The organism is Sarcina ventriculi, from assembly GCF_900456775.1.
GTDB classification, from domain to species: Bacteria; Bacillota; Clostridia; order Clostridiales; family Clostridiaceae; genus Sarcina; species Sarcina ventriculi.
Genome location: NZ_UAUL01000008.1, coordinates 230,687 through 288,357 on the forward strand (window position 1 = coordinate 230,687; position 57,671 = coordinate 288,357).

The 57,671-nt window shown below is 28.0% G+C and carries 50 protein-coding genes, 2 pseudogenes and 2 other annotated features (2 of these 54 running past the window's edge); of the genes and pseudogenes, 43 read left to right on the forward strand and 9 right to left on the reverse strand.

Annotated features, from left to right (window positions below):
• The 33 genes from rpsB to purB all read left to right on the forward strand — a co-directional run.
• On the forward strand, positions 1-460 hold the 3' portion of the coding sequence (rpsB, locus tag DR020_RS07790; protein WP_055257167.1) for a 30S ribosomal protein S2. The gene continues 242 nt to the left of window position 1, outside the view; 460 of the gene's 702 nt are visible here — the last part of the coding sequence; its start codon lies off the left edge, out of view; the stop codon is at positions 458-460.
• 76 nt (positions 461-536) lie between these two features.
• On the forward strand, positions 537-1,448 hold the full coding sequence (gene tsf, locus DR020_RS07795) for a translation elongation factor Ts (protein ID WP_112365657.1): 912 nt from the start codon (positions 537-539) through the stop codon (positions 1,446-1,448).
• A gap of 68 nt (positions 1,449-1,516) precedes the next feature.
• Positions 1,517-2,230: a UMP kinase gene (gene pyrH / locus DR020_RS07800; RefSeq protein ID WP_058991940.1), complete on the forward strand. Its 714-nt coding sequence runs from the start codon at positions 1,517-1,519 to the stop codon at positions 2,228-2,230.
• 12 nt (positions 2,231-2,242) lie between these two features.
• On the forward strand, positions 2,243-2,800 hold the full coding sequence (frr, locus tag DR020_RS07805) for a ribosome recycling factor (protein ID WP_055257164.1): 558 nt from the start codon (positions 2,243-2,245) through the stop codon (positions 2,798-2,800).
• Between the two features lie 72 nt (positions 2,801-2,872).
• Positions 2,873-3,649: an isoprenyl transferase gene (locus tag DR020_RS07810; protein ID WP_055257163.1), complete on the forward strand. Its 777-nt coding sequence runs from the start codon at positions 2,873-2,875 to the stop codon at positions 3,647-3,649.
• Between the two features lie 15 nt (positions 3,650-3,664).
• A complete protein-coding gene (locus tag DR020_RS07815) occupies positions 3,665-4,468 on the forward strand; it encodes a phosphatidate cytidylyltransferase (protein WP_055257162.1) in 804 nt (267 codons plus the stop codon).
• Positions 4,469-4,699: 231 nt separating this feature from the next.
• Positions 4,700-5,854: a 1-deoxy-D-xylulose-5-phosphate reductoisomerase gene (locus tag DR020_RS07820; protein ID WP_112365658.1), complete on the forward strand. Its 1,155-nt coding sequence runs from the start codon at positions 4,700-4,702 to the stop codon at positions 5,852-5,854.
• 21 nt (positions 5,855-5,875) lie between these two features.
• Positions 5,876-6,886, forward strand: a complete 1,011-nt coding sequence (gene rseP, locus DR020_RS07825) for an RIP metalloprotease RseP (protein WP_055257160.1) — start codon at positions 5,876-5,878, stop codon at positions 6,884-6,886.
• A 20-nt stretch (positions 6,887-6,906) separates the two neighbouring features.
• Positions 6,907-7,956, forward strand: coding sequence for a flavodoxin-dependent (E)-4-hydroxy-3-methylbut-2-enyl-diphosphate synthase (gene ispG, locus DR020_RS07830; RefSeq protein ID WP_055257159.1), 1,050 nt, complete (start codon positions 6,907-6,909; stop codon positions 7,954-7,956).
• A gap of 86 nt (positions 7,957-8,042) precedes the next feature.
• Positions 8,043-12,347, forward strand: a complete 4,305-nt coding sequence (locus DR020_RS07835; RefSeq protein ID WP_174208900.1) for a PolC-type DNA polymerase III — start codon at positions 8,043-8,045, stop codon at positions 12,345-12,347.
• 211 nt (positions 12,348-12,558) lie between these two features.
• Positions 12,559-13,023, forward strand: a complete 465-nt coding sequence (gene rimP / locus DR020_RS07840; protein WP_055257158.1) for a ribosome maturation factor RimP — start codon at positions 12,559-12,561, stop codon at positions 13,021-13,023.
• A gap of 20 nt (positions 13,024-13,043) precedes the next feature.
• Positions 13,044-14,132: a transcription termination factor NusA gene (gene nusA, locus DR020_RS07845; protein WP_055257157.1), complete on the forward strand. Its 1,089-nt coding sequence runs from the start codon at positions 13,044-13,046 to the stop codon at positions 14,130-14,132.
• 28 nt (positions 14,133-14,160) lie between these two features.
• The gene (gene rnpM, locus DR020_RS07850) at positions 14,161-14,427 is read left to right on the forward strand and encodes an RNase P modulator RnpM (RefSeq protein WP_055257156.1); all 267 of its coding nucleotides are present in this window, start codon (positions 14,161-14,163) and stop codon (positions 14,425-14,427) included.
• A complete protein-coding gene (locus DR020_RS07855) occupies positions 14,420-14,722 on the forward strand; it encodes a ribosomal L7Ae/L30e/S12e/Gadd45 family protein (RefSeq protein ID WP_055257155.1) in 303 nt (100 codons plus the stop codon). Before rnpM ends, DR020_RS07855 begins: the two co-directional genes overlap by 8 nt.
• A gap of 29 nt (positions 14,723-14,751) precedes the next feature.
• Positions 14,752-16,812 (forward strand): translation initiation factor IF-2, encoded by a 2,061-nt coding sequence (gene infB, locus DR020_RS07860; protein WP_055257154.1) that lies wholly within the window; start codon positions 14,752-14,754, stop codon positions 16,810-16,812.
• Positions 16,813-16,832: 20 nt separating this feature from the next.
• A complete protein-coding gene (rbfA, locus tag DR020_RS07865; RefSeq protein ID WP_112365660.1) occupies positions 16,833-17,183 on the forward strand; it encodes a 30S ribosome-binding factor RbfA in 351 nt (116 codons plus the stop codon).
• A 1-nt stretch (position 17,184) separates the two neighbouring features.
• Entirely contained in the window at positions 17,185-18,138 is a 954-nt protein-coding gene (locus DR020_RS07870; RefSeq protein ID WP_112365661.1) for a DHH family phosphoesterase, read from the forward strand.
• Positions 18,139-18,140: 2 nt separating this feature from the next.
• Positions 18,141-19,025, forward strand: a complete 885-nt coding sequence (truB, locus tag DR020_RS07875; RefSeq protein WP_055257151.1) for a tRNA pseudouridine(55) synthase TruB — start codon at positions 18,141-18,143, stop codon at positions 19,023-19,025.
• A gap of 11 nt (positions 19,026-19,036) precedes the next feature.
• Positions 19,037-19,966, forward strand: coding sequence for a bifunctional riboflavin kinase/FAD synthetase (locus DR020_RS07880; protein WP_055257150.1), 930 nt, complete (start codon positions 19,037-19,039; stop codon positions 19,964-19,966).
• A 115-nt stretch (positions 19,967-20,081) separates the two neighbouring features.
• Entirely contained in the window at positions 20,082-20,345 is a 264-nt protein-coding gene (gene rpsO / locus DR020_RS07885) for a 30S ribosomal protein S15 (RefSeq protein WP_082412286.1), read from the forward strand.
• Positions 20,346-20,430: 85 nt separating this feature from the next.
• Positions 20,431-22,539 (forward strand): polyribonucleotide nucleotidyltransferase, encoded by a 2,109-nt coding sequence (locus tag DR020_RS07890; RefSeq protein ID WP_112365662.1) that lies wholly within the window; start codon positions 20,431-20,433, stop codon positions 22,537-22,539.
• Between the two features lie 130 nt (positions 22,540-22,669).
• Positions 22,670-22,945 (forward strand): YlmC/YmxH family sporulation protein, encoded by a 276-nt coding sequence (locus DR020_RS07895; protein WP_055257147.1) that lies wholly within the window; start codon positions 22,670-22,672, stop codon positions 22,943-22,945.
• A 13-nt stretch (positions 22,946-22,958) separates the two neighbouring features.
• A complete protein-coding gene (gene dapG, locus DR020_RS07900; RefSeq protein ID WP_055257146.1) occupies positions 22,959-24,158 on the forward strand; it encodes an aspartate kinase in 1,200 nt (399 codons plus the stop codon).
• Between the two features lie 55 nt (positions 24,159-24,213).
• The gene (locus DR020_RS07905) at positions 24,214-24,909 is read left to right on the forward strand and encodes a ClpP family protease (RefSeq protein WP_055257145.1); all 696 of its coding nucleotides are present in this window, start codon (positions 24,214-24,216) and stop codon (positions 24,907-24,909) included.
• Between the two features lie 191 nt (positions 24,910-25,100).
• Positions 25,101-27,347, forward strand: a complete 2,247-nt coding sequence (locus tag DR020_RS07910) for a DNA translocase FtsK (RefSeq protein WP_112365698.1) — start codon at positions 25,101-25,103, stop codon at positions 27,345-27,347.
• Between the two features lie 68 nt (positions 27,348-27,415).
• Positions 27,416-28,750, forward strand: coding sequence for a 30S ribosomal protein S12 methylthiotransferase RimO (rimO, locus tag DR020_RS07915; protein WP_112365663.1), 1,335 nt, complete (start codon positions 27,416-27,418; stop codon positions 28,748-28,750).
• A complete protein-coding gene (gene pgsA, locus DR020_RS07920; RefSeq protein ID WP_055257142.1) occupies positions 28,734-29,312 on the forward strand; it encodes a CDP-diacylglycerol--glycerol-3-phosphate 3-phosphatidyltransferase in 579 nt (192 codons plus the stop codon). Before rimO ends, pgsA begins: the two co-directional genes overlap by 17 nt.
• 140 nt (positions 29,313-29,452) lie before the next feature.
• Complete coding sequence (recA, locus tag DR020_RS07925) at positions 29,453-30,484, forward strand: recombinase RecA (protein WP_055257141.1); 1,032 nt, start codon at positions 29,453-29,455, stop codon at positions 30,482-30,484.
• A 347-nt stretch (positions 30,485-30,831) separates the two neighbouring features.
• Positions 30,832-32,376: a ribonuclease Y gene (gene rny / locus DR020_RS07930; protein WP_055257140.1), complete on the forward strand. Its 1,545-nt coding sequence runs from the start codon at positions 30,832-30,834 to the stop codon at positions 32,374-32,376.
• A gap of 160 nt (positions 32,377-32,536) precedes the next feature.
• Positions 32,537-32,797: a stage V sporulation protein S gene (locus DR020_RS07935; RefSeq protein ID WP_055257139.1), complete on the forward strand. Its 261-nt coding sequence runs from the start codon at positions 32,537-32,539 to the stop codon at positions 32,795-32,797.
• 196 nt (positions 32,798-32,993) lie between these two features.
• Entirely contained in the window at positions 32,994-34,190 is a 1,197-nt protein-coding gene (locus DR020_RS07940) for a pyridoxal phosphate-dependent aminotransferase (protein ID WP_055257138.1), read from the forward strand.
• A gap of 149 nt (positions 34,191-34,339) precedes the next feature.
• The gene (locus DR020_RS07945; RefSeq protein ID WP_055257137.1) at positions 34,340-34,600 is read left to right on the forward strand and encodes an HPr family phosphocarrier protein; all 261 of its coding nucleotides are present in this window, start codon (positions 34,340-34,342) and stop codon (positions 34,598-34,600) included.
• Positions 34,601-34,774: 174 nt separating this feature from the next.
• A complete protein-coding gene (gene purB / locus DR020_RS07950; RefSeq protein ID WP_112365664.1) occupies positions 34,775-36,205 on the forward strand; it encodes an adenylosuccinate lyase in 1,431 nt (476 codons plus the stop codon).
• Positions 36,206-36,252: 47 nt separating this feature from the next.
• On the opposite strand, the gene DR020_RS07955 is transcribed toward purB, so the two are convergent.
• Positions 36,253-36,864 (reverse strand): 3'-5' exonuclease, encoded by a 612-nt coding sequence (locus DR020_RS07955; protein WP_112365665.1) that lies wholly within the window; start codon positions 36,862-36,864, stop codon positions 36,253-36,255.
• A gap of 186 nt (positions 36,865-37,050) precedes the next feature.
• Here DR020_RS07955 and DR020_RS07960 point away from each other — a divergent pair, with 186 nt between their 5' ends.
• The 4 genes from DR020_RS07960 to argS all read left to right on the forward strand — a co-directional run bounded on the left by DR020_RS07960 (position 37,051) and on the right by argS (position 42,588).
• Positions 37,051-38,430 carry a PhoH family protein gene (locus DR020_RS07960; protein ID WP_112365666.1) on the forward strand — a complete coding sequence of 460 codons (1,380 nt, stop codon included), beginning with the start codon at positions 37,051-37,053 and terminating at the stop codon, positions 38,428-38,430.
• Between the two features lie 142 nt (positions 38,431-38,572).
• Positions 38,573-39,199: a site-2 protease family protein gene (locus DR020_RS07965; RefSeq protein ID WP_112365667.1), complete on the forward strand. Its 627-nt coding sequence runs from the start codon at positions 38,573-38,575 to the stop codon at positions 39,197-39,199.
• 161 nt (positions 39,200-39,360) lie between these two features.
• Positions 39,361-40,533, forward strand: a complete 1,173-nt coding sequence (locus tag DR020_RS07970; protein ID WP_112365668.1) for a CapA family protein — start codon at positions 39,361-39,363, stop codon at positions 40,531-40,533.
• A gap of 85 nt (positions 40,534-40,618) precedes the next feature.
• Positions 40,619-40,841, forward strand: a binding site (T-box leader).
• 55 nt (positions 40,842-40,896) lie between these two features.
• Positions 40,897-42,588, forward strand: coding sequence for an arginine--tRNA ligase (gene argS, locus DR020_RS07975; protein WP_055257131.1), 1,692 nt, complete (start codon positions 40,897-40,899; stop codon positions 42,586-42,588).
• A gap of 11 nt (positions 42,589-42,599) precedes the next feature.
• Here the strand turns inward: argS and DR020_RS07980 are convergent, their stop codons facing one another.
• The 3 genes and pseudogenes from DR020_RS07980 to DR020_RS07990 all read right to left on the reverse strand — a co-directional run.
• Positions 42,600-42,755, reverse strand: a complete 156-nt coding sequence (locus DR020_RS07980) for a FeoB-associated Cys-rich membrane protein (protein ID WP_082412285.1) — start codon at positions 42,753-42,755, stop codon at positions 42,600-42,602.
• Positions 42,756-42,771: 16 nt separating this feature from the next.
• Positions 42,772-44,538 (reverse strand): ferrous iron transport protein B, encoded by a 1,767-nt coding sequence (gene feoB, locus DR020_RS07985; protein WP_055257130.1) that lies wholly within the window; start codon positions 44,536-44,538, stop codon positions 42,772-42,774.
• Positions 44,539-44,563: 25 nt separating this feature from the next.
• Positions 44,564-44,782, reverse strand: a pseudogene (locus tag DR020_RS07990) (FeoA family protein); the annotation flags it as partial.
• 295 nt (positions 44,783-45,077) lie between these two features.
• On the opposite strand from DR020_RS07990, the gene DR020_RS07995 reads away from it, so the two are divergent.
• Together DR020_RS07995 and gltX are read left to right on the forward strand one after the other, a co-directional pair.
• The gene (locus DR020_RS07995; RefSeq protein WP_112365669.1) at positions 45,078-45,758 is read left to right on the forward strand and encodes a ribonuclease H-like domain-containing protein; all 681 of its coding nucleotides are present in this window, start codon (positions 45,078-45,080) and stop codon (positions 45,756-45,758) included.
• A 78-nt stretch (positions 45,759-45,836) separates the two neighbouring features.
• Positions 45,837-46,063 (forward strand) — a binding site (T-box leader).
• A 51-nt stretch (positions 46,064-46,114) separates the two neighbouring features.
• Positions 46,115-47,782 carry a glutamate--tRNA ligase gene (gene gltX / locus DR020_RS08000; protein WP_112365670.1) on the forward strand — a complete coding sequence of 556 codons (1,668 nt, stop codon included), beginning with the start codon at positions 46,115-46,117 and terminating at the stop codon, positions 47,780-47,782.
• A 66-nt stretch (positions 47,783-47,848) separates the two neighbouring features.
• On the opposite strand, the pseudogene DR020_RS08005 reads toward gltX, so the two are convergent.
• A pseudogene (locus DR020_RS08005) lies at positions 47,849-48,697 on the reverse strand (ComEC/Rec2 family competence protein).
• Positions 48,698-48,884: 187 nt separating this feature from the next.
• On the opposite strand from DR020_RS08005, the gene DR020_RS08010 reads away from it, so the two are divergent.
• Positions 48,885-50,633 carry a phosphoenolpyruvate carboxykinase gene (locus DR020_RS08010; protein WP_112365671.1) on the forward strand — a complete coding sequence of 583 codons (1,749 nt, stop codon included), beginning with the start codon at positions 48,885-48,887 and terminating at the stop codon, positions 50,631-50,633.
• 41 nt (positions 50,634-50,674) lie between these two features.
• Here the strand turns inward: DR020_RS08010 and DR020_RS08015 are convergent, their stop codons facing one another.
• On the reverse strand, positions 50,675-50,881 hold the full coding sequence (locus DR020_RS08015; protein ID WP_055257125.1) for a DUF378 domain-containing protein: 207 nt from the start codon (positions 50,879-50,881) through the stop codon (positions 50,675-50,677).
• 103 nt (positions 50,882-50,984) lie between these two features.
• The gene (locus tag DR020_RS08020; protein WP_055257124.1) at positions 50,985-51,455 is read right to left on the reverse strand and encodes an Lrp/AsnC ligand binding domain-containing protein; all 471 of its coding nucleotides are present in this window, start codon (positions 51,453-51,455) and stop codon (positions 50,985-50,987) included.
• 244 nt (positions 51,456-51,699) lie between these two features.
• Between DR020_RS08020 and DR020_RS08025 the strand changes: the two genes are divergently transcribed.
• Positions 51,700-52,047: a hypothetical protein gene (locus DR020_RS08025; protein ID WP_055257123.1), complete on the forward strand. Its 348-nt coding sequence runs from the start codon at positions 51,700-51,702 to the stop codon at positions 52,045-52,047.
• Positions 52,048-52,075: 28 nt separating this feature from the next.
• Here DR020_RS08025 and DR020_RS08030 read toward each other — a convergent pair whose 3' ends face one another.
• Positions 52,076-53,086, reverse strand: coding sequence for a hypothetical protein (locus tag DR020_RS08030; RefSeq protein WP_112365672.1), 1,011 nt, complete (start codon positions 53,084-53,086; stop codon positions 52,076-52,078).
• Between the two features lie 192 nt (positions 53,087-53,278).
• Between DR020_RS08030 and DR020_RS08035 the strand changes: the two genes are divergently transcribed.
• Positions 53,279-54,121: a CvfB family protein gene (locus DR020_RS08035; protein ID WP_055257121.1), complete on the forward strand. Its 843-nt coding sequence runs from the start codon at positions 53,279-53,281 to the stop codon at positions 54,119-54,121.
• Positions 54,122-54,162: 41 nt separating this feature from the next.
• Here the strand turns inward: DR020_RS08035 and DR020_RS08040 are convergent, their stop codons facing one another.
• On the reverse strand, positions 54,163-55,701 hold the full coding sequence (locus DR020_RS08040) for a GTP pyrophosphokinase (RefSeq protein WP_055257120.1): 1,539 nt from the start codon (positions 55,699-55,701) through the stop codon (positions 54,163-54,165).
• Positions 55,702-55,945: 244 nt separating this feature from the next.
• Here DR020_RS08040 and clpB point away from each other — a divergent pair, with 244 nt between their 5' ends.
• Positions 55,946-57,671, forward strand: partial view of an ATP-dependent chaperone ClpB gene (gene clpB, locus DR020_RS08045; protein ID WP_112365673.1) — the 5' portion only. 872 nt of this gene lie beyond the right edge of the window; the window shows 1,726 of its 2,598 coding nt (coding positions 1-1,726); its start codon is at positions 55,946-55,948; its stop codon lies off the right edge, out of view.

Consider the following 57,671-nt stretch of genomic DNA (forward strand, 5'->3'; position numbering starts at 1 on the left):
AGAAGAAGCTATAAGATCAAATATGCATTTTGTAAATAATAGATGGTTAGGTGGAATGTTAACTAACTTTAAAACTATAAAGACAAGAATAGCTAAATTAGAACAATTACAAACTATGGAAGAAGATGGAACTTTCGAAGTTTTACCTAAAAAAGAAGTAACTCAACTTAAAAATCAAATGGCTAAATTAGAAGCTAATTTAGGTGGAATTAAAAATTTAGATGCTAGCAATATTGGAGCATTATTTGTAGTTGACCCAAGAAAAGAAAAAAATGCTATAGCAGAAGCTAAAATTTTAGGAATACCAGTAGTTGCAATAGTAGATACTAACTGTGATCCAGAAGAAGTTGATTATGTTATACCAGGAAATGATGATGCTATAAGAGCCGTTAAATTAATAACTGCTAAAATGGCAGATGCTATAATAGAAGGAAGACAAGGCGAACAATTAGCTGAATAAAATTTAAAATATTGAGGTGGATGAAAGCATAATTTTCGTTTACCTCTTATAATTAGTATTTTAGGAGGAGTTAAAAATGATAACAGCTCAAGCGGTTAAAGAGTTAAGAGAGAGAACTGGCGCAGGAATGATGGACTGCAAAAAGGCATTAACAGAAACAAATGGAGACATGGAAAAAGCAGTAGAAGTTTTAAGAGAAAAAGGATTAGCAGCTGCAGCTAAAAAAGCTGGAAGAGTTGCTGCTGAAGGTATAGTTAAAACTTTTATATCAGAAGATATGAAAAAAGGTGCAATGGTTGAGGTTAACTGTGAAACTGATTTCGTTGCAGACAATGCTGAGTTTATAGAGTTTGCTGGAAAAGTTGCTGAAATGGCAGCAAACAATGATGTTTCAACTGTTGAAGAATTAGTTGCTTTAAAATATAATGATGATAAAACAGTTCAAGAAGTTTTAACTGAATTAATAGCAAAAATCGGTGAAAACATGACAGTAAGAAGATTTGAAAAAGCAGCTGTAGAAAATGGAGTAGTTCAAAGCTATATTCACGGTGGCGGAAGAATAGGAGTTTTAGTTCAATTAGCATGTGATTCTAATTCTTCAGAATTAACTCAAGTTGCTAAAGATGTTTGTATGCAAATAGCAGCAGCAAATCCATTATTCTTAAGTGAAAATGAAGTTGATTCTAAAGCATTAGAAACTGAAAAAGAAATATATAGAGCACAAGCTTTAAATGAAGGAAAACCAGAAAAAATAGTTGAAAAAATGGTTGAAGGAAGAATTAAAAAGTACTATAAAGAAGTATGTCTTTTAAATCAACCTTGGGTTAAAGATGCTGATAAATCAATATCTAAATATTTAGAAGAAAAATCAAAAGAAGTAGGTTCTCCTATAACTGTTCAAAAGTACTTCAGATTTGAAAGAGGCGAAGGTATAGAGAAAAAAGAAGAAAACTTTGCTGAAGAAGTTGCTAAAATGGGAGCAAAATAATAATATAAGAGAACACTGAGTGTTCTCTTTTTTTAAAATATTTCATAGAATTAAGTTGGAGGATTAAGATGGGGACTTGTAAGTTTAAAAGAGTTATGCTTAAATTATCAGGAGAAGCTTTAGCAGGAAAAAATGGTTTTGGAATAGATTTCTCAGTAGCTATGAGAATAGCTAAAGAGATAAAAGAATTAGTAGATATGGGTGTTGAAGTTGGCGCTGTAGTTGGCGGTGGTAACATATGGAGAGGAAGAGAAGGCGAAGGTATGGATAGAGCTACTGCTGACTATATGGGTATGTTAGCTACATCAATAAATGCTTTAGCGTTACAAGATTCTCTAGAACAATTGGGTGTAAGCACTAGAGTGCAAACAGCTATAGAAATGAAAGAAATTGCAGAACCTTTTATAAGAAGAAGAGCTATGAGACACTTAGAAAAGGGAAGAGTAGTGATATTTGGAGCTGGAACAGGTAACCCATATTTTTCAACTGATACAACAGCAGCTTTAAGAGCAGCCGAAATAGAAGCAGAGGTTATACTTTTAGCTAAAAAAGTTGATGGTGTTTATGATAAGGATCCACATAAGTATAATGATGCTAAAAAGTATGATAAATTATCTTATATAGAAGTTTTAGAAAAAGAACTTCAAGTAATGGATTCTACTGCTACATCTTTATGTATGGATAATAATATCCCAATATTAGTATTTGCTTTAGATGAAGACGGAAACATAAAAAAAGCAATACAAGGTGAGAGTATAGGAACAATAATAACTAGAAAATAGGAGAGTGTTTTTATGGTTAAAGATATAGTAAATAAATTACAAGAAAAAATGACAAAGACGATTTCAGTTTTAAAATCAGATTTATCAACAATGAAAGCTGGAAGAGCTAATCCAACAATGTTAGATAGAATACAAGTTGAGTGTTATGGTAGTATGTGCCCTATATCACAGGTAGCCAACATTTCATCGCCAGAACCAAGGTTATTAGTTGTGACACCTTGGGATAAATCCACACTAAAAGATATAGAGAAAGCTATATTAAAATCTGATCTTGGAATAAATCCTAATAATGATGGTAGTGTTATAAGATTATTAGTACCTGAATTAACAGAGGAAACAAGAAAAACTATCGTTAAAAATGTTAAAAAAACAGGTGAAGAGTCTAAGGTAGCTTTAAGATCAATAAGAAAAGATGCTAATGATAAGATAAAAGCTCTTAAAAAAGATGGTGAATTAACAGAAGACGAAACTAAAAAAGCTGAAGATGAAGTACAAAAGATAACAGATAATTTTGTTAAAGAAATAGATAAAATAGTAATTGCTAAAGAAAAAGAAATAATGTCAGTGTAAAATGGAAAGGCCTGCTTCTTTAGTAGGCTTTTTTATTTTTGAATATTAATTAATATATATGAGGTGTTTGTTTTGGTAAAGTTTTTCGGAGGAAAAAAAACAATAGATGAAAATAGTAGTGAAAATCAAAAAATAGTTTTGGATATGAACAATATACCTAAACATATAGCTATAATTATGGATGGAAATGGAAGATGGGCTAAGGCAAGAAATCTTCCAAGAAGTATGGGACATAAAGCTGGAGTTGAATCTATAATTAATATAGTAAAAGAGTGCGATAAAATAGGAGTGAAATACCTTACTTTGTATGCTTTTTCAACTGAAAATTGGAAAAGACCAAAAGATGAAGTAAGTGCTCTTATGAATTTAATAGTTGAATATCTTAAAAGAGAATTGGACGAAATGCATAGGAATAATGTTAAAATAAAAAGCATGGGTGATTTAACAAAATTACCGGATAAATGTAGAAAAGCTTTAGAGGATGCTTTTGAAAAGACTAAAGATAATACTGGGGTAGTTTTAAATATAGCTTTAAATTATGGTGGAAGAGATGATATAATAAGAGGCGTGAAATCATTGGTTAAAGATGTACAAGAAGGTAAATTATCTATAGATGATATAAATGAAGGTATGTTTAATGATTATTTATATACTAAAAATATTCCAGATCCAGATTTAATAATAAGACCAAGTGGAGAGCAAAGACTTAGTAATTTTCTTCTTTGGCAGTGTGCTTATTCAGAGTTTTCATATTCTGATATAAATTGGCCGGATTTTAAACCTCAAAATCTTATAGAAGCTATTTATGATTATCAAAACAGAAATAGAAGATTTGGAGGAATTAAGTAAATAGAAGGTGATGGAGTGAAATCAAATAATAGATATTTAGGGGCATTAATATTATTACCACTTATAGTATTTTTATTTTTAGGTGGAGTGTGGCTAAAATATGCTAATTTAGTATTAGGTGGTTTAGCTATGTATGAATTTTATAAGGTATCTAAGTTAAAGAATATAAAACCAATGTCAATAATTGCGTATATAATGCTTGTTGTTTATTACATAACAGGAAATAATTTTACTATTTTATCTTATATAATAATTATTGGAGCATTTGTGCTTCTTATGGTACCTATATTAAATATAAAATATAATTTTATAGATGTAGCTATAACTTTATTAGGTTTTATTTATGCTGGAATATTTTTTAGTTTTATAACATTAATAAATCAAAAACCAGGTGGAGAATTTTTAGTGTGGTTGCCACTTATAGCATCTTGGGGATGTGATATTTTAGCTTATTATTCAGGAAAGCATCTTGGAAAGCATAAATTATGTCCTAGAGTAAGTCCTAAAAAGACCGTTGAAGGATCAATTGGAGGAATTTTAGGAAGTACAATAGTTTGTGGTATATATGGAATAATAATTTATCAATTTTTCCCTGAATTCTCTATGTTAAATTATTTTATAATAGGTGCACTATGTGGTGTGTTCTGTCAATTTGGAGATTTAGTAGCATCATCTGTTAAAAGATATGTTGGAGTTAAAGATTATAGCAATCTTATTCCAGGTCATGGTGGAATACTAGATAGATTTGATAGTGTCCTTTTTGCGAGTGTAGTAGTTTTTGTTTATTTAACAATTGCAACAATTATAATACATTTATAAATATAGCATAAGTATAAAAAATCCGTTATGTATTTTTAGGACTAATTTCTAAAAATTTATAACGGACTTTTTATTAGATAAATTATGACTAATCTTATATTTAATGGTATAATAGGAGGAAATGAATATAGAGTTATTATAATAAAAATGAAAAAATATTTTACTTTGGTGCAATAATAGACATATAATTATATGTAGATTATTATTTATAACTTAGGAGGAATTAAAATTATGAAAAACATTTCTATTTTGGGGATTACGGGTTCAATAGGAACTCAGGCATTAGATGTTTTACGATTTCATAAGGATAAATTTAAATTAGTAGCAATAAGTGCATATAAAAACATAGATTTAACTTTAGACATAATAAAGGAATTTAAACCAAGAGTTGTAGCGATAAATGATAAAGTTTCTTTTGAAAAATTGAAGAATATTAAGGATACTTTAGATTATGATTTTGAATTACTTTATGGTATGGAAGGTCTTATAAAGGTTGCAACTTTAAAAGAAGTTCATACAGTTTTGACATCAGTAGTTGGAATGATAGGATTAAAACCTACATTAGAGGCTATTAAATGTAAAAAGGATATTGCTTTAGCTAATAAGGAAACATTGGTAGTTGCAGGCGAACTTGTAATGAACGAAGCTAAAAAATATGGAGTTAAAATATTGCCAGTAGATTCAGAGCATAGTGCTATTTTTCAATGTCTTCAAGGTAATGATTTAAAAAGCGTTGATAAAATAATAATAACCGCATCTGGAGGACCATTTAGAGGTTATTCTAAAAAACAATTAGAAAATGTTACTTTAAATCAAGCATTAAATCATCCTAAATGGAGTATGGGAAAAAAGATAACTATAGATTCATCCACTCTTATGAATAAAGGGTTAGAAGTTATAGAAGCTCATTGGCTTTTTGATTGTGATTATGAAAATATAGAAGTTGTAGTTCATCCACAATCTATAATACATTCAATGGTTCAATATAAGGATGGAGCAGTAATTGCACAGCTTGGAGTAACAGATATGAAACTTCCAATACAATATGCTTTAAATTATCCGCTTCGTGATAATAATATAAGTGAAAAATTAGATTTTTACAAGATAAATGAACTAAATTTTTATAAACCAGATACAGAAGTTTTTAGATGTTTAAAATTAGCTTATAAGGCAGGAAAAATGGGGGGATTAATGCCTACTATATTAAATGGTGCTAATGAAGTATGTGTAGATTTGTTCTTGAATGAAAAAATAAAATATTTAGATATTCCAACAATAGTTGAAGAATGTATGGAAGTGTTTAAAAATGATATGGAGGTTTCTCTAAGGAATATAATAGATTTAGATAAAAGTGTTAGAGAATATATAATGAATAAATATAGTTAAAAATTTAAGGAGGGAAAAATTTTGTACTTGATTTTTGCTTTAGTTGCGTTTAGTATTTTAATAATAATACATGAGCTTGGTCATTTTACCTTAGCTAAACTAAATGGAGTATGTGTTGAAGAGTTTGCAATAGGTATGGGGCCTAAATTATTTGGATTTAAAGGCAAAGAAACAGAATATAATTTAAGAGTATTGCCTTTTGGTGGATTTGTAAGAATGCTTGGAGAAGAAGGAGGGGCAATTAAGGATAATAGAGCTTTTAATGCCAAAACACCTCTTCAAAAAATTTCTATAATTGTAGCAGGAGCGACTATGAACTATGTTTTAGCGCTTTTAATTTTTGGATTAATAGCGTTGAATTTTGGATTTGCCAAACCAGTTGTATCAGAAGTAGCTTTAAATTCTCCAGCACAAAAAGCTGATCTTAGAGTTGGAGATAGACTATTAAAAGTAGATAATAGCACTATAAATACAACTAGTGACTTAAAACTTGGAGTGATACTAGCAAAAGGAAATGCTATAACGCTTGAAATAGAACGAAATGGAGAAAAGATTATCAAAGAAATTGTGCCAACTATTGATGAAACTGGAAATGCAGTGATTGGGATAACTCATGAATTTGTGAAGAATCCAACTATAGGAGAAAGCATAGTTCAAGGATTTAAAGATACTATTACAATGGTAAGTCAAACTTTTAAATCTTTAAAAATGATGTTTACAGGAGAGGCGAATTTCAAAACTGATGTAGGAGGTCCTATAACTATAGTTAAAATGTCAAGTCAAGCTGCAAAAGCAGGAATATGGACACTTATGGAATTTACTGCATTTATGAGTGTTCAATTAGCAGTGTTTAATCTTTTGCCACTTCCAGCTCTTGATGGAGGTCTTATATTAATTCAAATTTTAGAATTAATAACCAGAAAAAAAATACCTGAAAAATTTGTAGGAGTAGTAAACAGTGTTGGATTTGCGCTTTTAATGTTACTTATGGTTGTAGTGACATTAAAGGATATAATATTCCCTGTTTTATAAAATAGGAGTTGATAAATAAAATGGAAAGAAGAAAAACCAAAGTCGTAAAGGTTGGTAATGTGCTTGTTGGTGGTGATAATAGAATTTCTGTTCAATCAATGACAAATACAGATACTAGAGATGTCGAGGCTACTATAAAGCAAATAAGAAAACTGCAAGATGCAGGGTGCGATATAGTTAGATGTGCAGTTTTAGACATGGAAGCTGCAAGAGCTATAAAAAAGATTGTAGAGAAAATAGATATTCCTTTAGTAGCAGATATTCATTTTGATTATAAATTAGCTTTAGAATCAATAAAAAATGGAGTGTCTGCACTTAGGATAAATCCAGGTAATATTGGAAGTAGAGAAAAAGTAGAAATTTTAGCTAAAGCTTGTATGGAAAAAAAAATCCCAATTAGAATAGGTGTAAATTCAGGGTCTCTTTCAAAAGAAATTTTACAAAAGTATGGTAAGGTAGTTCCAGAAGCTTTGGTTGAAAGTGCTTTAACTCATATAAAGATATTAGAAGAAGTAAATTTTAATGATATAGTTGTATCTATTAAATCATCAAATATAGAAACTATGATAAATAGTTATAGGTTAGCATCACAAAAATTCGATTATCCTCTTCATCTAGGAGTTACAGAAGCGGGAACACCATGGAGAGGAACTATAAAATCAGCAATCGGTCTTGGAGCGTTATTATCAGAAGGTATCGGAGATACTATAAGGGTTTCTTTAACGGGAGACCCAGTCGAGGAAATAAAAGTAGGACGTGAAATACTTAAAAATTTTGGACAAATAAAAGAAGGAATAGAATTTATATCTTGTCCAACATGTGGTAGAACTCAAATAGATCTTATAAATATTGCCAAAGAGGTCGAGAATAGATTAGAAAATTGTAATAAGTCAATAAAGGTTGCTGTTATGGGATGTGTTGTTAATGGACCGGGAGAAGCTAAAGATGCAGATATTGGAATAGCAGGTGGAATTGGTGAAGGTCTTATATTTAGAAAAGGAAAAATAGTAAAGAAAGTTAAAGAAGAGGATTTAGTTGAAGAACTTATAAAAATTATAGAAACACTTTAAAGTAAAGAAGGGATATCCCTTCTTTATAATATTTATAAAGAATTTAAGGGGAGGATTTAATTTTGGGCACAGAGTTTATAGGGAAAATGAATAAATATTTGAGTTCTCAAGCGGAATTAGAGGATTTAGAGTTTTCTATACACAAATTCCAACTTTTAAAGAAAAACAATATTTTAAGAATACTTATAAAATCTGATAAGAATATATCTAAAGAACAGGAAGATTTTATAAAAAAATACATATTAGAAACTTTGCAAATGAATATAGATATAGAGATACTTTGCTATATAGATGCATCTAGTTTGTCTTTAGATGAAATTATAAATAAATATTGGTTAGATATAGTACAAACAATAATTAACAAACATCCTATTTTAAAAGGAATTTTAATGGATTCAAAAAGGAGTATAGAAAAAAATTATATAGAAATATCAAGTGGAATAAATTTTTTGTGTGAATTTATAAAAAAGAAAAAAATAGAAGAAGAAATAGTAGATAAAATAAAAACTCTATTTGGAATAAGTGTTAAAATCAATTTCAAATACGATGAATCATTGAAAATAGAAGATTATGAGAAAATTAAATTAAATGAAAATTTAAAAATTGTTCAAAATGCTTTATCAAACACACAAATTAAAAATGAAATTTCTAAACCAAAAGAAGTAAAAAAAGAAGATAAAAAGCCAAAATACACTTATGAAGATAGAAAGAGTGAGCCAAAGAGTGAAAATAATATTTTGGGCAGAAATATTAAAGATGAGCCTGTTTTAATTGAAAGTATAAATGATACCTCTGGAATAGTTACGGTGGTTGGAGAAGTATTTAAAACAGAAATATTTGAAACTAAAACAGGAAGAATAATATTAACATTTTTTATAACAGATTATAGTAGTTCTATATCGGTTAAATGTTTTATAAAGCCTAAAGATCAAGAAACAGTTTTAGAAAATATAAAAAAAGGTCTTTATTGTAAAGTTCGAGGAGAAGCTATAATGGATCCTTATGCTAAGGAAGTAGTAATAATGGCAAGGGATGTATTTAAAATGACTAAAACAGAAAGAATGGATACATCAGAAGAAAAAAGGGTAGAACTTCACCTTCATACTAATATGAGTAGTATGGATGGTATAACTTCTGTTGGTAAAATAATTGAAAAGGCAGCTAAATTTGGTCATAAAGCAATTGCGATAACAGATCATGGGGTAGTACAGGCATTTCCAGATGCTCAAATTGCAGCGAAAAAAAATAATATAAAAGTTATATATGGGGTGGAAGGATATTTAGTTGATAATGGAACACCTATTGTAATAAATGAGAATGATGCAAAATTTTCAGATGAATTTGTGGTATTTGATATAGAAACAACAGGATTTTCAAGCAAAAATGATAAGATAATAGAGATTGGTGCAGTGAAAATTAAGGGATATGAAATAATAGACAGATTTAGTTGTTTTGTAAATCCTCAAGATTCAATTCCATATAAAATAACAGAGCTTACTGGAATAACAGATGAGATGGTAGAAAATGAACCAACTATAGATAAAATTTTGCCAGAATTTATAAAATTTATAGGAGAAAGTGTTATAGTAGCCCACAATGCTAATTTTGATATGTCTTTTATAAATAAGAACATACAAAATTTAAAACTTGATAAATTAACAAATCCAATAATGGATACTGTACCTCTAGCTAGATTTTTGTATCCAGAACTTAAAAGAGTTAAATTAAATACGGTTGCGAAACATTTAGGTGTAAGTTTAGAAAATCATCATAGAGCAGTAGATGATGCTAAAGCGACTGCAGATATACTTTTAATATCTTTAAAAAAACTAGAAGAAGAGAAAAAAATTTATGATATAAAATCTTTAAATAAGGAATTTTTAAATAATGTTGATATAAAAAAACAGCCAACGTATCACATAATAATATTGGCTAAAAATCAAGTAGGTCTTAAAAATTTATATAAATTGATATCAAAAGCCCACTTAGATTATTTCTTTAAGAGACCAAGACTTCCAAAGAGTATTATAAGTGAATATAAAGAAGGACTTATAATTGGTGCAGCTTGTGAAGCTGGGCAAGTTTATAAGGCAGTTTTAGAAGGAAAATCAGATGATGAAATTAAAGAAATAGCATCTTTTTATGATTATTTAGAAATACAACCAATAGAAAATAATGCTCATCTTATAAGAAATGGAAGTGTTAAAGATGAGGAGGAACTTAAACAAATAAATAAAAAAATTTATGATTTGGGGAAAGAGATGAAAAAATTAACTGTTGCAACTTGTGATGTTCATTTTCTAGAACCAAAAGATGAAGTGTTTAGAAGAATAATTATGGCAGGACAGGGGTTTAGTGATGCTGATAATCAACCACCTCTATATTTTAGAACTACAAATGAAATGCTTAAAGAATTTTCGTACTTTGGAAAGGATATAGCAAAGGAAGTTGTTATTTATAATACTCAAAAAATTGCTGATATGATAGATGTTATAAAGCCAATTCCGGATGAAACTTATCCTCCTAAAATAGAAGGCGCAGAGGATGATATAAGAAAAATGACTTTAGATAAAGTTCATTCTATTTATGGAGATAATTTACCTGAGGTTGTTCAAAAAAGGCTAGATAAAGAATTAAATTCTATAATAAATAATGGCTATGCAGTCTTATATCTTATAGCACAAAAATTAGTTGCAAAATCTTTAGAGGATGGTTACTTGGTAGGCTCAAGAGGCTCAGTTGGATCATCTTTTGTAGCTACAATGTCTGGAATTACAGAGGTAAATGGTTTACCACCACATTATGTATGTCCTAACTGTAAAAAATCTGAATTTTTCTTAGATGGTTCGGTGAGCTCGGGAGCAGATCTTCCAAATAAAAAGTGCCCAGATTGTGGAAGTGAATATATAAGAGATGGTCATGATATACCTTTTGAAACTTTTTTGGGGTTTGAAGGAGATAAAGAACCTGATATAGATTTAAACTTTTCGGGAGAATATCAAGGAGTAGTTCATAAATATACAGAAGTACTTTTTGGAAAAGGATATACTTTTAAAGCAGGAACAATTGGAACGGTTGCTGAAAAAACTGCTTATGGATTTGTTAAAAAGTATCTTCAAGAAAGGGATAAAGTAGTATCTAATGCTGAAATAGAGAGATTGACTATTGGTTGTACAGGGATAAAAAGAACTACAGGACAACATCCAGGTGGGATAATGGTTGTTCCAAATGATAATGAAATATTTAATTTTTGTCCTATTCAAAGACCAGCAGATGATACAACATCAGATATAGTAACAACTCATTTTGATTATCATTCTATAAGTGGTAGATTATTAAAGTTAGATATATTAGGACACGATGATCCGACTGTTTTAAGAATGCTTCAAGATTTAACTGGAGTTAATCCTAAAACTATACCTTTAAATGATGAAAAGGTCATAAGTCTTTTTACAAAACCAGATGCATTAGGAGTAACTAAAGAGGAATTAGAGTGTGAAGTTGGAAGTTATGGTCTTCCTGAGTTTGGAACGAAATTTGTAAGACAGATGCTTTTAGACACACAGCCAAAATCTTTTGCAGATTTAGTAAGAATATCAGGACTTTCACACGGGACAGACGTATGGCTTAATAACGCGCAATATTTTATAAAGGAAGGCTATACAACATTAAAAGATTGTATAGCTACAAGAGATGATATTATGGTTTATCTTATGTATCAAGGAGTTCCTCCTAAAATGTCCTTTACCATAATGGAGAAAGTTAGAAAAGGTAAGGGGTTAAGTGAGGATGATGAAAAGGTAATGAGAGAAAACAAAGTACCAGATTGGTATATAGAATCTTGTAAAAGGATAAAATACATGTTTCCAAAAGGGCATGCAGTTGCTTATGTTATGATGGCAGTTAGAATAGCATATTTTAAAGTTTATTATCCAGAAGCCTATTACACAACATATTTTTCGGTGAGAGCTGATGATTTTGATGCAGAGCTTATATGTAAAGGAGAAAAAGCTATAAAAAATAAGATGGATGAATTGTATTCATTAGGTAATAATTTGACACAAAAAGATAAAGGGCTTTTAACTATTTTAGAATTATCCTTTGAAATGTATAAGAGAGGTTTAAAATTTTTAAAAGTAGATATTTACAAATCAGAAGCAACTAAATTTAAAATAGAGGAAGATGGTATAAGACCTCCTATAAATGCCCTTCAAGGAGTTGGAGAAAATGCTGCTAAAAGTATTGTTGAATGTAGAGAAAATGGGGAATTTATATCTAAAGAGGATTTAAGAATAAGGGCAAAAGTATCAAAAACAGTAATAGAAACGTTGAGTATACATGGATGTTTAAATGGAATGCAAGAGAGTAATCAGTTAAGTTTGTTTGGTTAGTTTTAAAATGCTATTGTAATATAAACTTAACTATGATATTATAATAATATAAGTTTTACTATTAAGAAGTTAAGGAGTGGGGTTAAAACCCGCTCTTTCTGTTTGTAACGCAACTATATAATTTATAAGTTGCGTTTTTCCATACTCTTGATTTGTATGTCGTTAAATAGGGTATAATATAACAAAATTTAATAAGGAGGAACAAAATATAATGAAAAAAGAAAAGTTTCTTTTAGACTTAGAAGAGATGTTTTTACCTATAATAAATAGTTTGAATTATGAACTTTATCATATAGAATATGTTAAAGAGAACAATGAATATTATCTAAGATTATACATAGATAAAGAAAATGGTAGAATATCATTAAATGATTGTGAAACTGTAAGTAGAAGAATAAGTGAACTTTTAGATGAAAAGGATCCTATAAAAGATCCATATTATTTAGAAGTATCATCTCCAGGACTAAATAGAAAACTGTATAAAGATGAGCATTTTAATAAATTTTTAGGCAGTAATGTAAAAATTGTTTTCACAAAGGTTATAGATGGAAATAAAAATATACAAGGTATATTAAAAGATAATAAAACAGATGTAATAGTACTAGAAGTTGAAGGAAATGAAATTAATGTTCCTAAAGATAAAATAAAAAGTGCTAATCTAGAGGGTGAAATATAATTTAAGGAGGATTATTAAAAATGAACGAAGAATTTCTAGGAGCATTAAGTGAAATAGTTAAAGAAAAAGGAATAAGCGCAGAATCGCTATTAGAAACTATTGATGAAGCTATAATTGCAGCATATAAAAAGAATTATTCAAACGCTGGTGTTGCAGCTCAAAACGTAAAGGTTAAAAGAGAACCTAAAACAGGGGAAGTAAAGGTATTTGCTCAAAAATTAGTTGTTGAAGAAGTATTTGATGATATAACTGAAATAAGTTTAGAAGATGCAAAAGCAATAAATCCAATATTTCAATTAGATGATATTGCAGAAATAGAAGTTACTCCTAAAGATTTTGGAAGAGTTGCTGCACAACTTGCAAAACAAATGGTAATTCAAAGAATTAAAGAATCAGAAAGAAATATAATATATAATGAATTCGCTGAAAAAGAATTTGACATTATGACAGGAACAGTTATAAGAAAAGATAAAGGAAATGTTTTTGTTAATTTAGGAAGAATAGAAGCAATATTAGGACCTAATGAGCAAATGGCAGGAGAAAGTTATGTGTTTAATGAAAAACTTAAACTTTATATAGTAGAAGTTAAAAAAACATCAAAGGGTGCATCAGTATTATGCTCTAGAACACATCCAGGACTTGTTAAAAGACTTTTTGAACTTGAGGTTCCTGAAATATATGAAGGTGTAGTTGAAATTAAAAGTATTTCAAGAGAGGCAGGGTCTAGAACGAAAATAGCTGTTCATTCTAATGATGAAGCAGTAGATGCTATGGGAGCTTGTGTAGGTCCTAAAGGAGTTAGAGTTCAAAATATAGTAAACGAACTTAAAAATGAAAAAATAGATATAATAAAATGGAGTAAAACTCCAGAGGAGTATATATCAAATGCTTTAAGCCCAGCAAAAGTTATAGATGTTATTATTGATGAGGAAAATAAATCAGCGAAGGTTATAGTTGATGATTCTCAATTGTCATTAGCAATAGGAAAAGAAGGGCAAAATGTAAGATTAGCAGCTAAACTTACAGGATGGAAAATAGATATAAAGAGTAAATCTAAAGCAGAAAGTGAAAAGATAGATGAAGAAAATGCTTTAGAGGATAACGAGTAATAGTCTTTTTGTTTTAGGAGGTGAGTCTGTGAAGGTTAAAAAAATTCCTATGAGAATGTGTAATGGATGCATGGAGATGAAACCTAAAAAGGAACTTATAAGAGTTGTAAAGACTAATGAAGAAGAAGTTTTAGTAGACTTAACAGGAAAAAAATCTGGTAGAGGCGCTTATGTTTGTAAGAGCATAGAGTGTCTAGAAAAAGCTTTTAAAGCAAAAAGGTTAAATAAGAATCTTCAAACAAATATATCTGACGATATATATAATAAATTAAAGGAAGAGATACTAAATGGATAAGTTTTTAAATTTTTTAGGCTTAGTTAAAAGATCAGGCAATATTTTAGAAGGATATAATAAATGCGAAGAGGCGTTAGGTAAAAAGAGTATATATTTAATAGTATTATCTAATGATATATCAGAGCGAACTAAAGAAAGATTTTTAAAATATTGCTTAAAATATAATATTCCTTATATAAATAAGTTTTCAAAGCAGGAACTTGGATATAGTGTAGGAAGAAATGAATTAAATATTTTAGCTGTTACAAACTTAAATATGGCTAATAAACTAAAGTCTTATAATGAAAATAACTAGTTCATTTTAAAATTTTCGGAGGTGGATATATGTCAAAACTAAGAGTATATGAATTAGCTAAAGAGTTAAATGTATCTAGTAAAGACCTTATAGAAGTATTAATGGATGAATTTAATGTTGAAGTTAAGAATCATATGAGTGTTATAGAGGAAGAAGACGCAGAACTTATAAAAGAACTTTTAGCTGGTAATGAAGGAAAATTAGCAGAATTAACTTCAAAAACTATTGTGGATGAGTATGAAGATATTTTAAATAAGGAAGTTGGAAAAGTAAAAAAACATAAAAAGAAAAGAAAAGGCGATGAATCACAAGATAAAAAAATGGTTGATGTAGAAGTTATAGAAATTGGTGAAACTATAACTGTTAAAGATTTAGCCGAACAAATAAACAAGCCAGTTAATGATGTAATTAAAACATTAATGTTTTTAGGTGTTATGGCTGCTATGAATCAAGAAATTGATTTTGAAACAGCTAAAAAAGTTGCAGAAAAATATGATATAGAAGCTTATGTTAAAGAAGAAGATTCTACTTTAGAAGAACATTTTGAAGAAGATGAAGAAATAGAAGATGAAAATTTAGAAAGTAGACCTCCTATAATAACTGTAATGGGGCATGTTGACCATGGTAAAACATCACTTTTAGATGCTATAAGAAAAGCAAAAGTTACAGATACTGAAGCTGGAGGCATAACTCAACATATAGGAGCTTATACTGTCGATATAAAGGGACAAAAATTAACGTTCTTAGACACTCCAGGACATGAAGCTTTCACAGCTATGAGAGCAAGAGGAGCTCAAATTACTGATATAGTTATTTTGGTAGTGGCAGCAGATGATGGGATAATGCCACAAACAGTAGAAGCTATAAATCACTGTAAAGCGGCTGATGTTCCTATGATAGTTGCTATAAACAAGATAGACAGAGAAGGAGCAAATCAAGACAGGATAAAACAAGAATTGACAGAACATGGCTTGGTTGTTGAAGATTGGGGTGGAGATGTAATAGCAGTCCCAGTATCAGCTAAACAAAATTTAAATATTGATACTTTACTTGAAATGGTTGTTTTAACAGCAGAAATGTTAGAGCTTAAAGCAAATCCAGCAAGAAAAGGAAAAGGAACAGTAATAGAAGCTAAATTAGACAAAGGTAGAGGTGCTGTTGCTTCACTTTTAGTTCAAAATGGTACATTACATGCAGGAGATTCAATAATAGTTGGTTCAACTTATGGTAGAATAAGGGCTATGTTTGATGATGCAGGTAAAAAAATAAAAAGTGCAGGACCATCTATACCAGTTGAAGTTTTAGGACTTTCAGAAGTTCCAGCTGCAGGAGATAGATTTACTGTTGTTAAAGATGAAAAAACTGCAAGACAAATGGCTGAAGCTAGACGTGAAAAAGAAAGACAAGAAAACTTTAATTCGGCTCACAAAGTATCATTAGAAGACCTTTATAGTCAAATAAAAGAAGGAAAAGTTAAGGAATTATCAGTAATAATAAAAGCAGATGTTCAAGGTTCTATAGAAGCTATAAGAGGATCTTTAGAAAAACTTAGTACAGACGATGTAAAGGTAAGGGTTATTCATGGTGCAGTAGGTGCGATAACAGAAACAGATATAACACTTGCATCAGCTTCTAATGCCATAGTTATTGGATTTAATGTAAGACCAGAAAATAGTGCTGTGGTTTTAGCAGAGAGAGACGGAGTAGAGGTTAAAACTTATAGAATAATATATGACGCTATAGAAGATGTAAAATCTGCTATGATAGGTATGTTAGATCCTGAATATAAAGAAGTTGTCTTAGGAACTGCAGAAATTAGAAATACATTTAAAATTTCAAATGTGGGTACAATAGCTGGGGGATATGTTTTAACAGGTAAACTTACAAGAAATGCTGATGTTAGACTTATAAGAGACAATATAGTTATATTAGATTCAAAACTTGCTTCATTAAAAAGATTCAAGGATGATGTTAAAGAGGTAAATGCAGGGTATGAATGTGGATTTAGCCTTGAAAAGTTTAATGATATAAAAGAGGGAGATATAATAGAAGCTTATACTATGGAGGCTATAAAGAGAAAAGAACTTTAAAAATTTAAGGAGTGATTTATATGGCTAACTATAGAGGTGGAAGAATCAACGAAGAAGTTAGGAAAGAAGTTAGTGATATTATTAGAAATAATATAAAAGATCCAAGACTTACTGCAATGGTATCTGTAACTAGTGTATCTGTAACTAAAGATTTAAGGTATGCTAAAATTTTTGTTAGTGTATTTTCTAATAATGAAGAAGAAAAGAATAATTCTTTTTTAGCTCTTAAAAATTCTGCTGGATTTGTAAGAAAAGAACTTGGGCATAGAATAAATTTAAGATATACACCAGAGGTATTATTTGAATTAGATAATTCAATTGATAAAGGAATGCGTATAGATAGTCTATTACAAAAAATTAAGGAGAAATAAAATGTTTAAAGACATTAAAGATATAATAGATAGTAGTAAAAAAATTGCTATAACATATCATGTTTCTCCAGATGGAGATGCCTTAGGTAGTGCTCTTGCACTACTTCAAGGTATCAGAATTTATGGAAAAGAAGCTTATGTTATCTCTAAAGATATAATTGGAGATAACCTAGGCTTTCTGCCATATAGTTCAGAAATAACTGGAGAAATAACAAAACCGGTAGAAAAAACAGATTGTGTTATAGTGGTGGATTGTGGTAATTATGAAAGAATATCTGCTGATTTAGAAAGTTTTAAAGGTAATATCATAAATATAGACCATCATTTATCTAATGATAGATATGGAAACATAAATTTTATAAATGTAAAGGCAGCGGCTACAGCAGAAATAATATATGAATTTTTATTAAGTTTGAATGTAGAAATAAATAATGACATAGCTACATGCATATATACAGCTCTTATGACTGATACTGGATCTTATAGATACTCAAACACAACAAAGGTTACTCATTATATAGCTGGTGATTTAATAGAAAATGGATTAAATCATGAAGAAATTCATAAAAAGGTTTTTGATAATAAATCCTACGAAAAATTAAAGCTAATAGGATTAGTTTTAAATAAAATGGAACTTGTATGTAACTCTAAAATAGCATTAATGCAAGTTACAGAAGAAATGATTGAAGAATCTAAAGTAAATATTAAAGATTCATCAGATATAATTTCTATGGGAAATCAAATAAAAGGAATAGAGGGTAGTGTTCTTTTAAAAGAGTCAGATATAGGAATAAAGGTAAGTTTAAGATCTAAAAATGATTTAGATGTAAGAAAAATTGCAGAGTCTTTGGGTGGAGGAGGTCATACAAAGGCATCTGGTGCCTTGATAAAAGATAAAACTATTAAAGAGGCTAAAGAAATAATAGTTAGACTTTTAGAGAAAGAGCTGATATAAAAATGAACGGTGTAATAAATATTATAAAAAATACAGGGATGACTTCATTTGACGTTGTAGCAAGGGTTAGAAAAATTACAAAAGAAAAAAAGGTTGGACACACTGGAACATTAGATCCAGAAGCATCTGGAGTTCTTCCAATATGTCTTGGAAAAGCTACAAAAATAATAGATTATATGATGGAGAATGAAAAGGCTTATAGGGTATCTTTTAAACTTGGAATAGTGACAGATACTTATGATTTAGAGGGTAAAATAATAAGAGAGAAAGATGCATCTAATGTAGATAAAGAAGAAATAATAAGAGTTATTTCAAATTTTGTTGGTAATATAAAGCAAGTTCCTCCTATGTATTCAGCCTTAAAACAAAATGGGGTAAAGCTTTATGAATTAGCAAGAAAAGGGATAGAGGTAAAAAGAGAAGCAAGAGATATAACAATATATAAGATTGAAAATATAGATATACAAGATGAAATATGTATGGATGTATATTGTTCTAAAGGGACATATATTAGAAGTCTTTGTTTTGATATTGGTGAAGAATTAGGTGTCGGTGCTACAATGACAAAGCTATGTCGTATAAAAAATGGGAACTTTACATTAGAAAATGGATTAAATATAGACGATCTTAATGAGGAGAATGTAAAAGAAAGAATTATATCAATTGAAGAAGCTTTATGTAGATTCGATAAAATAGTTGTAAATAATAAATTTACTAAGCTTTTAGTAAATGGAGTGAGAGTTTATGATAAAAGATTGTGTAAAGACATTATAAAAAACAATAAATTATATAGAGTTTATGATGATTTAAATACATTTATAGGTCTTGGAAGAAAAGATGATAGTGGATTTAAAATAGAAAAGCTACTTATAGAAAAAAACAATTAAAGGAGAGACCTATGATTTTAATTGATGATAAATTAAATGAAAAAATTTCTGAAAATATATATGTTGCTCTAGGTAGTTTTGATGGAATGCATAAGGGACATTTACTTCTTATAGATAAAATTATTAATTTAGCTAACAAAAATAATGGAAAGAGTATGGTATATACGTTTAAAAATCATCCATTAACTATTGTTAATAAAGATAAGGCTCCTAAGATATTACTTGATAATAAAACAAAAGAAGAAGTTTTGGGAAATTTAGGAGTAGATATTTTATGTTTGAAAGAATTTGATGAGAAGTTAATGAAATTAAGTCCTGAAGCTTTTATAGAAAATCTAGTGCATGAATTTAATATAAAAGGTATAGTAGTTGGTTTTAATTATAGATTTGGATATAAGAATAAGGGAGATTTAGAACTTTTAAAAACTCTTAGTAAAAAGTTTGATTTTGAATTATATATAAAAGAAGCTTATACGATTGAAAATGAAATCGTGAGTTCAACAAGAATAAGAGAGCTAATATCTTTAGGGGAAATTAAAAAAGCAAATGAAATGCTTGGAAGAGAATATGTTTTAAGAGGAGAAGTAGTAGGGGGGAGAAGACTAGGTAGGACTATTGGGTTTCCAACAGCTAATTTAAAACCTTTAACAAATATATTAATTCCTAAAATAGGTGTTTATTATACAAACGTAGAAGTTGAAGGAAAGATATATAAAGGAATTACATCAGTTGGGAATAATCCTACAGTAAATGGAAAAAATATTACAATAGAGACCAATATATTAGATTTTAATAAAGATATTTATAATAATAATATAAAGGTTTATTTTTTAGATAGAATAAGAGATGAAAAGAAATTTTCAAGTTTAGATGAACTTAAAATACAACTTGAAAAGGATAAGAAATTTGCTAAAAATCAAAGTGAAAAGATAATTTTATAAAACTTAGTTTACAACTAAAATCACTTTTGATATAATCATATAGAACCTAAATCTAAGATATGAGGGTGCCGGCTTATTTCTTGGATATAGGGGTTAAATTTTAGGAGGTATTAAAATGGATAAAACTAAAAAACAAGAGATTATAGCTAAATATGGAAGACATGAAGGAGATACTGGTTCTCCAGAAGTTCAAATAGCATTATTAACAGAGAGAATAAACTCTTTAACAGATCATTTAAGATTTCACAAAAAAGATCACCATTCAAGAAGAGGACTTTTAATGATGGTTGGTCAAAGAAGAGGCTTATTAAACTATCTTTCTGACCAAGATATAGAAAGATATAGAGCTATAATCAAAGAATTAGGATTAAGAAGATAATTTATTAGAGCGGTTATGCCGCTCTATTATTTTAGAAATATTAATAAATGAAAAAACTTGTTAAATATCGAAAGGAGGTATTTAAATGAATAATGTACATGAAGTCAACATAGCTGGAAGAAATATGAAAGTTGAATTTGGAAAATTAGGTATGCTATCAAATGCATCTATATTAATGAGCTATGGAGATACTGTAATATTAACAAATGCCAATGCATCAGAGAACCCAAGAGAAGGGATAGATTTTTTCCCTTTATCTGTTGAGTATGAAGAAAGACTGTATTCTGTAGGAAAAATACCTGGAGGATTTATAAAAAGGGAAGGTAGACCAACAGATAAAGCTATACTAAATGGAAGAGCTGTAGATAGACCAATAAGACCGTTATTTCCAAAGGGATATAGAAATGACGTTCAGGTTGTATGTACAGTAGTATCTGTGGAAAAGGATAATTTGCCAGAAATTTTAGCAATAAATGCGGCATCTATGGCACTTTGTTTATCATCAATACCATTTACAACACCAGTTGCAGCAGTTCAAGTAGGTTTAATAAATGGAAAATTTATATTAAATCCAACATCTAAAGAGAGAGAAGAAAGCACTATGCAATTAACTGTGTGTGCTACAAAAGAAAGAGTCATGATGATTGAGGCTGGTGGACATGAAATACCAGAACAAACAATGATAGATGCTATAGCTTTTGGTATGGAAAAATGTCAAGACATAGTTAAATTTCAAGAAGAAGCTATGAAGATGTTTGGAAAAGAAAAAGATGTTCCAGAATTATATAAGGTAGATGAAGTTATAGAAGAAGAAGTGAAATCTTTTGCATTTGATATGATAAAAGAAGCTATGAATATAACTGATAGAGACACAAGAAATGAAAGAATGGATGAAGTTAAAGTTAAGATAATGGATGAATTTTCTGAAAAATATCCAGAAAACATTTCTGATATAGGTGAAGTAGTGTACACTCTTCAAAAGAAAATAGTAAGAAATATGCTTCTTAAGGAAAAGAAAAGAGTAGACGGAAGAGCATTTGATGAGGTTAGAAATATATCTTGTGAAGTAGACATTCTTCCAAGGACTCATGGAACAGGGCTTTTTACTAGAGGACTTACACAAGTTATGACTGTGGCAACTTTAGGAGCTATTGGTGAAATACAAATTTTAGATGGTATAGGTGAAGAAGAATCCAAAGGATATATGCATCACTATAACTTCCCAGCATATTCAGTAGGAGAAGTTAAACCACTTAGAGGACCAGGAAGAAGAGAGATAGGTCATGGTGCTTTAGCTGAAAGAGCGTTAGAGCCATTAATACCATCACAAGATGAATTCCCATACACTATAAGACTTGTTTCAGAAGTTTTAAGTTCAAATGGATCAACTTCACAAGCATCAGTATGTGGTAGTACATTAGCCTTATTAGATGCTGGTGTTCCTATAAAAAGACCAGCAGCAGGTATTGCGATGGGGCTTGTAACTTCAGAAGACTTAAGTGAAGAAGAAGTTCTAACAGATATACAAGGTTTAGAAGACTTCTTTGGGGATATGGATTTTAAAGTTGCAGGAACAGTTGAGGGTATTACATCTATTCAAGTTGATACAAAAATTGCTGGACTTTCACCAAAGGTTATAAGAGATGCTATAATGGGAGCTAGAAAAGCAAGACTTATGATTTTGGATAAAATAAAAGATTGTATACCAGAAGCTAGAAAAGAAGTTTCAAAATATGCTCCTAAAACATCAGTTATGCAAATAGATCCAGAAAAAATAAGGGATGTAATTGGTGCTGGAGGAAAAACAATAAATAAAATAATTGAAGACACTGGAGTTAAGATTGACATAAAAGAAGATGGGAAAGTTTTTGTATCTTCTTCGGAAGCTCAAGGTGTTAAGGATGCTATTAAGATAATAGAAGGATTAACTAAGGAAGTTAAGGTTGGAGAAGTATACTTAGGAAAAGTAGTAAAAATAACTACTTTCGGTGCTTTTGTTGAAATATTACCAGGTAAAGAAGGATTGGTTCATATTTCTAAATTAGATACATCAAGGGTGAACAAAGTTGAAGATGTTGTATCTGTAGGAGATGAAATTTTAACTAAGGTTGTAGAAATAGACGCTCAAGGAAGAATAAATCTTTCAAGAAAAGATGTTTTAGAAGCGGCTAATACTGAAAAAAAAGATAATTAAAATTAAAAAGCTAGATAATTTTAAGGCAATTTTTATTGCCTTTTTATTTTGTTAGTGAGTAATAAAATATCATTTATCATACAATATACTTTTTTTAAATATATTATAAAGATGATAGGGGGTATTTTATATGGCAAATGTTAAGTATTTAAGTGAAATAGAAAAATATGAAATAATAAACATTAATGATGGAGAAAAATATAGTTCACTCTCTAATAATGATATAATAGTTGATGAAAATGGGGATCTGCGTTACTTAATAATTAATTTAGGTAGTGGTAAATTTAGTTTGTTTTCTCAAGGTGATGAGTATTTAGAAATTGCGTGGGAAAAAGTGAAAAGGATAGGTGCTAAAACTATAATATTAGATGTTGAACAAGATGAAATAAAGAAAACAAAATTATAGGAGCGTGAATTTTGTGAAGATAATTATACAAAAGTTTGGAGGAACTTCAGTATCTACAAAAGATAAAAGAGAAATGGTAGTTTCAAAGGTTAAAAAAGCAATAAGTGATGGATATTTTCCTGTGTTAGTTGTATCAGCTATGGGAAGACGTGGAGAGAGTTATGCAACTGATACATTGTTGTCACTTGTAAGCGATAATTTTAAAGAAAATAATAAGCAAGGAACAGATTTGCTTATGAGTTGTGGAGAAATTATAAGCACTGTTGTCATGAGTGATTGCTTGTTTGAGCATGGGATAGATGCAGTACCTTTAACAGGTGGGCAAGCTGGTATTTTAACTGATAACAATTATTCAAAAGCTGATTTTTTAGATGTAACTCCTAAAAAAGTTTTGGAAATATTAAATAAAGGAAAGGTTCCTGTAGTTGCAGGATTTCAAGGCAGAGATATTGAAGGGTATTTTACAACTTTAGGAAGAGGTGGTAGTGATACATCAGCTGCTGCTTTGGGTGTTGCTCTTAAAGCTTGTGAAGTTGATATATATACAGATGTTGATGGTATAATGACAGCAGATCCGAGAATTGTATCAACTGCTGAGCTTATAGATAAAATAAGTTATAATGAAGTGTTTCAATTAGCAGATCATGGAGCAAAAGTAATTCACCCAAGGGCGGTTGAAGTTGCAATGCGTGGTAATGTTCCACTTGTAATTAAAAATACTATGTCTTCTAGCGAGGGAACAGTAATAGATAGTATTGGGGATACTGAAGATACAAGATTTTTAACTGGAGTAACGCACACTTCAGGTAGAATACAAATTTCAATAAAGCTTAAAGATAACTTAAATAATGAAAAATATAAGAGTATTTTAGAAATATTAGCTCAAAATAAAATAAGTTTAGATTTAATAAATATTTTTCCGAAAGAAAAAGTCTTTACGATAAGTGAAGAAGTTCGAGATACATTTAGAAAAATAATGAAAGAAAATAAATTAAAGTATACTTATATAGATGAATTAAGTACAATAGCAGTTGTAGGTTCAAAAATGAAGGGTATTCCAGGAGTTATGGCTAAAATAATAAGTACTTTAGATAAATATAACATAGAAGTTTTGCAAACAGCAGATTCTCATATGACAATATGGTGTTTAGTAGAAACTAAAAATGTACGAGATGCTATTAATGCACTTCATAAAGTTTTTATTGAAAAATAGAATAAAAGGCAAATCTTTCGTATAAACTAAATGTAGTTTTAGGAGGAAATGCTAAATGAAAAATGAGAGTAAAGAAATAAAAAATGAAAATTTAGAAGAAATAAAAGAATTAGGTACAACTGTTCCAAAAGAAGACAATCATTCAAATATACAAGTTGTAACAATAATTGGTCAAATAGAAGGACATAATGTTCAACCACCACAAAATAAAACCACTAAATATGAACATATGATACCTGAAATAATTAATTTAGAACAAAATGACAATGTGGAAGGGATACTTTTTGTTTTAAATACAGTAGGTGGAGATGTAGAGGCAGGTCTTGCTATAGCTGAAATGATTAGAAGTTTGAGTAAGCCTACTGTATCTCTTGTAATTGGAGGGGGACATTCTATAGGGGTTCCATTGGCAACATCATCAGATTATTCGTTTATATGTCCATCTGCAACTATGATAATTCATCCTATCAGAATGAATGGCTTAATTATAGGTGTGCCTCAAACATTTGAATATTTTAATAAAATGCAAGAGCGAATAAATGATTTTGTAGTTAGGACATCAAATATAAAAAAAGAGAAATTAAATGAATTGATGTTACAGACAGATGAGCTTTTAAACGATATGGGAACTATATTAATAGGGGAAGAAGCTGTAAAGTGTGGCTTAATTAATGAAGTAGGTGGCGTAAAAGATGCATTAAATAAGCTAAATGAATTAATAGCAGATTCTAAAGAACAATTAAGACCATAGGATTTCCTATGGTTAAGTTTTTGCATATAAAAGGTTTTATGTATGTATCATAGAATTTATATAAAGTAAAACAAGTAAGAGGTGATAGGGTGGCTACAAAAAAGAAAAAAAGCAAGAAAAATGTTAGTATAATAGATAAGTATTTAAAAGAAATATACGGTGTTATTTGGATAGGGATAAGTATTATTTTAATGTTTAGTCTTTATACAAATTGGGCTGGATATTTAAGTGTAATATCTAAAGATATCTTTGTGAATCTTCTAGGGGTAGGAGCTTTTACATTACCTATATATATGATATATGTGATAATTAAATTAAATTTTTTAAAGGAAAAAAAAATACTAAATGCTAAGTTTGTGGGAGTTACGATAGTTGTTATAACTACAATATTATTAGTTCAATTGTTAGATATGAAAAGTATAGATACAAATAATTTTATGAATGCAATATCTAACATAATTAATTCTCAAAATGAGATAACTGGAGGAATAATAGGCTTTATAATAGTGTTTCCTATATATAAATTAGTTGGAAGTATAGGACTTTACATAATATTTATAATTGCATATTTTATTGCGTCAGTTCTTATTTTTGATTATAGTATAAATGATTTGAAAAAATTATTTAAGTTACTAATTAACAATAAAACTAATGTTAGAAATAGTATTTCTAAAAAAGGTAGAAGTGATTCTAAAAAAATAAAAATTAAAGTAAATAATGAAGAGAGTGAAAAAGAAGAGTTCCTAAAAAATATAGAGAGTAAAATAAAAATACTAGATTTTATGAAGAATACTCCTAAAAGTTCTATTGAATTAGAAGAAAAAAGTCAGATAAAAATAAACACTGATTCTAGAGAAAATGCAGATGTTAAAGTGCAACATCGTAAATTAGATGATAAATTTAAAACTCAAAAAATAAAAAAAATAGAAGGAAATTCACCAATAAGAGGAAATGAAGATGTAATAAGTAAAACGCAAGAAATTCAAAGTAAAACGTATCAAAATAAGAAATATATTAGACCAAATGCGGACCTTTTAAATATAAACACTAATTTAAAGCTAGATAAAAATGAAAAAAAAGAGCTTTTGGAAAATGCTGATAAATTAGAAAAAACTTTATTAAGCTTTGGAGTAGAGGCTAAAATTCTAGAGGTTACAAAAGGACCGTCAGTGACTAGATTTGAACTTCAACCTAAAGCTGGTATAAAGGTTAGTAAAATAGTTAACTTGTCAGATGATATAGCCCTTGGGCTTGCTGCTAAAGGAGTTAGAATAGAAGCTCCAATTCCAGGTAAATCAGCCATAGGAATAGAAGTTCCAAATAAAGAACAGACTCCGGTATTTTTTAGAGAAATCTTAGAATCTAATGAATTTAAAAACAATAATTATAAAGTTGCTTGTGCACTTGGAAAAGATATTACTGGTAAATGTATAGTAACAGATATTAGCAAGATGCCTCATGTTTTAATTGCAGGGGCGACAGGTTCAGGTAAAAGTGTTTGTATAAATACACTTATTGTAAGTATATTATATAAATATTCGCCAGAAGATGTTAAGCTTTTAATGGTAGATCCAAAGGTTGTTGAACTTAATGTATATAATGGAATTCCACATCTTTTAATTCCAGTAGTAACAGATCCTAAAAAGGCGGCTGCAGCTTTAAATTGGGCAGTAAATGAAATGACAAGGAGATATAAGCTTTTTGCAGATAATGGAGTTAGAAATGTAGATTCTTACAATGAATTGGTTAAAAAAGGAGTTATAGACGAAAAACTTCCTTATATAGTGATAATAATAGATGAACTTGCTGATCTTATGATGGCATGTCCAAGGGATGTAGAAGATTATATATGTAGGTTGGCTCAAATGGCAAGGGCAGCTGGTATGCATCTTGTAATTGCAACACAAAGACCATCAGTTGATGTTATAACAGGTCTTATAAAGGCAAATGTACCATCTAGAATATCATTTGCAGTATCTAGTCAAGTAGATTCAAGAACTATACTAGATTCAACAGGGGCAGAAAAACTTTTAGGTAAAGGAGATATGTTATTTTATCCAGTTGGAGAATCAAAACCTAAGAGAGTTCAAGGAGCATTTATATCAGAGGAAGAGGTTGAAAATGTTGTATCTTTTATAAAGGATATAAAATCTGATAGTAAATGTGAAAGTGAGATATTAGAGTATATAAATTCCGCTAGTGATACATCTATTAAGAGTAATGAAGGTTGTGATGAACTTTTAGATGAGGCTATAAAAATAGTAGTAGAAACAGGACAAGTTTCAACATCATATCTTCAAAGGCGACTTAGAATAGGATTCAATAGGGCGGCAAGAATAGTAGAGGAACTTGAAAAAAATAGAATAATATCTGCTAGAGATGGAAATAAACCAAGACAGGTACTTATGTCTAAAGAGGAATTTGAAAATATAAAATAAGTTCTTGTTTAAATTATAAAAGAACTTTAAAATATAGAATGTATATTGAAACTTAGGAGGAGAGAGAGTTGACAAAATATAAAGTTGGAATGGTTAGCCTAGGCTGCGATAAAAATAGAGTTGATTCAGAAATTATGCTAGGGCAAGTAGAAAGGGAATATGAATTAACTAATAACCCTAAAGAGGCAGATATAATTATAGTAAACACTTGTGGATTTATAGAAAAGGCTAAACAAGAATCCATAAATACTATATTAGATATGGCAAAATATAAAATAAAATATAAATGTAAGCTTTTAATAGCTACAGGATGTTTAACTCAAAGATATGGAAAAGAGCTTTTAGATCTTATGCCAGAGCTTGATATAGTCTTAGGAGTTAATGATTATGAAAAAATAAATAAGGCTATTGAAGGATTTATAAAAGAGAATAAAAAGATTTCTTCAACAAACTTTACTAATGAAGGAATAAATGAAGGCAAAAGAATAATAACAACTAATAAGAGTAGTGCTTATTTAAGAATAGCAGAGGGTTGTAATAATTTTTGTACTTATTGTATAATTCCTAAAATAAGAGGAAAATTTAGAAGTAGAAAAATCGAAAATATAATAGAAGAAGGGAAAATTCTTGCAAATGCAGGTGTTAAAGAAATAATACTAATAGCACAAGATACAACCAATTATGGTATAGATTTATATAATGAGAAAAGGCTTCATATAGTTTTAAGAGAATTAAGTAAAATAGAAGGAATTGAATTTATAAGAGTTATGTATTGTTATCCTGAGGCTATTTATGGTGAATTAATAGAAGAGATAAGTAAAAATGATAAAGTGTGTAAATATTTAGATCTTCCAATTCAACATATAAGTAATGATATATTAAAGAGAATGGGTAGAAAGACAAGTAAAGAAGAAATTATAGATAAGATAAAAACATTGAGAGAGAATGTTTCTAATATTGTATTAAGAACATCATTAATAGTTGGATTTCCAGGGGAAACAGAGGAAGATTTTAATGAATTAAAAGAATTTTTAAAAGAAATGAAGTTAGATAAGGTAGGAGTATTTACATATTCACAAGAAGAAGATACACCAGCTGCACTAATGGAAAATCAAATAGATGAAAAAATTAAGCAACAAAGGGAAAAAGAGCTTATGGAGGTTCAAAAAGAAGTATCTAAAGCAATCAATAAAAGTAAGATAGGAAGAACTTACAAAGTATTAGTAGAAAGTGAAAATAGTGACTATTTTATAGGAAGAAGTTATGAAATGGCTCCAGATATTGATGGATTAATTTATATAAAAGAGAAAAATTTAAAAGCTAATAAATTCTATGATGTAAAGATAAAAGAAGCATTAGAGTATGATTTAATAGGGGTGGTTTTAAATGAATCTTGCAAATAAGCTTACACTTTTAAGAATATTTTTAGTACCAGTATTTTTAATATTTTTCTTAGTAGAAGGAATAGATTATGGAACAATAGTTGCAACCATAGTGTTTATTGTTGCCTCTATAACAGATCAATTAGATGGTCATATAGCAAGGTCTAGAAATCAAATAACAACGTTTGGAAAATTTATGGACCCATTAGCAGATAAACTTTTAGTTACAGCAGTCTTTGTATGTTTAGTTCAAATAGGTATGATTCCTGCTTGGGCAGTTATAATAATATTATCTAGAGAGTTTGCAGTATCAGGTTTAAGAAGTATTGCTGCTTCCAATGGATTAGTTATTGCAGCTAGTTGGTGGGGAAAAATAAAAACAGTAACTCAAATGCTAGCTATATTATTATTTTTATTAACTGTTAATATAATGACTATTGGAAATACTAATTTATTAGTTAATTTTTTCCCAGGTTTTCTTGTTGCATCTAATATAGTCTTTTATATATGTGTTGTAATAACAATAATATCAGGAATAGATTATTTTATAAAGAATAGAAAAGTTATAACTTTTGACAAATAATGGTTTATAAATAAAAAATATGGGAATAATAAAATATAAAGTGTTAATTATTTAATACTTTATATTTTCTTTTATATTGACATTTTTAGGGGTATACTCTATAATCAATATAGAACTTATGTTCGTAGTAGGAGGATTTTATGGCTAAAATAGATGAAAATAAATTAAAAGCTATTGAGATGGCAATGGGTCAAATCGAAAAACAATTTGGAAAAGGTTCAGTTATGAAACTTGGGGAAGATGCTACAGCAAATATAGATGCAGTATCTACCGGGTGTTTAGATTTAGATATAGCTCTTGGAATCGGAGGAGTTCCGAGGGGAAGAATAATAGAAATTTATGGACCAGAAAGTTCTGGTAAAACAACTATTGCATTGCATGTTGTTGCAGAAGCTCAGAAATTAGGTGGAGCAGCAGCTTATATTGATGCAGAACATGCATTAGATCCAGGATATGCATCAAAGCTTGGTGTAGATATAGATAATTTAGTAGTATCACAGCCAGATACTGGAGAACAAGGTTTAGAAATTGCAGAAGCTTTAGTTAGATCAGGGGCTATAGATGTTTTAGTTGTAGATTCAGTGGCGGCTCTTGTTCCAAGAGCTGAAATAGAAGGTGAGATGGGAGACTCTCATGTAGGTCTTCAGGCAAGACTTATGTCGCAAGCTCTTAGAAAATTAGCAGGTAGTATAAATCAAACTAAATGTGTTGCAATATTTATAAATCAGTTAAGAGAAAAAGTTGGAATAATGTTTGGAAACCCTGAAGTTACGCCAGGTGGAAGAGCTTTAAAATTTTATGCATCAGTTAGAATGGATATTAGAAGAATAGATTCAATAAAGCAAGGCGATGCTATAATGGGAAATAGAACTAGGGTTAAAGTAATAAAAAATAAAGTTGCACCTCCGTTTAGACAAGCTGAATTTGATATAATGTATAATGAAGGAATATCTAAGACAGGAAATTTAGTAGATGTAGGTGTAAAAGAAGAAATAATTCAAAAGAGTGGAGCTTGGTTCTCTTATGGAGATATAAGACTTGGTCAAGGTAGAGAAAATGCAAAGCAGTACTTAAAAGACAATGAAGAGATAGCTTTAGAAATTGAAAGAAAAATAAGAGAAAAGCATAATCTTCCAATGTTAGAAGTAGCAGTTTCTAAAGAAGAAAAATAATTTTAAATGAATACGTGCTATATCAAAGTTTTCAAATAATGATGTAAAATATGTTAAATACAACATAATTATTTACATAAAGATTTCTTTGATATAGTTTTTTTATTTTATAAGATATTAATTTTTTAAGAAGATAGAATAAAAAGATAAAAAAGATTTATAATATAAGTAAAAATATACTAAACATAATATAAAGCTAGTTATGTAGCACCTTGACACAAAGATAAATTTACTATACAATAATAACAAATACTGGTTTATCATGTTCAATAAGAATTACAGTGAGAATATATTATGACACCTTTCTATAAATATTTAGTTTATAATATTAACAAGGAGGTGTTCATATGGATGATATAATTATAGCGATAATTATAGCAATTATTATATTAATAGTTATAGGATTTATTCAACGCGCTATGATAAATAAGGCTTCAAAAAATAGAATTGAAAGTTTACAAAAAGAAGCTGAAGGAGTCTTAGAAGATGCGAAGAAGGAGTCTGAAGCATTAAAAAAAGAGGTAATATTAGAGGCAAAAGAAGAAGCTCATAAATTAAGAAATGATTTAGAAAAAGAATCTAGAGAGAGAAGAAGTGAACTTCAAAGGTTAGAAAGAAGATTATTACAAAGGGAAGAATCTTTAGATAAAAAAAGTGATTTATTAGAAAAAAAAGAAGAAGGTCTTAATGATAGAGTTATTGAGATAGAGAATATTGAAAATGGTGTAAAATCTCTTTATGAAGAGCAAAGAAGCGAACTTGAAAGAATTTCAAATCTTACCACAGAAGAGGCTAGAAAAATTTTATTAGATCAAGTTAATAGAGAAGTAAAACACGAAGCAGCAATAATGATAAAGGATGTTGAATCTAAAGCAAAAGAAGAATCTGATAAAAGAGCTAGAGAAATAATAACAAACGCTATTCAAAGATGTGCAGCAGATCATGTATCAGAATCTACAGTGTATGTAGTAGCACTTCCTAACGATGAAATGAAGGGTAGAATAATAGGAAGAGAAGGTAGAAATATAAGAACTTTAGAAACGTTAACAGGAGTTGATCTTATAATAGATGATACGCCTGAAGCTGTTATTTTATCAAGCTTTGATCCTATAAGGAGAGAAGTTGCAAGAATAGCATTAGAAAAATTAATTGTAGATGGAAGGATACATCCAGCTAGAATTGAAGAAATGGTAGAGAGAGCTATGAAGGATGTAGAAAATGATATCAAAGAAGAGGGAGAACAAGCAACCTTTGAAACTGGTGTTCATGGTTTACATCCAGAGGTAATAAAACTTTTGGGAAGATTAAAATACAGAACTAGTTATGGACAAAATGTATTGAAACATTCTATTGAGGTTGCATATTTAGCAGGATTAATGGCATCAGAGTTAGGATTAGATGTTAATCTAGCTAGAAGAGCAGGACTTTTACATGATATTGGTAAAGGGGTTGACCAAGAATATGAAGGACCACATGCTTTAATAGGAGGAGATCTTGCAAAAAAGTATCATGAGTCTCCAGCAGTAGTAAATGCTATTTCGGCTCATCATGGTGATGTAGAAATGCAAACTTTAGAGGCCGTTCTTGTTCAAGCCGCAGATGCTATATCAGCAGCTAGACCAGGGGCTAGAAGAGAAACATTAGAAGCTTATATAAAAAGATTAGAGAAATTAGAAGAAATAGCTACTTCATATGAAGGTGTAGAAAAGTCATATGCAATTCAAGCTGGAAGAGAGATTAGAATTATGGTTAAACCAGATCAAGTTGATGATGCAGGTGCTGTTGAAATGGCAAGAAATATTGTTAAAAATATAGAAGAGCAATTGGAGTATCCTGGACAAATAAAGATAAATGTTATAAGAGAAACTCGTGCAGTAGATTATGCAAAATAGTTTATTATATTTTAAAATACATCTTTTATAAAGAGATGTATTTTTTATAATAATAAAAAATAAAGAAGGATTTTTCAATCTTTTGTAGAATATGTATAGTATACGTTTTATAAATTTTTTTGAAAACGTATGCTATAAAGAGTTAGCAGGAGGAAAATAAATGGAAGTATTAAAAGTATCAACGAAGTCAAATCCTAATTCGGTAGCGGGAGCTTTAGCTGCTATAATTAAGGAGAAGAACGTTGTTGAAATTCAAGCAGTAGGTGCAGGAGCAATTAATCAAGCTGTAAAAGCAATAGCAATAGCTAGAGGTTTTGTTGCACCTAGTGGAAAAGATATAGTTTGCATACCAGCTTTCACAGATATACAAATAGATGGTGAAAGTAGAACGGCAATAAAATTAATAGTTCAGCCTAGATGATTTGTAAATGTTTAAATAAGTGCCTCATGGATGATTTTTAAATTAATTTCATGAGGTAATTTATATTTTATTTATAAATATATAATTTACTTTAAAAATTAAAAGTGCTATATTAAATATTAGTTAAGTGAATTAAATAATTACTATTTAATTTACATTTATATTAATATTAAGTAGTAAAAGGGGGATTATTCTTATGAATTTATCTAAAAAGGCAATGAATATGGAACCATCTATGACATTAGCGCTTACTGCTAAAGCTGGGGAACTTAAAGCACAGGGGGTTGATGTTATAAGTTTTGGTGTGGGAGAGCCGGATTTTAATACTCCTCAAAATATAATAGATGCAGCTATTTTGGCTATGAATCAAGGAAAAACTAAATATACAGCTGTATCTGGAATAACAGAGCTTAAGGAAGCGATAGTTAAAAAATTTTATAATGATAATGGATTAAAGTATAAGAGTGAAAATATTATTGTTTCAACTGGAGGAAAACAGTGTTTATTTAATGTATTTGCAGCTATTTTAAATGTGGGGGATGAAGTTTTAATACCTAAACCTTATTGGGTAAGTTATCCTGAACTTGTAAAGTTAAATGATGGTATTCCTGTTTTTGTAGAAACAAATAAAGAAGATGATTTTAAAATAAATTTTAAAAATTTGGAAAAAAGTATAACTAATAAAACTAAGGCAATAGTTGTAAATTCACCTAATAATCCTACAGGGTCAATTTATAGTAAAAAAGAGTTAATGGAAATTGCTGATTTTGCTAAAAAGTATGATTTATATATAATATCTGATGAAATGTATGAGAAACTTACATACGGAGATAATAAGCATATAAGTATTGCAAGTTTAAATGAAGATGCATTTAATAGAACAATAGTTGTTAACGGCTTATCTAAAGCTTATGCTATGACAGGATGGAGAGTAGGTTATGCAGCTGGTAAAAAGGAAATAATAAAGCTTATGAATAATATTCAAAGTCATACAACATCTAATGTAAATTCAATAGCACAGTATGCATCTTTAGAAGCTTTAACAGGACAACAAGAAGAAATGAAAATTATGCAAAATGAATTTGATAGAAGAAGAAAGGTTATGATGAAATTATTAGATGATATTTCTGATGTATCATATATAGAGCCAAAGGGTGCTTTCTATATTTTAGTTAATATAGAGAAAATTCTTAAAAAGTTTAAAATAAGTGGGTCAAGTGAGTTTTGCGAAAAATTATTGGATAGAGAGAACGTAGTCGCTATCCCTGGAATAGCGTTTGGAGAAGATAATTATATAAGATTATCGTATGCAACTTCAATGGATAGTATAGAAACAGGTTTAAATAGAATTTCAAACTTTATTAAAAATTTAAATATTTCGACAATTTATTAAAAATTATTGAATTCCATGGAAAAAATGATATAATATTATGTATAGGAATCAATTACAATATATTATTTATTAAAAAAGTAAAAAAGTTCTAAAAAATAATTCCTAATTATGTGAGAATATAATAAATATGAAAGTATGAGGTGTATTTAATGATATCTAAAGAAGTTTTAGTTAAAAATTCAACAGGTTTACACGCTAGACCAGCTACATTATTAGTAAAGAAGGCTTCTTCTTTTAAATCTGATATAAGTTTAGAATTCAATGGTAAAAAGGCTAACGTTAAAAGTTTAATTGGTGTTTTATCATTAGGAGTTTCAAAGGATGCAACTGTAAAGGTTACTGCTAGCGGAGATGATGAAACTTTAGCAGCAGAAGAAATAGCTAAATTAATAGAAACTTTAGAAGACTAATTTAATTTGGTAAAATAAAAAAGGTTCTAATTATATACTTATAGTTAGAGCCTTTTTTATTGTTTATAATTTTGGTAAAGTTTATTAATATTATTTTAAAAGTTAAAAAATATGTTATAATACGAATTATAATTAAAAAAAATAAATGTTTGTACGTTGGAGGTTATTTGATATATGAATAATTTATATAAAACACCCTTAAATTCTAGATATGCTTCAAAGGAAATGTCATATATATTTTCAGATGATATGAAATTTTCTACTTGGAGAAAATTATGGGTTGCTTTAGCAGAGAGTGAAAAGGAATTAGGATTAGATATAACAACTGAACAAATAAATGAATTGAAGAAAAATATTTATAATATAAATTATGATGACGCAATAAAAAAAGAAAAAGAGGTAAGACATGATGTAATGAGTCATGTTTATGCTTATGGTCTGTTATGTCCTGAAGCTAAAGGAATAATACACTTAGGAGCAACTAGTTGTTATGTTGGAGATAATACAGATATAATAATTATGAGAGACGCTCTTATATTGATAAAGAAAAAAATAGTTACAGTTTTGAATCATTTAAAAGAATTCGCTCTTAAATATAAAGATATGCCAACTTTAGGATTTACGCATTATCAACCAGCTCAGTTAACTACTGTTGGTAAAAGGGCTACTCTTTGGATGCAAGATTTAACAATGGATATAGAAAACATTGATTATTTATTAAGTAATTTTAAGTTAAGAGGTGCTAAAGGTACAACAGGAACACAAGCAAGTTTTATGGAACTTTTTAATGGAGATGAGGAAAAGGTAAAGACTTTAGATAAAATGATTGCAAATAAAATGGGCTTTAAAGCAAGTTTTGCAGTTACTGGTCAAACTTATCCAAGAAAATTTGATTCTATAGTATTAAACACTTTATCAGAGGTTGCGCAAAGTGCTTATAAGTTTTCAAATGATTTAAGATTACTTCAAAGTATGAAAGAGATGGAAGAGCCTTTTGAGAAGAATCAAATAGGATCATCTGCAATGGCATATAAAAGAAATCCTATGAGAAGTGAAAGAATAAGCGCTTTGTCTAGATATGTTATAGTAGATTCCTTAAATCCAGCTATAACTGCTGCTACTCAATGGTTTGAAAGAACTTTAGATGATTCAGCTAATAAAAGAATAGCAGTTGCAGAAGCTTTTCTAGCTTTAGATGGTGTTTTTAATATATATATAAATGTAGTTGAAAACATGGTGGTGTATGATAAAGTAATTAAATCTCATGTAGAAAATGAATTGCCATTTATGGCTACTGAAAACATTCTTATGAAAGCTGTAAAAAAAGGAGGAGATAGGCAAGAACTTCATGAACGTATTAGAATTCATTCAATGGCTGCAGCTCAAAGAGTAAAGGGAGAAGGATTAAATAATGATCTTATCGAAAGAATAATAAATGATAATTCGTTTGGACTTTCAAAAGAGGAGATATTAGAAGCAATAAATCCTTTGAAGTTTGTTGGAAGGGCTCCAGGACAAGTGTTAGAGTTTATAGAAGAGTGTGTAGAACCAATTTTAAGAGAAAATATTGATGCTTTAGATATAAAAGGCGAAGTTAATGTTTAGGCAGATAAGAAGTAATAAAAACCATAGAGTAAATCTATGGTTTTTATCTATTTAGATAACATATTTGAAAAGTAATTTCTTTTTATGTGACCTTGTTTGATTCCTTCGGTTACTGCTAAATATGTAGCAGCAGTATCAAATCGAGCATCATGATAATTTCCACTACCCATAAATAACTTATTAGCAGTTTCAGTAATTTTTTCTTTAGATACATTTAAAAAGTTAATGACTTCTTCAAGTTTAGGATTTTTAAAATCACCAGAAGATTTTAGGAGTTTACAGATATCTTTATAGTATTGCATAGTACAGAAGATATGCTGAGGAAAAAATTCTTCACCAATACCTAATAGTTCATGCTTTAAAAATTTAATATCAAATTGTACATTATGTCCTATTATAAAGTCAGCTTCTATAAAATCATTTAAAAATTCTTCAAAAGAATCCTCAAAGTACATTCCATTACTTAATTCATATAATTTTTCTAAAGAAAAACCATGTATTTTTTCAGCCTCTTCATTCATTTCATCAACAGCAAAGAAAAAATTTTTACCCATAGTAGTTTGAGGTTTAGTAGATGTATCAATTAAAATATAGCTAAGTTGGCATATGCTACCTGGCTTTATTCCAGTTGTTTCAGTATCAAAGAATAATAATTTCATTAATAAATTCCTCCAAATTTTATGTATAAATATATAATAATATAAAAGTTAAACTCTAGCAATAAAGTTTAGTTTATATAATAGTAAATTAATGTATATTTTAGGAATTATAAAGATTGATTAAAAATATTATATATAAAGATTAAAAAATATAAATGATATGCATTCTAAAGGAGTGATTTTAATTTGAAGAAAACATATGTACTAGACACGAATGTATTACTATACTCACCAGGCGCTATTTTTACTTTTGATAATAGTAATATAGTAATTCCAGAGGTTGTATTAGAAGAGTTAGATAATTTAAAAAAAGTTAATAGCGACTTAGGAATGAATGCTAGAAATGTGGCTAGAATATTAGATAAATTAAGATTAAAGGGTAAATTAAGTCAAGGTGTGGATTTAGATAATAATTCAAATTTAAGAGTAGTATCGGCTTTTTATAATACTAAAATACCAGAATCTTGGAGTATAGAAAAAGCAGATAATAGAATAATTCAAGTTTGTAAAGCTTTAATAGAGCAAGGGGAAGACGTATGTTTAATTACAAAAGATATATTTGAAAGAATAAAAGCAGATACGGTAGATATACAAACAAAAGATTACTATGAGGAGGAAGTTCCAACTATGGAAGATCAGTATATGGGAAGGCGTGATGTATATGCATCTTCTTTAGATATAGATATGTTTTTTAAAAATAAATCTATTGAAGTTGATGTTTTAACTGAATATAATAAAAAATTAGGAACTTACAATAAACCAGACCTTGTAATAAATGAATTTTTAATAATTCATGCAAATAATAATGAGAGGCAAACAGCACTAGGGAGATATGATGGGAAGAGGGTAGTACCACTTTTATATAAAAATAATACTAAGATAATGGGAATAAGTCCAAGAAATGTAGGTCAAAAATTTATGCTTGAATGTTTATCAATAGATGCAGATAAAGCCCCTTTAGTAATAATAAAAGGTCCAGCGGGCACTGCAAAAACGTTATTTTCTTTAGCTGTAGGGTTAAAAAAAATATTAGATAGTGAAAATAAGGAATATAGACGTATTTTAGTTTGTAGGCCAAATGTAACTATGGATGAGGATATAGGACATTTGCCGGGCACAGAGCAAGATAAAATAGCTCCATTTATGAGACCTATTTTTGATAATTTAGAAATATTAATAGATTCTAATGATGGTAGAAAATACTCTAATGAGAAAGAATTAAATGATAAAATAGAGGAACTATTTGAGAAAAAGATAATAACTACAGAAGCTGTTGGATTTTTAAGGGGTAGAAGTATAGTGAAGAATTGGATAGTGATAGATGAAGCTCAAAACCTTACACCAAAGCAAGTAAAAGCTATAGTAACAAGAGCTGGGGAAGGTTCTAAAATAATATTAATAGGAGATCCTGAACAAATAGATCAAGCATTTTTAGATTTAAGGAGTAATGGTCTTTGTTATGCATCAGAAAAAATGAAAGGAAGTCCTCTTTGTTATCAAGTATCTCTTTTATATGATGAATGTGAGAGAAGTAAACTTGCTTTTGAAGGTGCAAAAAGATTATAGATATGAAGTCATTTAGGTTATTTTAGTATAGTGTAAATTTTAATATTTAGACTATATTAATGATAGCCTTTTTAAGTTTTAATTAATGAAAATTAAAACTTACTATGATATAATGATTTAATAAAATATAGGAGGAAACTTGATGGCAGATAAACTTTTAGAAATTTTTCTAACCATACCAGCGCTTTTAATAGCATTTAGCGTTAAAGAATATGCTCGTGCAAGAGTTGCTGATATGTTAGGAGATAAGACCCCAAGATTACAAGGACGCTTGACACTAGATCCTCTTGCGCATATAGATATAATGGGGCTTATTTTTATGTTGTTTCTTAGTTTTGGATGGAGTAAGGCTGTACAAATAAATAGAAATGCTTTTAAAAATCCAAGGCGTGATGCACTTAAAGTAAATTTTGTAGCTCTTTTTTCAAATTTATTTGTAGCATTTATTGCTTCATTATTTTATGTATTATTGATTGTATTATTTGGGGAGAGAAGTGATACAATGCAAATAATAAGTTTGATTTTGTATTACATAATAATGATTAATGTTAATTTGTTTGTATTTAATATACTTCCTCTTCCAGGGTTGGATGGATTTAGAATACTTTCAGATTTATTTCCAAGTTTATTTCATAAAATTGCAGGGACTATTTATAGATATTATGTAATTATTTTAATAGCTGTTTTGTTAATAGGTTCAAATTTATTAATATATCCATGTAGCTATATAATAAATGCTTTTATAAATATGTGGGCTATCATACTTTAAAGTTAAATTCATTTTGGTTATGAAAGATAGAAGTTTAGTTCTTCTATCTTTTATTTTTTTATTGCAGAAATGTTATATGATAAAATCAAATATTTTAACATAATATTTATATTTATGTTAAAATATGTTAAAATATTATAAAAAGTAAAAAGGAGAATATTATGAGAGGAAAAAATAGAGTAGTTATTTTACTTTTTATTTCTATGGTAATCTTTATGATTAATATATTTGTAGAATATAATAAAAAAAATAATGTGATTGAAGCTTTAAATATAGATAATAAGAAAACTGTAAATGTAGTAGCTGTTGGAAATATATTAGTACATTATGATCAAATAATATCTGCATATAATAATGAAAGTTATGATTATGAATTTGATGAGAATTTTAAGTATATAAAAAAATATATTGAAGAAGCGGATTTGGCTTATTGTACAATAGAAGGATCTTTTGGAGGTAAGGAACTTGGTTACTCTGGGTATCCAAGATTTAATACTCCTGAAGCTATGTTAAACGCTTTAAAAAATACTGGATTTGATATAATAAATGCTGCAAATGATAATATTTTAGATTCATTAAATGTTGGATATTTTAATACTATAGAGAATTTAAAGAAATCAAACTTAAAATATACTGGTATAAGGCAAAAAAAAGATGATAAGTCGTATGTTATAGAGAAAATAAAAGGAATAAAGATTGGATTTACGTCTTATACTTTTAGTGATTGTTTTGAAGGTAATGATGAGGATGTTTTGGAGTTAATAAATAGCTATAGTTATGATGATTTAGATAATGATCTTTTAAAAATAGAAAAAGAGATAGAGGATATGAAAAATGACGGGGCAAAATTTATAGTTGTTGGAATGCATTGGGGAGATGAATATAGTACAGAGATAAATGAGAAACAAAAATATATTGCGCAAAAATTAAATTCTTATGGTGTAGATGTAATTTTAGGTTCACACCCAAATGTTATAGAACCTATAGAAACTATAATTAATAACGAAAATGGAAATTCTACTTTGGTGGTTTATTCGATGGGAAATTTTATTTCTAATCAGAGAAAAGAAACCATGGGAAATAAGTTATGCGAAGATAGTATTATTTTGAATTTAGAGTTACAAAAAAAGTTTAATGGGGATGTAAATTTAGTATCTTTTAATTATATACCAACTTGGACATTAAAGTATAAAACTGAAGATGGAGATAGCAAGTATTATATATTAGATAGTAATAATGTACTAGGTTATGAAAATAAAGAAGAAATTCCACAGAGTATATTAGATTCTTTAGAAGATTCAGTACAATCAATTAAAAGTATATTAAATGATTAGATTGTTTTAAAAAATGTGTTTTTATATGTCTTGACAATATTCATAAACAATATATAATAAAACATATGTTAAATTTAAAATATAAATAAAATCATTGAAGAGGAGAGTAGTCTATTTTCATTTTCAAAGCGAGTGGGAGTATGGTGTAAGTTCCAAAAAATAAAATAGATGAAAAGAACCTTAGAGATGCTGCCAGAATCTTTGTATTTAAAGTAGTAGGGTATGATGCCGCAAAAGTTAATGCGTTAAAATAAAAAGTGGGTTTAAAGCCAATTAGAGTGGTACCGCGGAATACATCCGTCTCTTGAGTTTAAGAGACGGATTTTTTATTTTATTAATAAATTATTTTGGAGGAAAATAAGTATGGATTACAAAAAAATAGTAGCTACAAGATTAAAAGAAAATATCGATTTAGATTTAGACAAAATAGAAAGTCTTATAGAAATACCACCTAAAAGTGATATGGGTGATTTTGCATTTCCTTGTTTTCAATTAGCTAAGGTTATGAAAAAAGCCCCTAACATGATAGCTAAAGATATAGCGGATGTTATAAATAAAGATGGATTTGAAAAAGTTGAAAGTTTAGGACCTTATATTAACTTTTTTATGGATAAGGTTAAATTTAGTGAAAGTATAGTAAATGAAATATTATCTGAAAAAGATTCTTATGGTTCTTCAAAAATTGGAGATGGAAAAAGATATTTAGTTGAATACTCTTCACCAAACATTGCAAAGCCATTTCATGTTGGGCATCTTTTTACAACAGCTATAGGAAATGCGTTATATAAAATGCTAAAATTTGAAGGTTATGATACTGTAAGAATAAACCATTTAGGTGATTGGGGTACTCAGTTTGGTAAACTTATTTCAGCATATAAAAGATGGGGAAATGAAGAGGCAATAGAAAAAAGTCCTATAACAGAACTTTTAAGAATATATGTAAAATTCCATGATGAGGCTGAAAAAAATCCTAGTTTAGAAGATGAAGGAAGGATGTATTTTAAAAAGCTAGAAGAGGGAGATAACGAAGCAGTTGAGCTTTGGAAAAGATTTAAGGATTTATCATTAAAAGAATTTAATAATATATATAGCATATTAGGTGTTGATTTTGACTCATGGGCAGGGGAAAGTTTCTATAATGACAAGATGGATATAGTTGTTAAAGAACTTGAAGAGAAAAATGTGTTGACAGATAGTAATGGAGCGAAAGTTGTTATGCTTGATGAATACAATATGCCACCTTGTATAGTTGTAAAATCAGATGGAGCATCAATATATGCAACAAGAGATTTAGCTGCTGCAATGTATAGAAAAAAACATTACAACTTTGATAAATGTATTTATGTAGTTGGAAAAGATCAAATTTTACACTTTAAACAAGTGTTTAAGACATTAGAACTTGCAGGACATACTTGGGCTAAGGATTGTGTTCATATACCTTTTGGTCTTGTAAAATTTGCAGATAGAAAGCTTTCAACTAGAAAAGGAAATGTAGTTTTACTTGAAGAGTTATTAAAGGAAGCAGTTGCCAAAACTTTAGAAACAATAAATGTTAAAAATCCAGAACTTAAAGAAAAAGAGATGGTGGCTAAGGAAATTGGTATAGGTGCAGTTTTATTTACGTATTTAAAAAATTCAAGAGAAAAGGATATTGTATTTGATTGGGATGAGATGTTAAGCTTTGAAGGAGAAACAGGTCCATATGTTCAATATTCTTATGCAAGGGCAAAAAGTATATTAAGAAAAGCAGAAGGAATAAATGGGGATGCTGATTTTTCTAAATTAACTTCTAAAGAGGAGTTTGAACTTACAAAAGTTTTAGAAGGATTTAATAAAGCAATACTTCTTGCTATAGATAGATTAGAGCCATCTGTTGTAACAAGATATACAATAGAAGTAGCAAAAGCGTTTAATAAGTTCTATAATGCTCATAGTGTATTAAATTTAGAAGATACTGGTTTAAAAGTAGCAAGATTAAAGCTTATAGAAGCAACAGCTCAAGTTATAAAGAATTCTTTAAACTTAATAGGAATAAATGTTGTAGAGGAAATGTAATTAAAAACCACCTAATTTTTAGGTGGTTTTTTTTCTTGATTTTTATATTTAGAACATTTAGTTGAACAATTTGAACAATTGCATTTTCCATTAGATGAATTTTTAAAATTTTTATATAGTATATATAAAACTAAACTAAAGATTAAAATAGTTATTAAAATCTCCATAAAATTTTCCTCTAGATTATATAAAAAAAGATCCTATATTAAATATTAAAAATGCTCCTATCCAAGCTACTGTAAGCTGCATAAGTACTGAAAATATAGTAAATTTTCCTCCGAATTCTTTCTTTATAGTACCTATAGCACTCATACAAGGCGTATATAAAAGAACAAATACCATAAATGCAAAAGCAGAAAGTGCAGTAAAATGATATGGTAAAATAGCTGCCAAATCTCCAGCATATATAACTTCCATTGTAGATATAACAGTTTCTTTTGCCATTATTCCTGTTAAAATAGAAACAGAGGCTTCCCAGCTTCCAAAACCTAAAGGTTTAAAGATTGGAGCTATAAATGAACCTATATTAAATAAAAAGCTATCTTCTATGTCAGAAACAAGACCAGTAAAATTAAAGTTTTGTAAAAACCAAATAAGTACGCTCATGGCAAATATTATAGTACCAGCTTTCTTTAAAAAGCCTAATGTTTTTGAAGATAGTTCCTTAAATACTGATTTAGCATCGGGAATTTTATATTCAGGAAGTTCCATTATAAAAGGTTCTTCATCCTTTTTAAATAATGTATTTTTAAATATTAAACCAATTAAAAATGCCATTAAGATTCCTAAAATATAAAGAGATGCTATAACAAATGTCGCGTTATTTGGGAAAAATACTGCTGCAAAAATAACATATACAGGAAGCTTAGCATTACATGACATAAAAGGAATTAATAGAGCGGTAAGTTTTCTATCTTTTTCACTTTCTAATGTTCTAGCAGCCATTATTCCTGGGACAGAGCATCCGAATCCTGTTATCATTGGTATAAAAGCTTTTCCTGATAATCCTATTTTTCTCATAAATGTATCCATTATAAATGCAACACGGGCCATATAACCACTATCTTCTAATATATTTAAACAGAAAAATAATGCAATAATTACAGGAAGTAATACCAAAATTCCACCGACCCCTGAGATTATTCCATCAACTATTAAAGATTGGAACCAAGGTGCTGTATTGCTTAAAAGATTAGACACAAAAGGCATTAAAGTATCTGCTACAAATCCATCTAAAAGGTCAGAAAGTGGTTGTCCAACCCAAGCAAAAGTAAATTGAAACATAAGTAACATTATTCCTATAAAAATTGGATAAGCAAGATATGGATTTAATACAACTTTATCTATCTTTTGTGATGTATTTAATTTGTCATTATTTTCATTTATTTTCATGCATTTTTTCAGCTTATTTCCTATGTAGTTATAAGCTTCTTTTTCATCGCTAAATGAATATTCTTCAGTGTCTAAAAAATCACTATAATCTTTTTTATCTAAAAACTGAAAAATACCATCTAATCCTTTTTCCTTAGAAGCTATTATAGGTATTACTTTAGCTTTAAATGATTTTTCTAGTGCGTTATAATCTATGTTAACCCCTTTTTTAGTAGCTACATCTATCATATTAACTAATATAACCATTGGCTTTTTAAATTCTTTAAGTTGCATGGTTAAATATAGATTTCTTTCAAGATTAGAACCATCCACTATGTTAACTATTAAATCAACGTCTTCAGTTTTAAGAAAGTTTTTTGAAATTTTTTCCTCATTAGAAAATGTATCCATAGCATAAATGCCAGGCAAATCAACAATTTTCATATGTTTGTAAGAACCTTCTTTTCTATCAACAGTAACTCCAGGCCAATTTCCAACTTTCTGGTTAGAGCCAGTTAATGAATTAAAAAGTGTTGTTTTGCCTACATTTGGGTTGCCAAGTAAGGCTATTGTTGTCATATATAGTCCCCCTATAATAATTATTTTAGTTCGTTAAAAAAATATTTTTGGCATCTTTTTTGCGTATAGCTAGATCAAAACCTCTAAAGTTTATTATTAAAGGATCTCCTAAAGGTGCAACTCCTTTTACAGTAACTTCAGTTCCTTCAATACAACCTAGGGCTAATAACCTTTTTGCAAGTTTAGAATTACCAGTAACTTTTTCTATAATTCCACTTTGTCCAATTTTTAAATCATATAGACTTGTTAGAGTTTCTTTAGTATTTTTAAACTTTTTATGTTTTTCTAATCTTAAGTCAAATAAACTCATAATGCTTATACCTCCTAATGAAAATAATTATCAATTAATTTATATTACCATATTATTAATTAATACCAAAAAAGTCAACAGTAATAGTAAAATTAACAAAAAATTAACAAAAAATATTTAAATATGGAAATTTATATGGTAAATTATAAAGGGTTAATGTATACCTATCATTTGATATAATGATATAATATATATTGTTTAATAAAGTTTAACGGAAAAGAGTGATAAAGTGATAATAAAGGAGCATGAAATATCTATTTTTGATTTAGATGATAGTTTTGCCCTTTCTTTTGTAGAAGGTGATGAATTATATAAGCACTCAGTATATTTTGATTTAGAACATTATGTATATAAAAAGCCTAAGTGCATAGGAGTTTTTGGTGCAGGATATTTTAACTATGAGAAAAATAAATTTATAGTAACTCAATATATGATAGAGCATAAAGGTGAAGTTAAGGATATATTATATTTAGCTAAAAAATATTTTATAGATATATCATCCAATAAAAAGAAAAAATACATAGTTACTTTTTCGGGGAATAATGACTTTACAGTTATAAATTATCTTTTTAATAAATATGGGATTAATTTTGAATTTGGAAATTATTTTAGATCTATAGATATACAAAAGGTTTATGAACATACTTTTAAACAAAGTATAGGGCTTAAAACTTTAGAAAAAAAGTTTAATATAGAAAGAGAAGGGGAAGTTATGTCTGGGTCTAACCTAGCTAAAACATTCCATAAAGTTTTAAAGGATAGAGAATATTTTGAAAGAATGCCAAAGGAAAAAATTGAAAAGATTTTAGTTTATAATGAACAAGATGTTGTAAATTTATTTCATATTTTAGTTAAATGGAATTTAATCGTAGAAGCTAATAAAGAGAGTAAAGAGAATGAAGATAATTGAGTTAAAGTAAACAAACAGAAAAATAATATTTACAATAAAACTTTATGTAGTTATAATAAACCTATAAAAATAAAATATAATTTAGCTGTGAAGAAGAAGAGTATATAGAAATTTAGTTTTAAAGAGAGTTAAATATTTTGCTGAGAATTTAACATACTAAACTATAGAAGGAAGCTTTTGAGCTATAAGTTTAGCCTAAAACTAGGGCAAAAACTATGGGTTCTCCCATTAAAGAGAAAATAAGTGGATTAATTAGTTTTAATCAATTTAGGTGGTAACGCGGAATATAGTCTTTCGTCCTAAAGTTTATAGGATGGGGGACTTTTTAATTTTTTATAAAGGAGATATGTAAAAAAATGAATTTTAAAAAACAATTAGAACTTGCAGACTTAATATTTCCAAATGTTAATGAAAGCATAGAAGATTATTTGGCTAAATATCCAAAGAGAGATTTAAAGGAAGGGGCAAAGGTTACAAGATATGCTCCAAGTCCTACTGGATTTCAACATATAGGTGGGATATTTACAGCATTAATAAATGAAAGATTAGCCAATCAAAGTGAAGGTGTTTTTTATTTAAGAATAGAGGATACAGATCAAAAGAGAGAAGTAGAAGGTGCTATAAGCCTTATAATAGATAGTATTAATAAATATGGAATGAACTTTTCAGAAGGAGTAACAGGAGAAGATTCTGAAAAAGGAAATTATGGTCCATATAAACAAAGTGAAAGAAGGAAAATATATAATGTATTTGCTAAAGATTTAATAAAAAAAGGATTAGCTTATCCATGTTTTGCAACGCCAGAGGAATTAGCTGCTTTAAGAGAAAAACAAATAGCTGAGAAAATAACTCCAGGATATTACGGTGAATATGCAACATATAGAAATTTAGATGTGGAAGAGGCTATAAAAAAAATAAAATCAGGTGAAAATTATATATTGAGATTGAAGTCACCTGGAAATCCAGAAAAAAGAATAAAGTTTCATGATTTGATAAAGGGTGATGTATCATTCCCAGAAAACAATCAAGATATTGTTATTATAAAGGGTGATGGTCTTCCAACATATCATTTCGCACATATTGTAGATGACTCTTTAATGAGAACAACTCACGTTATAAGAGGAGAAGAATGGCTATCATCTCTTCCAATACATCTTCAATTATTTGATGTTTTAGGACTTGAAACTCCAAATTATGCCCATGTTCCAACCATAATGAAACTAGACGGAAATTCAAAGAGAAAACTATCAAAGAGAAAAGATGTTGAAAGTGCGGTAACTTATTATGATGAACAAGGATATCCAGTAGAATCTGTTATAGAGTATCTTTTAAATATAATAAACTCTGCTTTTGAAGAATGGAGAATAGAAAATAAAGATGCAGATTATCATGATTATGTTGTAGAATTAGAAAAGATGAGTAAAAGTGGAGCACTATTTGATATAGTTAAGTTAGGGGACGTAAGTAAAGAGGTTATATGTAAAATGAATGCAGAAAAGGTATATAATCTTTATGAAAAGTGGTCAAATGAGTATAATAAAGAAATTCATGAACTTTTAGTTGCTAATGAAGATATGATAAAAAAAGTATTTAATATAGAGAAAAATGGTCCAAAGCCAAGAAAAGACTTTGCTAAATGGAATGAAGTAGAAGGAAAGATATTCTATTATTTTGATGAGTTATTTGCTAAAGAAACAATAAATGATGTAGAACTTCCAAAGACTTTAAACATAGAAGATGCAAAAGAAATAATAAAAAAATATAAAGATGTTTATAACTTTAATACAGATAACTCAGTTTGGTTTGATGAATTAAAAGCATTAGCAGCATCTTTAGGATATGCAACAGATAGAAAAGCCTATAAGAAAAATCCAGAAAATTTTAAAGGAATGGTATCTGATGTGGCAGGAGCTGTTAGGGCAGCTATTACTCATAGAAGTAATACCCCAGATCTTTATACTATTATGCAAATAATGGGTGAAAATAAAGTTAGACAAAGATTTGAGGATTTTATAAATTTATAATAGAAAGATAACTTAATTTTAAACATAGGTATAATAAATACCTATGTTTATTTTTATTATAAAATTTTAATTAATATAAAGACTATTTCCATCAGATTTAATAATAATTGTACCATCTTCATCAGTTCTGTAATATCTTATATTATATTTATCTAAAAGGTTTAATGTTTTAGTGCTAGGATGCTTATAGCTATTATTAATACCAACTGAAATTATTGAAAGCTTCGGGGATACAGCTGTTAAAAATTTTTCGCTTGTTGATGTAGAACTACCATGATGTCCAATTTTTAGTACATCAGAAGAAAGATTTACATTAGAATTTAAAACTTCTTTTTATAAGTCATCTTCAGCATCACCAGTAAATAAAAATGAAGTATTTTTATAAACTATTTTCATAATGGGAGAATAATTGTTTAAATTATCATAGGTTTCTTTAATTGGTGAGAAAACTTCAACTGATGTGTTATTACCTAAGTCAATTGAAGATCCCATGCCTTGTTTTAATACATTTATCTTTAATGATTTTTTATTAAGTTCATAAAGCATATCTAAAAAACTTTCGGTGTTATGAGAAACTTTCGGTGCAAAAAAATTTAATACATTAAATGATTTTATAATGGTTGCCATAGAGCCTATATGATCTTCATGAGGATGGGTTGCTATTATATAGTCTAAAGTTTTTATATTTAAACTTTTTAAATAGTTAACAAGAGTATCTTTTGAATCATAAGGGCCTGAATCTATTAAAATATTTTTGTTATTAACTTGTATAAGAGAGGCATCTCCTTGTCCTACATCTATATAATGAACTTTAAAAAAACTATTTTGTGTACTTTTAGGATGGCTTTTTATTGAAATAAACAGAAAGAAAAATATGATTGGAAATATAATAAATAGTTGTTTTTTTATTTTGATAAAATCATCTCCTAAATAGAATGTAATAAATATTAACTTAGATTAATATATTTTAAAAAGTTTTTATAAAATTTTAACTACAACAAAATAAATATCTTGTATAAATATTCATGAAATAATTATTTATATTTAATTATTTACTAATATTATTAAATTTAAACTCTATATTTATAAAAAGGATGGTTGTATGAAAAGTGAATTTTATTTAAATAATGATAAAGTAACTATTGATTTTACTAAAAAATATTGTAATAGTTTTGAGACAATTTTAGATAGTTATGGATTTAGAAATTTAATAGAAGAATATTTAAAAAAATCTAAAAATAGAAATACAAATAATTTTAAATTTTTGGAAGCTTCTTTGAAAAGTAGCGATATAAAATATATAGTAGATAATATTACCAGTATATTTAAACTTTTAATTATGATGAATGTAGATGAAGCTATAAGTTATAATAATAATTTTAGGGATATTTTGAAAGATAATAAGTTATTTTTTAATGTTATAGAAGATATATATTCTTTTTGGAGAAAACTTGAAAGATATACATTAATTCATAATAATAAAATAAAAGACGGCATAGCTGCAGTTAGTTTTACTGATGCAAATGATAAATTTTCAAAGCTTATTTTAAAGTTTTATAGAAGGATTGAAAAAAATCTTTTAGGAGATACACCAAATGTATATAGACAGTTAGCAGCAGGTGGAAATGCATGTTTAATGCTTAGTAATGTTATATGGCCTATTCCCAATGAATATGAGGCTTTAGATGATATTTGTTTTATAGATAGTATATCATTAGAAGCTCCATTTATAACTTACCCAAAGAAAAATAAAAGAGATGGAGTATTTAAAGAAATCTTTTATAATCCTATAAAAGAATTAAGTTTAAATAAAGATGAATGGTTTTGCTATCCTGCAAAGGTTGGAGAACTTTTGGCTTATGTATACTTTCATAGAGATTTTTTAAATCATGGGATAAGCCTTTGCAATTTGTTTGAACTAGCTAGAATAGATGAATGTAGAGGAAAAAGACCAGATATAATATATTTGTTTGGTGTTGAAGATGGAGAAACTGATTTAGAAACTTATTTTTATGATGATAAAAAAAATAATATTATGTTAGGCTATATAAATTATTGCGATAAAATGGATTATTTTGGTTATATGAAAAAAATGATTTTGACTCTTCATAATGTGATAATGATAGAAAATGGGTATTTACCTATTCATGGTGCCATGGTAAAGGTTGTATTAAAAGATGGAAAAGAAGCAAATATAGTTATAGTAGGGGATAGTGGAGTTGGAAAATCAGAAAGTCTAGAGGCTTTTAGATCTTTAGCTGAAGAGCATATAAGTGATATGACTATAGTTTTTGATGATATGGGAGTTTTAAAATTAGATGAAAATAATAATATTTTAGGATATGGTACGGAAATTGGAGCTTTTGTTAGATTAGATGATTTAGATCAAGGTTATGCATTTAAGGAAATAGATAGAAGTATATTTATGAATCCAGATAAAACAAATGCAAGATTAGTTATGCCAGTTAGTAATTATTCACAAATTATAAAAGGATATAAAGTAGATATTTTGTTGTATGCAAATAATTATTCCAAAATAGATGAAAATGGAAAAAATATAACGTATTTTAATAAATATATGGATGCTATTAAGGTATTTAAAGATGGATGTAGAATAGCCAAAGGAACAACCACAGAATTAGGTCTTGTAAAATCTTATTTTGCAAATCCTTTTGGACCAGAGCAAAGAAAAGAGGAAACTAATATACTAATAGAAAAATACTTTAAAATAGCCTTTGAAAACAAAATAAAAGTTGGAGAAATAAAGACATGCTTAGCTATAGACGGATTGGAAAAAGAGGGACCAAGAAGGGCAGCGCTTGAACTTTTTAAGGTAATTGAGCAATTATAAATAGGCTCACTAAATACTTGGTAAGCCTATTTAATTTTCTTTTAGTCAATGTGCTTGTATCTGTCCTTAGCAAAGAAAGATATTGCATATAATCCACAAATTCCAACGATAGCATATATTATTCTAGAGAATACAGTGCCTACTCCAAATATTGTATCAATTAAATTAAATTGAAAAAATCCAATGAGTCCCCAATTTATAGCACCTATAATAACTAATAATAGAGTAATTATATTTAATGATCTCATATTTAACACTCCCTTTCTTTTCTTTGCAGTAATTATTTTTACCTTTAAGCAATATAATTATGCAAAAAAAATAGTAGAATATTTTCTACTATCTCATGGGAGTTTAAAATTGAATATTTCTATCAACTGGTTGAGTTAATGATATAAAGGTATCTGTTTTGTTTATACCTTCAATAGTATTAACTTTATTCATTAATAAATCTTGTAAATCAGAAATGTTTCTGCATATGACCTTAGCGAAAATAGAATATCCACCTGTTATTAGGTGAAGTTCTACAACTTCTTTTATTTTTGATAATTCTTCAAAAACATGATTATAAGATTTAGTTCCAGCTACATGTATGCCAACAAAACATAAAACATCATATCCAAGTTTAGGTAAATCAAGTAAAATTCTTGTACCTTTAATAATCCCTAAATCCTCCATTTTTTTCATTCTAACATGAATAGTTCCGCCTGAAACATGACATATTCGAGCGATTTCTAAATAAGGAGTTCTACAATCTTTAATAAGTATATCTAAAATTTGAAGATCAAGCTCGTCCAACTGTAATTGAAAGTTTGATAGAGCCATAAAATCACCCTCTCCATATTTAATCTAATATTATATGTATTATTTTATCAAAGAAATAATAAAAATTCTATATAAATATTATAAAATATAAAATAAAACAAGAAATTTGTTATTTTATTTTAAGGATAAATTCAATATTTTCAAATAAATGAAATTAAGTGCACATTTCTAAAAAATTATTGAAAATATATTAAATTTAAATTAATATATTATTAGGGAAAATATTAATTATGGAGGAAGAAAAATGTCAAGTATTTTCAGCTTTCTTGGTTATACAATAGGAGCCATAGTTTTTGTTATTGTAGTGTTCATAACATTTTCTTTATTGGGTAGATATGTATTTAATAAGACTCGTGTGAATAAATGGATAATATTAGCTGCGGCAATAATAACATTCGTAGCAACTTTCTTTATTCCAGATTTTAATCCTATAGGTAGTATCGCAATACAAGCAGTATTGATGTATATATGTGTAATATCTATTCTTTGGTTTATAGATATTAATAAGAACGGATATCCTAGAATAAAGAAGGAAAAGAAAATAGTAATAAAATCAAAAGCTAAACCAAATAGAGCAAAAAAAAATAATTAACAAAAGGCCTCATTTTTATGAAGCCTTTTTATTTTACAAAAATAGGTGAACTTATTGCTGTTAAATTAGAATCAAGAAACACCTTTATAACATACCAAGTTTCTTTTGAAGAAAAATTTTTTTTGAATATATATTGAACTTTGTTTAAATTTATATTGTCTATTTTTTTTATTATAGTACCATTATTGCTTAGTATATAAATTTTATTTATTTTATGCTTGTAATCATGTAGATATACATATATATTTAAATCAGTAGATAAGTTCTTTTCAATAGATGATCCCATAAATATATCGTTTATAGCAAATAAGAGTTTTAATGTTTTAGATTCTGTAAAAAAGCAATGTTTCTTATTTAATGCAGAGATTAGATTTTTATTGTCTAACTTAGGAGAAATGATACATGTTAGTTTACTAAAATTGCTATAAGGAGGATATTTATAATTTTTTTGACCTACTGCACCTACTTTAAAATTGTTGTCTAAAAGTGAAAAATAATATTTTTCTTTATTAGAATAGATGCTTTTATCGCTTCTAACATTTATGTCAAGGCTTGGAGATATTTGATTTAAAAACTCCTTGTATGGAAAATTTTCTACGGTTTTATTAGATGAATTTATAGTTATATGGAAATCTGTATTTTGAAGTAGCCATATAGCAAAATATTTAAAATTATTTACATCTCCTTTAAAAAAACTTTTAGTATTTAAAACACTTACTTTACCTAGAGATTTAATAAAAGCTTCAAATTCTAATAATACTAAAAAGTTATCATTCTTTTTGTTAAATCTATGAATAATTTTAGATAAATATTGCCAAGTTGATAAAGTAGTATTTTTTTTATTAAAAGTGTAATCTAAATCTTTATTTTCATGGCTTATTATGGCATAATCTAATCCTAAATCTTTAATTTCATTTAGAATAGTAAATTGTTCATCTCTTTTAAAAGAAGTTAGGCAGTCAGAGGATACGCCATAATAAAAATTTAAGTCTTTAAAATCTTGTTCCTTATACATAGTAACAGTTTCTTTTTCGGGCATAAAGTCACCTCTATATATTAATATTAAATATATATTAATTTTACGTGCTATTAATGTTATAAAGTTTGATATTAATAAGGTGAATTATATGGTACAATTATGATTGTTTCTTACAACAAAGCAAATCACAGTGAAATTTTATTAAAAAATGAGATTAAAGTTTTACTTTTAATCTAAAAATGGAGGAATTATATGTTAAATATAGGTGATTTTAATGAATTAAAGGTAGTTAGAAAGGCTAGTTTTGGATATTATTTAGATAGAGGAACTAAAAAAAGTTCAGATGATATATTGCTTCCAAATGGTAATACAGAAGGTAAGGAGATAAATATTGGAGATGTAGTTAATGCATTTATATATAGGGATTCAAGAGATCGTTTAATTGCTACATTAAAAACCCCATTGGCTATTTTAGGGGATGTTGCGTATCTTGAAGTAACTCAAATAACTAATTTTGGAGCTTTTGTAAATTTTGGATTAGAAAGAGATATATTAATTCCACTTAGAGAACAAAAATATAAACTTGAAGAAGGTAGAAAATATTTAGTATATATATATTTAGATAAAACAGGAAGGCTTGCAGCAACAACAGATGTGGATAAATATTTAGATGAAATGGAAGATGTTAAATTAATGAGTGATGTAGAGGGAGTAGTTTATGGCTACCAAACAAATGGTTCATTAAGAGTTGCGGTAGATAATAAATATAGAGCAGTTGTGTTAAAAAATGAATATTTCACAAAGATATTTCCAGGGGATATTGTAAAAGGTAAAATAAAAAGGGTGTACGAAGATGGAATAATAGGACTTTCTTTAAGACAATATAAGCTTAAAGAAAAAGATGATTTAGAAAAGAGGATATTAGAATATTTAAAAGAAAATGGAGGTGAAATGATTTATAATGATAAATCATCTCCAGATGATATAAAAACACAATTTAAGACATCTAAAAATTATTTTAAAATGGCTTTAGGTGGACTCATGAAGAAAAATCTTATAGAACAAGGGAGCTTTGGAACGAAGTTAAAAGAATAGAAATAAGCTATGCCAAAATATTGGTGTAGCTTATCTTTTTACTATTTAATATATATATAGTTCATGAAGTTTGATAAGTATATATATGAATTTAAATCTAAAGTGGATATATATTTAAGTCCTTTTGATGTAAATCTAATTTTACTACTTTTTTCTTTAACACAATCTATAAAATTATTTAAATCTTTTACTTGTATTTTTTTATTAAATATAAGAAGAATATTAAAATGAAGTAATTTGCAATAAATATATTTATTGTTGCTGTAATTAATAAAATTATCTAAATTGTCTGTGATAAAGTTTATATGATTTTCTATAGCGTTAAATATTTCATTTAATTTATCTCTATATATGAATGTAATAGAATTAATATCTAAGAAGCTTGTACAAATAACATTTAATAAGTCAGTTTTGATTTCTTCAACTTCTGCTTTTGAAAATTTGAGATATAAATTTAGATAAATAGGTCTATTAGAAAAAATATCTTCTAAATAATTTATAAAGTTTTTAAAATCCCCTGTATCATTTAAAGGTTCTATTTCAAAAAGTATTTTAAAAAATAAATTCCAATGAAAATCAGTGTTTATAGTTTGAGCTAACTTATTACCTATAATACTAGAAAAATCAGAATGAAATTTTAAATTTTTTTCAAGGCATATTTTTTCTTTAAACGATATAGGATTTTTAAGTATCTCATTTAGTCTTATGGAAGTATCTATAAATGTTTTATAATATTCTTCAGAAGATATGCAGTTATTTTTTTTTATTATATAATCTATTATTATGTCACAAGCATTTCTAAAATCTATAGAAACTCCAAGTTCATTTTTTACTTTATAAGAATAAATATCAAATATCATCTTTGATAATAATATCTCTAAGCCTTGTTTATTAACATTTGGTTGTGCAAGTTGCAAATTGTTAGAGGCTATGTGATTATAAATAGTTAGAAGTTGATTGTCAATTAAGCAAAGATTGCTTTTTATAGAATTTAATATGTTTTTATAAAAGGTGTCTCCAAGAACCATGTTATAATTTTTATAAATAACTTTATGTTCTATTTCGCCCCAAAATATGTTGACCATAGATTTTATTTGAAGTTCAAAATTAAATTTATGATTTTCAGATATAATATATCCATCTATTCTGTATAGTTTAAATCCATTTTTCTGTTTCAAGGGTTGTTCATCTCTTAAATCTAAAAATATATTTTTATTAGATTTGTGAAAATAAAACCCTTCACAATTTTTGTTACAAAAAGATGATTTTAAAAATTTAAAAATTTTATCTTCATCTTCTATAAATCTACATTCAATTCTAATACCTATAAGGTCAGATAAATTATAGAAAAGTTCTTCTGGGGTTTTATATTTTAAATAATAGTTATTACGTATAATTTTTTCTTTAAGGCTAGACGATGACTTTACTCTAGTTGAAATATTAAAAAAACCATCACATGAATTGTTTAATAGATTAAAAAAGAAATCATCTAAAAAATCTGAAGCATGATTTAAATTGCTTTTTAACTTTTGTAAAATAAATAATGATTCATTAGTAAATTTAAATACCTCTAATTCCAAGTTGTTCTCCTCCTTTTAAGTTTAATCATGGGTATAAAATTTGTAAAAAATAATTATAATATATAGGTAATATAATTAATATGATATCAATTAATTTAAATAATAACAATGAGTATATGTATTTAAATAATTTAATTCAAGATAATTGAAAAAAAGATAAAAATATTTAATAAGATATTAACATTTTAGTTCTTTTATGTTAAAATATCTTCAATATAATTTTTAGATAGAGAGGATGATATTTGTGAATGCTGATAAAATGACACTAAGGGTTCAACAAAGTTTAAATGATGCATATGAAATAGCAGTAAAATATAATAATCAACAGCTAGATATAATACATTTATTCTCGGCTCTTATAAATCAAGAAGATGGATTAATTCCTAATATATTCGAGAAAATGGGAGTTGATATTAAATCACTTGAGAGAGAAACTAACTTAAAAATAGATAGTCTTCCAAAAGTTTTAGGAGAAGCTGCTAAATCAACAGGAGTTACAGCAACTAGGAGAATAAATGAAGTTCTTATAAAAGCTGAGCAACTATCTAAAGAATTTGGAGATTCTTATGTTAGCGTAGAGCATGTTATGTTAGCAATTATGGATATTGATTCAAAGGGCGTAGGGCTTATTTTAGATAAATTTTCTATTAGTAAAAAAGAATTTTTAGAAGTATTAAATAAAATTAGAGGAAGTCAAAAGGTAGATACACAAGATCCAGAAGGCACTTATGATGCTTTATCTAAATATGGTACAAATCTTATTGATTTAGCCAAAAAGCATAAATTAGATCCTGTCATTGGAAGAGATGAAGAAATAAGAAGAACGGTTAGAATTCTATCAAGGAGAACAAAAAATAATCCTATACTTATAGGTGAACCTGGAGTTGGTAAAACCGCAATAGTTGAAGGTTTGGCAAATAGAATAGTAAAGGGAGATGTTCCTGAAGGATTAAAAAATAAAACGATATTCTCTTTAGATATGGGAGCATTAATTGCAGGAGCTAAGTATAGAGGTGAGTTTGAAGAAAGATTAAAAGCTGTTTTAAAAGAAGTTCAAAACTCAGATGGAAATATAATTTTATTTATAGATGAAATTCATACAATAGTTGGTGCTGGTAAAACAGATGGAGCTATGGATGCTGGTAATTTAATAAAACCGCTATTAGCAAGAGGGGAATTACACTGCATAGGTGCTACAACTTTTGATGAATATAGACAATATATAGAAAAAGATAAGGCCTTAGAGAGAAGATTCCAACCAGTTATAGTTAACGAACCGACAGTTGAAGATGCTATATCTATATTAAGGGGATTAAAAGAAAGGTTTGAAATTCATCATGGTATAAGAATTCATGATTCTGCAATAGTTGCAGCAGCAACACTTTCAGATAGATATATTCAAGATAGGTATCTACCAGATAAAGCGATAGATTTAATTGATGAAGCTGGTGCTATGGTAAGATCAGAAATAGATTCACTACCTACAGAACTTGATAGAATAAGAAGAAAACTTTTGACACTTGAAACAGAAAAAGAAGCATTGTCCATGGAAGATGATGAAGTTTCTAAGATTAAATTAGAGGATTTAGAGAAAGAGTTAGCAGTTCTTAAAGAAAAAAATAACGAGATGACTGCTAAATATGAAAAGGAAAAATCTCAAATAACTGAAATTAAAAATTTAAAATCTGAGCTTGACACTTTAAGAGGTATGGCAGAAGAATATGAAAGACAATATGATTTAAATAAGGTAGCAGAGATTAAATATGGTAGAATTCCAGAAATTGAAGCTAAAATAAAAGAAAAAGAAGCTGATATGGAAGAAAATCACGATACTTCCATGCTTAAAGAAGAAATAACAGAAGAAGAAATTTCTCAAATAGTTTCTAAATGGACTGGAATTCCTGTAACTAGACTAGTTGAAGGTGAAAGAGAGAAACTTTTAAGACTTGAAGAAGAATTAAAAATGAGAG

Excerpts from the sequence above, each read along its gene's own strand:
- DR020_RS08020 (WP_055257124.1), bottom strand. The coding sequence starts at position 51,455 with ATGGCTCTATCAAACTTTCAATTACAGTTGGACGAGCTTGATCTTCAA.
- tsf (WP_112365657.1), top strand. The coding sequence starts at position 537 with ATGATAACAGCTCAAGCGGTTAAAGAGTTAAGAGAGAGAACTGGCGCA.
- pyrH (WP_058991940.1), top strand. The coding sequence starts at position 1,517 with ATGGGGACTTGTAAGTTTAAAAGAGTTATGCTTAAATTATCAGGAGAA.
- truB (WP_055257151.1), top strand. The coding sequence starts at position 18,141 with ATGAACGGTGTAATAAATATTATAAAAAATACAGGGATGACTTCATTT.
- DR020_RS07940 (WP_055257138.1), top strand. The coding sequence starts at position 32,994 with ATGAATTTATCTAAAAAGGCAATGAATATGGAACCATCTATGACATTA.
- DR020_RS08015 (WP_055257125.1), bottom strand. The coding sequence starts at position 50,881 with ATGAGATCATTAAATATAATTACTCTATTATTAGTTATTATAGGTGCT.
- DR020_RS07970 (WP_112365668.1), top strand. The coding sequence starts at position 39,361 with ATGAGAGGAAAAAATAGAGTAGTTATTTTACTTTTTATTTCTATGGTA.
- DR020_RS08035 (WP_055257121.1), top strand. The coding sequence starts at position 53,279 with ATGTTAAATATAGGTGATTTTAATGAATTAAAGGTAGTTAGAAAGGCT.
- DR020_RS07905 (WP_055257145.1), top strand. The coding sequence starts at position 24,214 with ATGAAAAATGAGAGTAAAGAAATAAAAAATGAAAATTTAGAAGAAATA.
- argS (WP_055257131.1), top strand. The coding sequence starts at position 40,897 with ATGGATTACAAAAAAATAGTAGCTACAAGATTAAAAGAAAATATCGAT.
- nusA (WP_055257157.1), top strand. The coding sequence starts at position 13,044 with ATGAACGAAGAATTTCTAGGAGCATTAAGTGAAATAGTTAAAGAAAAA.
- DR020_RS07945 (WP_055257137.1), top strand. The coding sequence starts at position 34,340 with ATGATATCTAAAGAAGTTTTAGTTAAAAATTCAACAGGTTTACACGCT.
- pgsA (WP_055257142.1), top strand. The coding sequence starts at position 28,734 with ATGAATCTTGCAAATAAGCTTACACTTTTAAGAATATTTTTAGTACCA.
- DR020_RS07880 (WP_055257150.1), top strand. The coding sequence starts at position 19,037 with ATGATTTTAATTGATGATAAATTAAATGAAAAAATTTCTGAAAATATA.
- recA (WP_055257141.1), top strand. The coding sequence starts at position 29,453 with ATGGCTAAAATAGATGAAAATAAATTAAAAGCTATTGAGATGGCAATG.
- DR020_RS07855 (WP_055257155.1), top strand. The coding sequence starts at position 14,420 with ATGGATAAGTTTTTAAATTTTTTAGGCTTAGTTAAAAGATCAGGCAAT.
- DR020_RS08010 (WP_112365671.1), top strand. The coding sequence starts at position 48,885 with ATGAAAAGTGAATTTTATTTAAATAATGATAAAGTAACTATTGATTTT.
- DR020_RS07820 (WP_112365658.1), top strand. The coding sequence starts at position 4,700 with ATGAAAAACATTTCTATTTTGGGGATTACGGGTTCAATAGGAACTCAG.
- DR020_RS07895 (WP_055257147.1), top strand. The coding sequence starts at position 22,670 with ATGGCAAATGTTAAGTATTTAAGTGAAATAGAAAAATATGAAATAATA.
- purB (WP_112365664.1), top strand. The coding sequence starts at position 34,775 with ATGAATAATTTATATAAAACACCCTTAAATTCTAGATATGCTTCAAAG.
- feoB (WP_055257130.1), bottom strand. The coding sequence starts at position 44,538 with ATGACAACAATAGCCTTACTTGGCAACCCAAATGTAGGCAAAACAACA.
- rimP (WP_055257158.1), top strand. The coding sequence starts at position 12,559 with ATGAAAAAAGAAAAGTTTCTTTTAGACTTAGAAGAGATGTTTTTACCT.
- DR020_RS07870 (WP_112365661.1), top strand. The coding sequence starts at position 17,185 with ATGTTTAAAGACATTAAAGATATAATAGATAGTAGTAAAAAAATTGCT.
- frr (WP_055257164.1), top strand. The coding sequence starts at position 2,243 with ATGGTTAAAGATATAGTAAATAAATTACAAGAAAAAATGACAAAGACG.
- DR020_RS07955 (WP_112365665.1), bottom strand. The coding sequence starts at position 36,864 with ATGAAATTATTATTCTTTGATACTGAAACAACTGGAATAAAGCCAGGT.
- rny (WP_055257140.1), top strand. The coding sequence starts at position 30,832 with ATGGATGATATAATTATAGCGATAATTATAGCAATTATTATATTAATA.
- DR020_RS08030 (WP_112365672.1), bottom strand. The coding sequence starts at position 53,086 with ATGCCCGAAAAAGAAACTGTTACTATGTATAAGGAACAAGATTTTAAA.
- rbfA (WP_112365660.1), top strand. The coding sequence starts at position 16,833 with ATGGCTAACTATAGAGGTGGAAGAATCAACGAAGAAGTTAGGAAAGAA.
- DR020_RS07980 (WP_082412285.1), bottom strand. The coding sequence starts at position 42,755 with ATGGAGATTTTAATAACTATTTTAATCTTTAGTTTAGTTTTATATATA.
- DR020_RS07965 (WP_112365667.1), top strand. The coding sequence starts at position 38,573 with ATGGCAGATAAACTTTTAGAAATTTTTCTAACCATACCAGCGCTTTTA.
- DR020_RS08025 (WP_055257123.1), top strand. The coding sequence starts at position 51,700 with ATGTCAAGTATTTTCAGCTTTCTTGGTTATACAATAGGAGCCATAGTT.
- DR020_RS07935 (WP_055257139.1), top strand. The coding sequence starts at position 32,537 with ATGGAAGTATTAAAAGTATCAACGAAGTCAAATCCTAATTCGGTAGCG.
- rpsO (WP_082412286.1), top strand. The coding sequence starts at position 20,082 with ATGGATAAAACTAAAAAACAAGAGATTATAGCTAAATATGGAAGACAT.
- DR020_RS07910 (WP_112365698.1), top strand. The coding sequence starts at position 25,101 with ATGTTTAGTCTTTATACAAATTGGGCTGGATATTTAAGTGTAATATCT.
- DR020_RS07835 (WP_174208900.1), top strand. The coding sequence starts at position 8,043 with ATGAATAAATATTTGAGTTCTCAAGCGGAATTAGAGGATTTAGAGTTT.
- infB (WP_055257154.1), top strand. The coding sequence starts at position 14,752 with ATGTCAAAACTAAGAGTATATGAATTAGCTAAAGAGTTAAATGTATCT.
- DR020_RS07890 (WP_112365662.1), top strand. The coding sequence starts at position 20,431 with ATGAATAATGTACATGAAGTCAACATAGCTGGAAGAAATATGAAAGTT.
- ispG (WP_055257159.1), top strand. The coding sequence starts at position 6,907 with ATGGAAAGAAGAAAAACCAAAGTCGTAAAGGTTGGTAATGTGCTTGTT.
- gltX (WP_112365670.1), top strand. The coding sequence starts at position 46,115 with ATGAATTTTAAAAAACAATTAGAACTTGCAGACTTAATATTTCCAAAT.